The sequence below is a fragment of the Pseudomonas sp. Irchel s3f7 genome (genome assembly GCF_900187615.1).
GTDB lineage: Bacteria > Pseudomonadota > Gammaproteobacteria > Pseudomonadales > Pseudomonadaceae > Aquipseudomonas.
The window spans coordinates 113,394-169,234 of the sequence record NZ_FYDO01000006.1 but is presented as its reverse complement, the minus strand read 5'-3'; the positions used below and the strand labels follow the sequence as shown (position 1 = coordinate 169,234).

The following is a 55,841-nucleotide window of genomic DNA, read 5'->3' as shown; positions in this document are numbered from 1 at the left end:
CCCACTGCGGCGAGCTTCGGGTCCAGTTCCGGATATTGCACATTAAGGTAGGCGCCGATGGCCATGGCGATGGCCGGTGGCGCAAAGACAAACTCGATCAACGTGGCGATGCCGGCGATCAATCCACCTTTCTCGCCAAAAGCCCGCCGGCTGTAGGCAAACGGCCCGCCAGCGTGGGGAATCGCGGTAGTCAGCTCGGTGAAGCTGAAGATGAAACAGGTGTACATCGTCGCCACCATTAATGCAGTGACGAGAAAGCCTAATGTGCCTGCGGTGCCCCAGCCGTAACTCCAGCCGAAGTATTCGCCGGAAATCACCAGGCCGACGGCAATGCCCCAGAGATGCAAGGTGCCGAGTGTGGGTTTGAGCTGTGTGGAAGAAGTAGTCATAAGTCCTCTCTTTTTTTTCGATCTTTTGGACTTTCGGGGACGACGGGATGGTGAAAATCCTGAATGACGGGTACGCAAGGCCCGTGCCAGAGCGGCCAGCCTTTGGTGTTGTGTCATTTAGGACGCCATCGCCGGCAAGCCGGCTCCTACAGGTTTACGCGGTCTGTAGGAGCTGGCTTGCCAGCGATGGACTCACCTCATTTCAGGAGGGGTTAGAAGAAGCCCAGCGGGTTGATGTCGTAGCTCACCAGCAGGTTTTTGGTCTGCTGATAGTGGTCGAGCATCATCTTGTGGGTTTCACGGCCGACGCCGGATTTTTTGTAGCCACCGAACGCGGCGTGCGCCGGGTACAGGTGGTAGCAGTTGGTCCACACGCGACCGGCCTTGATGGCGCGGCCCATGCGGTAGGCGCGGTTGATGTCGCGGGTCCAGAGACCGGCACCCAGGCCGAACTCGGTGTCGTTGGCGATGGCCAGGGCTTCGGCTTCGTCCTTGAACGTGGTGATGCTCACCACCGGGCCAAAGATTTCTTCCTGGAACACACGCATTTTGTTGGTGCCCTTGAGCAGCGTCGGCTGGATGTAATACCCGCTCGCCAGATTGCCCTCGAGTTTTTCCACCTTGCCGCCGGTCAACAGCTCGGCACCTTCGCCCTTGGCGATCTCCAGGTACGAAAGGATCTTGTCGAATTGCTGCTCGGACGCCTGGGCGCCGACCATGGTGTCGGTGTCCAGCGGGTCGCCACGCTTGATTTGCAGGACCTTTTTCATCACCACTTGCATGAATTCGTCGTAGATCGATTCTTGCACCAGTGCACGGGACGGACAGGTGCAGACTTCGCCCTGGTTGAAGAACGCCAGCACCAGCCCTTCAGCAGCTTTCTCGATGAAGCTCGGTTCGGCTTTCATGATGTCTTCGAAGAAGATGTTCGGCGATTTGCCACCCAGCTCCACGGTGGACGGAATGATGTTTTCGGCGGCGCATTTCATGATGTGCGAGCCGACCGGGGTCGAGCCGGTGAAGGCAATCTTGGCGATGCGTTTGCTGGTCGCCAGGGCTTCGCCGGCTTCTTTGCCGAAGCCTTGCACGATGTTCAGTACGCCGGGTGGCAGCAGGTCGCCGATCAGTTCGATCAGCACGGTGATGCCCAGCGGAGTTTGCTCGGCAGGCTTGAGCACCACGCAGTTACCCGCGGCGAGGGCTGGGGCAAGTTTCCACGCAGCCATCAGGATCGGGAAGTTCCACGGGATGATTTGCCCGACCACGCCCAGTGGTTCATGGATGTGATAGGCCACGGTGTTGCCGTCGATTTCCGCAGCACTGCCTTCCTGGGCACGGATGCAGCCGGCGAAATAGCGGAAATGGTCGGCGGCCAGCGGGATGTCGGCGTTGAGGGTTTCGCGAACGGCTTTGCCGTTGTCCCAGGATTCGGTGATTGCCAGCAGTTCGAGGTTCTGTTCGATGCGGTCGGCGATTTTCAGCAGCACCAGCGAGCGCGCCTGGGCGGACGTGGCGCCCCAGGCATCGGCAGCGGCGTGGGCGGCGTCCAGGGCTTTGTCGATGTCTTCGGCCGTGGAACGGGGGAATTCGGCAATCGGTTGGCCATTCACTGGCGAGGTGTTGGTGAAGTACTGACCTTTGACAGGCGCGACGAACTCGCCGCCGATGTAGTTACCGTATTTGCTCTTGAACGAAACGATAGCGCCTTCAGTACCGGGGTGAGCGTAACGCATGGTGGTTTCTCCTGGCTTTTGTGCTTATTAGGGAGGCGCGCATGTGCGCTTGTTATAAGCGTAGAGCAAGGGGCGGGCCAGTGCCGTGCAGGGCAGGCAAATCAAGGCCTTGCGAGTTTTTTGTCGGACGGGCGGGTGGTGCCTGTGACGCTTTCGGTACAGTCCGGGTGACACTTTGTACCGCTTGTGGCACAGCTTGTGATCACCAGGTCTTGCAGGCATTGCAATGCGGGCCGGGCAGGAGGATGCTCGGCCGCAGGTGCCGCGTGACGTGAATAGTCTTTTTTGTGGCGAGGGGGATTGCCCTCGTTGGGTTGCGAAGCGGCCCCAGAAAAAAGTACCTCAATTTCCCGGGTTCACCGCGTACAACGGATTTACGACTGCTGCGCAGCCGAACGGGGGCAATCCCCCTCGCCACAAGGAAAATGTTTGCAGTTGCTCTCGTGGAGAATAATAAGAAATGCACGACAACCATTTGAGTCGCCATGCCCGGCAAGTGCTGACCGTGACCCAGGGCAAAGCCCATTTGCACGGTCCCGGCAGCGATCCGTCCATCGCCCGCTCCTGGCTGCGCTGCCTCGAGGATTATCACCTCGACCCGGCCCTGACCATGGCGCCCACGGTGCTGGAACATGGCCGCGTCCTCGAAAGCCGCGAACGCTTGCAGCAAGTGCTGCACATCGCCGGCAATGAAATGACCAGCCTGCATCAACAGCTCTCCGGTGCCGGCCATGCGGTGCTGTTGACCGATGCCCGCGGTGTCATCCTCAACTGTGTGACGGCCCCGGCCGAACGCAAGATCTTCGAACGCGCCGGGCTCTGGCTCGGTGCCGACTGGAGTGAATCCTGCGAAGGCACCAACGGCATCGGCACCTGCCTGGTGGAGCGCCAGTCGCTGACCATTCATCAAGACGAACACTTCCGTGGACGCCACACCGGCCTGACCTGCTCGGCGAGCCCGGTGTTCGATCCCCATGGCGAACTGCTGGCGGTGCTCGACGTGTCGTCGGCGCGGCGCGATGTCTCGCGGCAAAGTCAGTTTCACACCATGGCGCTGGTCAATCTGTCGGCGAAGATGATCGAGAGCTGCTACTTCCTGCGCTGCTTCGACAATCAATGGTTGCTGCGTTTTCATTTGCAGGCCGAGTCCGTCGGTTTGTTCAGCGAAGGGTTGCTGGCGTTCGACGGAGAAGGGCGGATCTGTGCGGTCAACCAGAGCGCGCTGAACCTGCTGGGACACATTCGCGGCGGCTTGCTGGGCAAACCCGTGGAGGCCTTTTTCGACTGTACGCTCGATGAGCTGCTGGGGCGCGCGAGCATCGATGCCAACGCCAGTTGGCCGTTGCGCACCCGTGACGGGCGCAGGCTGTTTGCGGCATTGCGCGGTCAGGCTCGCGGTACTTCGGCGCCCATTGTGCAGCGTTCGGTGGCCGTGCCGCGTGCGCCGCTGGCCGATATCTGCCTGGGCGATGCGGCGTTGCAGGAAAGTTTCCGCAAGGCCCTGCGGGTCTACGAGCGGGACGTGCCTTTGTTGGTCAACGGTGAAACAGGGTCCGGCAAGGAGGCTTTCGCCAAAGCCGTACACCGGGCGAGTCAACGGGCGGATAACGCCTTCGTCGCGCTCAACTGCGCGGCCATCCCCGAAAGCCTGATCGAAAGTGAGTTGTTCGGCTATCGCGGCGGCAGCTTCACCGGTGCCCGCAAGGAAGGCATGCGCGGCAAGTTGCAGCAGGCCGATGGCGGAACTTTGTTCCTCGACGAAATCGGTGACATGCCCCTGGCCCTGCAGACACGGTTGTTGAGGGTGTTGGAAGATCGTCAGGTGGTGCCGATTGGCGGGGAGCCGGAATCGGTGAACGTGCGGATCATCAGCGCCACTCACCGTGATTTGCTGGAACGGGTGCAGGACGGTGGTTTCCGTGAGGACTTGTATTACCGCCTCAATGGCTTGGAAATCGCACTGCCGGCACTGCGTGAGCGAACGGATAAATCCCAGTTACTGGACTTTTTGCTGGCCGAGGAAGCGGGTGGGGAAACCGTGCTGATTGATGAGCCGGCGCGTGAGGCCCTGCTGGGATTCGCCTGGCCGGGCAACGTGCGGCAATTGCGTAATGTGCTGCGTACGTTGGCCGCGTTGTGTGAGGGTGGGCGGATCGGGCTGGAGGATTTGCCGGCGATGATTCGTTCGGCGCGGCCGGCGGTGGTGCAGGCTATCGACGAGCCGTCCGAGCATCCGCTGGAGGATGCCGAACGGCTGGCGCTGTTGAATGCACTGGAGCATACGCGGTGGCACATGACGCATACGGCGGAGCAGTTGGGGGTTAGTCGCAATACCCTTTATCGCAAGCTGCGCAAACACGGTATCGCCCGCTAATTGGCACGATGACCTGTAGGAGCCGGCTTGCTGGCGAAGGGCGATCTTGCGATTGCTTCGTCAGCAAGCCGGCTCCTACAGGTTTTGCACTGAGCACAATCGAAACAAGAGTGCGAATTTCCCCTCCCTACGCTAACCTGCGGCCATGTTTTACGAGGTCGACTATGCACATTCATATTCTGGGTATCTGCGGGACTTTCATGGGCTCGATGGCGGTTCTGGCCAAAGAGCTGGGCCATCATGTGACGGGCTCCGACGCCAACGTCTATCCACCGATGAGCACTCAGCTGGAGGCTCAGGGGATCGAGCTGACCCAGGGTTACGACCCGGCGCAACTCGATCCGGCGCCCGATCTGGTGGTGATCGGCAACGCCATGTCCCGGGGCAACCCGGCTGTGGAATACGTGCTGAACAAAGGCCTGCCTTATGTTTCCGGCCCGCAATGGCTGGCCGATCATGTGCTGCAAGGTCGCTGGGTGCTCGCCGTTGCCGGTACACACGGCAAGACCACCACCAGCAGCATGCTCGCCTGGGTGCTGGAGCACGCGGGCATGAGTCCCGGCTTCCTGATCGGCGGCGTGCCGCAGAACTTCTCGGTGTCGGCGCGTCTGGGCGATACGCCGTTCTTCGTCATCGAAGCCGACGAGTACGACAGTGCGTTCTTCGACAAGCGTTCCAAGTTCGTTCACTACCGTCCGCGCACGGCCATCCTGAACAATCTTGAGTTCGATCATGCTGACATCTTCCCTGATCTGCCGGCGATCGAGCGGCAGTTCCATCACCTGGTGCGGACCATCCCGAGCGAAGGCCTGGTGATTCATCCGACCACCGAACCCGCGTTGCAGCGTGTCATCGAAATGGGTTGCTGGACTCCGGTGCAGACCACCGGCGTCGGCGGTCAGTGGCAGGTCAAGTTGCTCAGCGAAGATGGCTCGAAGTTCGAAGTGATGTTCGAAGGCGTCGCCCAGGGTGTGGTCGAGTGGGACATGACCGGCCAGCACAACGTGGCCAACGCACTGGCGACCCTGGCTGCCGCACGCCACGTCGGCGTGGTGCCGTCCATGGGCATCGCCGCGTTGAGCGCTTTCAAAAGCGTGAAGCGCCGGATGGAAAAGGTCGCGGAAGTCCGTGGCATCACCATTTACGACGACTTCGCTCACCATCCGACGGCCATCGCCACTACCCTTGACGGTCTGCGCAAGCGTATCGGCGACGCACCATTGATCGCGATCATCGAGCCGCGCTCCAACTCCATGAAGCTCGGCGCGCACCGTGACGGCTTGCCGGAAAGCGTGGTCGATGCCGATCAGGTGATCTGGTATGCGCCGGCCAACCTCGGTTGGGACCTGGCGGGCACTGCGGCGCTGTGCACCGTGCCGTCGATTGTCAGCGATTCGCTGGAAGGCATCATCGAACGCGTGAAGAGCCAGGCTCAGCCGGGCACCCACGTGGTGATCATGAGCAACGGCGGCTTCGGCGGCTTGCACGGCAAGCTCGCCGAGGCGCTGAAATGAACAACGGCCCGGACCGCATCACGCTGGCGATGACCGGCGCATCCGGCGCTCAATATGGTTTGCGTCTGCTCGACTGTCTGGTGCGGGAAGATCGCGAAGTGCACTTCCTGATCTCCAAGGCGGCGCAACTGGTGATGGCCACCGAAACCGACGTCACGCTGCCGGCCAAACCGCAGATGATGCAGGCCTTCCTCACCGAGTACACCGGCGCTGCCGCCGGGCAGATTCGTGTGTATGGCAAAGAGGACTGGATGTCGCCGGTGGCTTCGGGCTCCGGCGCTCCGGCGGCGATGGTTGTGGTGCCGTGCTCCACCGGCACCTTGTCCGCCATCGCTACTGGCGCTTGCAACAACCTGATCGAGCGGGCCGCCGACGTGACGCTCAAGGAGCGCCGCCAGTTGATTCTGGTCCCGCGTGAAGCGCCGTATTCGAGCATTCACCTTGAGCACATGCTCAAGTTGTCGAACATGGGCGTGACGATCCTGCCGGCGTCGCCGGGCTTCTATCATCAGCCGCAAACCATCGACGACTTGATCGACTTCGTCGTCGCACGGATTCTCAATCTGCTGAATATTCCCCAGGACATGCTGCCGCGTTGGGGTGAGCATCATCTGACCAGCGATGAATAAGCTGTTGGTGATGGTGCTGGCGTTACAACTGGCCGGATGCGCCACGGTACGAACGCTGGATGCGGCCAAGCCGGGCGCGCCGGTGGTGTACTCAGGGACTCGCCTGGATTTGTACGCCATGAACGGTGGTTGCTGCGCCATGGACCGGTTCGGTGCCGAAGCACCGGGTTATCCCGGCGTTGACCTGCCGGCCAGCGCATTGCTCGATACGCTGTTGTTGCCACTGTCGTTGTTGACGGTGCTCGGTGTCAGCTATCAGGCCACGGGTGGGTTGTAGGGGGAGCGCTTTGTGGCGAGGGGGCTTGCCCCCGTTCGGCTGCGCAGCAGTCGTAATCCCGCGCGACGCAGCACTCCGGAATACGCGAAGAGGGCCGCTTTGCAGCCCAACGGGGGCAAGCCCCCTCGCCACAGATCCGTGGTTTACTTGCCTAACTTACGCAACTCATCCGATTCGACCACCCGCACGCCATCCTGCTCTTCCAGCGCCAGGCGCCACATTGCGCGGGCCAGTTGGCAGGCTTCGATGCCGTGGTATTTGCCGGGAATCAGCCGCGACAAAGGTCCGGCGAGTTTTTCGCCCAGGCGTGGCTCGGTGCGTTCACCCAGCAACAGCGAAGGACGGCAAATGGTCAGCTGCGGCCAGTCCTGCGCGCGCAGTGCGTGCTCCATCTCGCCTTTGACCTTGTTGTAGAAAATCGAGGATCTGCGATCGGCGCCCAGAGCACTGATCACGATCAGGTGCCGTGCACCCATCTCCCGTGCGCGTTTGGCAAAGGCCACGACCATGTCCAGGTCCACCGCACGGAACGCCTCTTCCGAGCCCGCCTGTTTGATGGTGGTGCCCAGACAGCAATAGGCGATGTCGACACGGCCGTTCAGCTGCGGCAGAAACACCGTCGGGTCGCCGACCGGGTTTTCAAGATGGGGATGCTTGGCCAAAGGCCGGCGTGAAGGCGCCAATACCCGGGCAATCGTGGGTTCGTTAAGCAGGCGATCAAGCAGGTGCTCACCGGTCAACCCGGTGGCACCGGCAAGCAATACGTGCTGAGGCGTCAAGTACATAGTGTTTCTCCCTTGATACTGTTCAGCTTAGTTGCTGTTTGTAGCCTTGCCGTTGATCAAGACACTTTGTAATGCTTTTCGTGCCTGTTGCTTGCGTAACAGCTGCCAGTGCGAGAGGACCGTTTTCGGCGCCCAGATCTGTGGCTCAGAGGCTTCGAAGCCGTCCGCCAATTCACGCTCGGCAACGATGGCCTTGGCCCGTTTGAAGGCCTGTTCGAGGTCATCGGTCTGGTTCAATGCCTGGGCGAACAACGCGTCGCCGAAGTAGGTGAAATTGGCTTCCTCCGAACAGCCGAAGGACACCCGGTCCGCCCGGGAGGCCGTCATGATCAGGGTGCGCTCATCCTTGAGGGCGGGGATGAAACCGCCGGAGTAGCAGGACGAAATCACGATGACCTTGTCGCGGTTTTTCAGCGGGGCGAGGACGGCGGCCATTTCGTCGGCCTGCAGGTCGGCCAGTTCCATGCGTGGCTGGTCGAGTACCAGTTCGTGTTCGCTGGTGCCGTGGCTGGTCAGATAGATGAAGATCAAATCTTCCGGCCCACTGCGCTCGGCCAGGGTCAGGGCGGCGCGGCGCAGGTTTTCCCGGGTGGCCATCGGGCGGTCGCCGAGGTGGTCGCGGTGGTTGACCAGGCGGATCTGGCCGAAAGCGCCAAAACGACTGGCCAGCATGTTGGCCACATAGTCGGACTCGCGCAGGAATACGCTCTGCTTGCCATCACCGCCGAGGGTCAGTGAGTAGAGTTCGACCGTCGGGGTTGAGGCGGGCACGTTGGCCAGCGCTTCTTCGAGCAAGCGCCCCTGTGCCAGCAGGCCGAGCTCCAGCGTATCGGGCAGCAATTTCCCTGTGGAGTCGCGTACGCGCTGGCCGTTGACCCACGTGCCGCTCAGTACCGTCCCGTCCGTCAGCACCAATGTGCCGTGGCCCTGATAACTGTCGTTGTCGAATTGTCCGGTGTAGAAACTGCCGTCCGCCAGGTTCAACCGACCCTGGCCGCTGAAGCGCCAGTCGTTGAAGTGGCCGATGTAATGACTGCCATCGGAGCCGATCAACTCGCCTTTGCCATGGAGCGAGCCTTCCTTGAACTGGCCCAGCCAGACATCGCCGTCCGCGTTTTCGTAACGACCTTTGCCGTGCAGTTGATTGTTCTTGAAGCCGCCGATGTAGATGTCGCCATCGGCACTGTTGAATGTCCCGTTGCCTTCCAGTTGACCGTCGACGAAGTGCCCGGTGAACTGATTGCCGCTGGCGTCGCCGCGCTGGCCTTCGCCGTTGGGTTTGCCGTGGGCGAACTGGCCTTGATAGGAGCTGCCGTCTTCGAGCTCGAGGCGACCCAGTCCCGAATACTGGTCGGCCTTGAATTCGCCGCGGTAGCTCATGCCGTTTTCTTTGAGGGTGCCTTCGCCCGAGCGTCGGCCGGCCTTGAAGCCGCCGTTGTAACTGCTGGCGCTGGTGGTCAGGGTGCCTTGGCCTTCGAACAATCCCTGATTGAATTGGCCGCGATAGACCTCGCCGTTACTGCCGTGCCATTCGCCCTGGCCATGCCACTGACCCTTGTCGAACTCGCCGGCGTACCAGCTGCCGTTCGGGTAGTCGATACGGCCCTGGCCTTGCAGCATTCCATTGACCAGATCGCCGCGATAGCGTCCGCCGTCCGGCAGGCGGGCGTCAGGAGGCAATGGCGATTCGCCGTCGCCGCAAGCGGTGAGCAGCAGGGTCAAGGCAAGGAGTGCAAGTGGGCGCATAGCGGGTTCCGGGCAATTAGGCGACCGAGTATGCCGTAGCCATGTGTCCTTATATAGAGTGAGGCGCAGCGAGACGGTGCGAAACAGCGTGAGCTGCTTCGCATCCGGGAAGGCTTACACGAAGCAGAGCGACAACGGCTCGGCGACATAGGCCGGTTTGTCCGAGCCTTCGATTTCCAGGGTGGCGGTGGCTTTGAGCAACCATTGGCCGGGTTTCTTCTCGTTGACTTCGGTCAGTTCGACCTTCAGGCGCACCCGCGAATCGACCTTGACCGGTTGAATGAAGCGCACGCTGTCCAGTCCATAGTTGACGACCATCTTCAGGCCTTCAGGCATGACGAGGATGTCTTCCATCAGTTTCGGGATCAGCGACAGCGAAAGGAAACCGTGGGCGATGGTGCTGCCAAATGGCGTTTGCGCGGCCTTGACCGGATCAACGTGGATGAACTGAAAATCCCCAGTGGCTTCGGCGAACAGGTTGATGCGGTCCTGATCGATGGTGAGCCATTCGGAACGTCCGAGTTCCTTGCCGATATAATCTTTGAGCTCTGCAACTGGAACATAGGGCATTGAGACTCTCCTTGGGTTCATCGGTTTTATAATTTTCAGGTGGGGGGATTTGAACTCCCGAAATACCACTTTAGATCATCATGGCTAATCGCTCTGGTCAACTGACCATGCTTTTGGCGAATGCCGGCCCATAGCGCAGGCGTGCTTATAATGCCCGGGCCAATGCGGGTGACGGTTTTTTCAGGAGATCAATAATGTTGTTACGGGGCCTGACATGGCTGGTGCTGTTTCAATTGCTGGGCACCGCAATCAATCATTTGTTTTTACCGGTGCTGCCGGGGCCGATCGTGGGGCTTCTGCTGTTGCTGGTGTATCTGATTTGCCGTGGCCAGGTCGGTGAGCCGCTGAACCTCGCGGCCGGCAGTCTGTTGCGTTACCTGCCGTTGCTGCTGGTACCGCCGGCTGTGGGCGTGATGGTGTACGCCGCCGATATCGCGGCCGACTTCTGGGCCATCGTCGGCGCACTGGTGCTGTCGTTGTTGTTGTCGATGGCCTTTGCCGGCGTGCTGATGCAGCGCATGGTCAAGCGCCATGCTCATCCCGAGGATGGCCAATGATCTTCGACTGGCACGGCGCCTGGACGGCGGTCATTCATCATCCCCTGTTCGGGATCGGCATCACTCTCGGCGCCTATCAACTGGTGCTGGCGGCATTCGAGAAAACCCGGTGGATCTTTTTGCAGCCGGTGCTGGTCTCCATGTTGCTGGTGATCGGTGTGTTGGTGGGCTGCGGCCTGACCTACGCCGAGTACCGCAAGAGCACCGAGATTCTCAGCATCCTGCTCGGCCCGGCGACGGTGGCCCTGGCGGTGCCGCTTTATCTGAACCTGCGACGGATTCGACAGTTGTTCTGGCCGATTTTTACTACGCTGGTGATAGGTGGCGTGGTGGCCACGGGGATGGGCGTGTTGCTGGGCTGGTGGTTCGGCGCTGAACACATGATCCTGATGACCATGGCGCCGAAGTCGGTGACCTCGCCGATTGCCATGCTGGTGGCCGAGCAAATCGGTGGCGTCGCGGCGCTGGCGGCGGTGTTTGTATTGATCACCGGCGTGATCGGGGCCATCTTCGGTCCGAGTCTGTTGACCCTGCTCGGCGTGCTCAGTCCCGAAGCGCGGGGCATGGCGTTGGGCATGACCGCCCATGCGGTCGGCACAGCGGTGGCGATGCAGGAAAGTGAAGAATGCGGCGCCTTCGCGGCGCTGGCGATGAGTCTGATGGGTGTGGCCACGGCGGTGTTTCTGCCGTTGGCGGTGTCGATGGTGGTGTGAAGGAAATGTCTATGAGTCTGCCGCTTTTCCCGCTGAACACGGTGCTGTTTCCTGGCTGCATCCTCGATTTGCAGATTTTCGAGGCGCGCTATCTGGACATGATCGGCCGCTGCATGAAGCAGGGCGGCGGCTTCGGTGTGGTGTGCATCCTCGATGGCGAAGAAGTGGGCATTGCCCCGCAGGGCTACGCCCTGGTCGGGTGCGAAGCGCTGATCACCGATTTCAAGCAACAGGACAATGGGCTGTTGGGCATTCGGGTTCAGGGTGGGCGACGGTTCCATGTGTTGCGCACCGAGGTTCAACGGGATCAGTTGACCGTCGCCGAAGTCGAGTGGCTGGAGGATGAGCCGGAACAGCCGTTGCAGGACGAAGACGCCGATTTGGTGGCCTTGCTCAAGGCTCTCGCCGAGCACCCGATGGTCGAGGCCTTGAACATGGGCACCGATGCGACCGGCCAGCAATCACTGGCCAATCAACTGGCGTACCTGTTGCCGTTCGCTGAACTGGACAAGATCGATCTGTTGCAACTCGATGATCCGCAGCAGCGACTGGATGCGATTCAAGCGCTGCTGGATGAGTTGCAGGGCGAACTGTTTGCCTGACTGAAGCAAAAAGATCGCAGCCTGCGGCAGCTCCTGATGCAGGAGCCGCCGCAGGCTGCGATCTTTTGCTGTTGTCAGTACGCGTACCGCAACATCGTATGCGGCAAATGCCTCAGCACGAAGAATCCGAACAATGCCACCAAGGCTGGCAGCACCAGCCACCAGACCTTGGGGGGCAGGGCGCTGAGCGATGTATCGCGCTGAATCAGCCACAGGCTCGCGGCGCAGACACAGGCCGCCAGCATTGCGCCAGCCAATACATCCGTCGGCCAATGCGCACCGAGGTAGACCCGCGAAAGCGAAATCAGCAGCGCCGGCAGGCAGCTCACCAGTAACCAGGTCAGGCGCATGCGAGGCGGTTGTCCGCGTCCCGCCAGGACGGCGAGGGTGAGGAAGAGCGCGAAAGACCCTGACGCATGGCCGCTGGGCATGCTGTAGCTGGTGAGCGGATCGCTCAATACTTCCGGGCGCACGCGGGCGAAAAAGTGCTTGGTTCCGGTATTCGCCAGTGCCGTGAAGAGCAGCGTGCTGCCGGCGAAAATCGCGTGCCGCCATTGGCGCATGAGAAGCAGCAAACCAGTCAGCAGTACACTGAACAGCAGCATGTTGCGGAATTCGCCGATCAGCGTGAAGACCACCGCCACTTCATCCAGCATCGGTTTGCGATGTTCCTGCACCAGTGTCATCACGCCTTGATCGAGTGCGGACAGGTGCGAATAACCGATAAACAGCCCTGCCAGAATCAGCAGGCTCATTCCGGCAATGAACAGCGTTGCGCGGCGATGCCGGCGCAGGCTGCTGGTCGCGCTCAAACCGACCATCACCGCAATGCTGCCGGCAACAACCCCGGCCTGGAGCCAGAAGCCTTCAGGCAACGGCAAGCGGATTGCCGCGCCCGTGGCCCAGCCCGGCATCAGATAAGCCACCGACCAACCCGCGCCGGCCAACAGGCTGACCGCGAAGAAGCGCGGGAAAGGCATGTCGCACATCCCGGCCACCATTGGCAGCATGGGCCGCAGGGGGCCGATAAAACGCCCGACCAGCAGGCTGGCGATACCGTAGCGCTGGAAATAAGACTCGGCCCCGGCGATCCATTCCGGATGATGGCGCAAGCCCGGCAGGCGCCGGATGTTCTGGTGGAAGTGCCGCCCCAGAAAATAAGAAATGACGTCACCCAGCACCCCGGCGACGAAACCCAGCAAAAGCGTCTCGCTGAGCGTCAGCGCGCCACTGCCTGCCAGTACTGCCACGGCGAACAGCAACACCGTGCCGGGAACGATCAGTCCGGCAATCGCCAGGCATTCCACAAAGGCCACCAGGAATACCGCTGCTGCCAGCCATTGCGGGTTGGCCGCCAACCATCCGGTCACGCTATCGAGCCATGGGCCCATAAATCCAACTCCATTTTCATTGGTTGCTCTGTACGAGTTGCCGCAGGCTGCGATCTTTTGCCTTTCAAAAATCAAAAGATCGCAGCCCGCGGCAGCTCCTACGGGATTTTATTCACAGCAGGATGTAATCGCGTCCTTCGACTTGCCCCCGTCGCAACGGGTTTCGCGTGCAATACGGCGCATAAGCCGCATCGACGAAGCGGTACATCAGGTGTTCATCGCGCCCATGGGGGATGCCCAATCGTGTGGTCTGGATGATTTGTGCCGGCGCAGGGCCGACGTCTTCCACCAGCAGCACCTCATGGTCAAAACGCTTGGCATCCCACATCGGCACCTTCAAACCCAGCGATTTGCACAACAAGGTTTGCCCGGCGCAGAGCTTTTGTGACGGGCGAGGATGGCCTTGGGCGTCGGGATTGTTCAACAGCATCTGCGCCAGGCTGGCCGGTCCGCTCAGCTCATCGACCCACGGATAGGCGGATTTGATCAAAACCGCATTGCCCGGACCTTGGGCGCTGAAGTTCAGGGAATCGCCGCCCCGGGCGTAATACATATAGATGTGGCCGCCATCCAGAAACAAAGCCTTACGCTTTTCTGTATAGCCGAGTGACGCATGGCTGCCTTTTTCGGCGCAGTAGTACGCTTCAGTCTCGATGATACGAGCGCTGAGCCACAGGTCGCCGATTCGGTGGCGGATGACCTTTCCCAGCAGATCCCGGGCGAGAACCTGGGCATCGCGGTCGAAAAATGCGTCCGGAAGGCCCGTGGGCAAGCTCGCGGCGGACACACTTACAGTCAGGTTGGACATGATATTCGGCGTTTATCAGGGCTGAATGAGTCGTGATGATAACAATTTGCGGCTTAATCCCGGCTGAACGTCGACAAATCGCGCTCCATTTCGACCATCCGCCCGTCACCGCTGTTAGTCGGAAGGCGCGACAGCTATAATCTGCCGCTTTACTCTTTACCACGACCTTAGCAAAGACCTCGCCCAGACCATGACTGAGTCCGTTCTTGACTACATGACCCGCTTGGGTCGCGCTGCCCGCGAAGCCTCCCGCGTGATCGGCCGTGCCAGCACCGCGCAAAAAAACCGCGCCCTGCAGGCTGCCGCCAACGCGCTGGACGCTGCTCGCGCCGAGCTGACCGCTGCCAATGAGCAGGATCTGGCGGCTGGTCGCGCCAATGGTCTGGAGCCAGCCTTGCTGGAACGCTTGGCGCTGACCCCTGCGCGGATCGACGGCATGATCGTCGGCCTGCGCCAGGTCGCGGCACTGCCGGACCCGGTCGGGGCGATTCGTGACATGAGCTTCCGTCCGTCGGGCATCCAGGTCGGCAAAATGCGTGTTCCGCTGGGCGTGATCGGGATCATCTACGAATCCCGGCCGAACGTGACCATCGATGCCGCCAGCCTGTGTCTGAAATCCGGCAATGCGACCATCCTGCGCGGCGGTTCCGAGGCGATTCACTCCAATCGTGCCATCGCCGCGTGCATTCAGCGTGGTCTGGCCGAAGCGGATTTGCCAGCTGCCGTGGTGCAAGTGGTCGAAACCACGGATCGTGCCGCCGTTGGCGCGCTGATCACCATGCCTGAATACGTCGACGTCATCGTGCCTCGCGGTGGTCGTGGCTTGATCGAGCGTGTCAGCCGCGATGCCCGCGTACCTGTGATCAAGCATCTGGACGGTATCTGCCACGTTTATGTGAGCGAGCACGCCGACCTGGCGAAAGCCCAGCGCATTGCGTTCAACGCCAAGACTTACCGTTATGGCATCTGCGGTGCCATGGAAACGCTGCTGGTCGATCAAACGGTTGCCAAGGATTTTCTGCCGGCGATGGCGGCCCAGTTCCGCGAAAAAGGCGTCGAACTGCGCGGCTGTGAGCGCACTCGGGCGATCATCGAAGCCGTACCGGCCAGTGAAGATGACTGGAACACCGAGTACCTGGCGGCGATTTTGTCGATCCGCGTGGTCGAAGGGCTGGATCAGGCCATCGAGCACATCAACCATTACGGCTCGCACCACACCGATTCGATTGTCAGCGAACACCAGGGCGACACCCGGCGTTTCGTGGCTGAAGTCGACTCGTCGTCGGTGATGATCAACACCCCGACCTGCTTCGCCGATGGCTTTGAATACGGATTGGGTGCCGAGATCGGCATTTCTACTGATAAGCTGCACGCCCGCGGCCCGGTGGGTCTCGAAGGATTGACCTGCGAGAAGTACATCGTGGTCGGCGACGGACAGTTGCGCGGACAGGAGCCGGTCTGACTTGGGCGATCACGACCCGTCAGCCCCGTTGACCGCCAGCGAGCCAGCACCTCGGCGCATTGGCGTGCTGGGCGGAACGTTCGACCCGGTGCACATCGGCCATTTGCGCGGTGCACTGGAAGTCGCCGAAACCCTGGCGCTCGATGAGCTGCGTCTGACACCCAGTGCCAGGCCACCTCATCGGGGTACGCCGCAGGTATCGGCCGAAGACCGTCTGGCGATGGTCGAGTGCGCGGTGGCCGGTGTGGCACCGTTGGTGGTGGATGCCCGCGAATTGCAGCGGGACAAACCGTCCTACACCATTGATACCCTGGAACTGATGCGCGCCGAGCTGGCCGCGCAGGACCAGGTTTTTCTGCTTTTGGGCTGGGACGCATTTTGCGGCCTGCCCACTTGGCACCGCTGGGAAGAGTTGCTCCAGCATTGCCATATCCTGGTGTTGCAACGCCCGGATGCCGACAGCGAACCGCCGGATGCCTTGCGCAACCTGCTGGCAGCGCGCTCGGTGAGCGACCCGCTGGCCCTCAAAGGGCCGAGCGGACAGATTGCATTCGTCTGGCAGACACCGCTCGCGGTATCCGCCACCCAGATCCGTCAACTGCTGGCCAGCGGTAAGTCGGTACGTTTCCTGGTGCCCGACGCGGTCCTGGCCTACATCGATGCGCACGGACTCTACCGTGCGTCGAACTGAATAGGAGTGCCTCAAGGCACGTGGCAACAACGTGTATTGAAGCGCCCGAACAAACGAGCAAAACGAGTTTTATATGACGAACAACGACGTAAACAAAGTTAAGCGTAAAGGCACGTTCAAGAGTGCTCCGCTGCCTGAGAAGGTCCTTGCCGCCGAGCCGCCTAAAGGCGACGAACTGGTCAAGATCGCCGTCGCGGCCCTGGAAGACGTCAAGGCCCAGGACGTGTTGGTCATCGATGTCCGCGACAAGCAGAGCATCACCGACTTCATGATCATCGCCACCGGTACCTCCAACCGCCAGATCGGCGCGATGCTGGACAAGGTCCGCGAAGCGGTCAAAGCCCTGGGCATCAAGCCGCTGGGTGAAGAAGGCAAGGGCGACAGCGACTGGGTGTTGCTGGACATGGATGACGTGATCGTCCACATGATGACCTCCAACGCCCGTCAGTTCTACGACCTGGAGCGCCTGTGGAAAGGTGCCGAGCAGAGCCGTGCCGCTGATGGCAAACACCACAGCCCTGAAGTCGGTCACGAGCATTTCACCAAGCTCAACAAAGACCAGGAATAAGGAACGGCTGTGCGACTGCGACTGATCGCCGTCGGCTCCCGCATGCCCAAGTGGGTGGAAGAAGGCTGGCATGAATATGCCAAGCGTCTTCCGTCCGAGCTGGCGCTGGAACTGGTGGAAATACCGCTCAACACCCGTGGCAAGAACGCCGACGTGGCGCGCTTCATCCGTCAGGAAGGCGAAGCCATGCTGGCCAAGGTCGGGCCGAACGAGCGTGTCGTCACTCTCGAAGTCCATGGCAAGCCCTGGAGTACCGAGCAGCTGGCGGTCGAACTCGATCGCTGGCGGCTGGACTCGCGCACCGTGAACTTCATGGTCGGCGGCCCCGAAGGGCTGGCGCCGGAAGTCTGTGCCCGGGCCGATCAGCGCTGGTCGTTGTCGCCGCTGACATTGCCGCACCCGCTGGTGCGGATTCTGATCGGCGAACAGTTGTACCGTGCCTGGACCGTGCTGTCCGGTCACCCTTACCACAAGTAGTTCTGCCCTCATGTCTCAACCGATCCGCATCAAGGACCACGAAAAAGACGCCCGTCTGGTGCGTGGTCGCGTCGTGTTCGGGGCAATTGCGGTGGTGGTGCTGATCTGCGTGCTGATCGCGCGTTTGTATTTCCTGCAAGTGATCCAGTACGAGTACCACTCGACGCTGTCGGAAAACAACCGCGTCCATGTGCAGCCGATTCCGCCGACTCGCGGTTTGATCTTCGACCGTAATGGCGTGGTGATTGCCGACAACCGGCCCAGCTTCAGCCTGAGCATGACCCGCGAACGTTCCGGCGATTGGCAAAAAGTGCTCGACGTGATCGTCGAAGTGCTGGAGCTGACGCCCGATGATCGGGTGATTTTCGAGAAGCGCATGCGTCAGGGGCGTCGACCATTCGAGCCGGTGCCTATCCTGTTTGAGCTGAGCGAAGAGCAGATCGCCCGGATCGCCGTGAACCAGTTCCGCCTGCCTGGGGTGGAAGTGGTTGCGCAACTGGTGCGTCACTATCCGCAGGGTGCGCACTTCGCGCACTCGGTCGGTTACATGGGGCGGATCAACGAGAAAGAGCTCAAGACCCTCGATCCGGTCAATTACAGCGGCACCCACCACATCGGCAAAACCGGCATCGAGCGCTTCTACGAGCCTGAACTGCACGGCCAGGTGGGCTACGAAGAAGTTGAAACCAACGCTCGCGGCCGCGTATTGCGCGTGCTCAAGCGTACCGATCCGATTCCCGGCAAGGACATTGTCCTGAGCCTGGACATCAAATTGCAGGAAGCCGCCGAAGCGGCGCTGGGCGGTCGTCGTGGTGCGGTGGTTGCGCTGGACCCGAAAACCGGCGAAGTGCTGGCGATGGTCAGCCAGCCGAGTTTCGACCCGAACCTGTTTGTCACCGGCATCAGTTTCAAGGCCTATTCCGAACTGCGTGATTCCATCGACCGGCCGCTCTTCAACCGCGTATTGCGCGGCTTGTACCCGCCGGGTTCGACGATCAAACCAGCGGTGGCGATTGCCGGCCTGGACGCAGGCGTGGTGACGGCGTCGTCCCGGGTGTTCGACCCGGGTTACTACATGCTGCCCAACTACGATCACAAATACCGTAACTGGAACCGCACCGGTGACGGCTTCGTCGACCTCGATACGGCGATCATGCGTTCCAACGACACCTACTTCTATGATCTGGCGCACAAGCTTGGGATCGATCGGCTGTCGGCGTACATGACCAAGTTCGGCATCGGCCAAAAAGTCTCGCTGGACATGTTCGAAGAGTCGCCGGGACTGATGCCGTCCCGCGAATGGAAGCGTGCGACCCGTCGACAGGCGTGGTTCCCGGGTGAAACGCTGATTCTCGGGATCGGCCAGGGCTATATGCAGTCGACCCCGTTGCAACTGGCCCAGGCCACCGCCCTGGTCGCCAACAAAGGCGTCTGGAACCGTCCGCACCTGGCCAAGACCATCGAAGGCGTGAAACCGGTGGATGAGAATCCGGTGCCGGACATCATCCTGCGCGACCCGTCGGACTGGAACAAGGTCAACCATGGCATGCAGCAGGTGATGCACGGTGCCCGCGGTACGGCGCGCAAGGCCGCGATCGGTGCGCAGTACCGGATTGCTGGCAAGTCGGGTACGGCCCAGGTGGTCGCGATCAAGCAGGGCGAGAAGTACGACCGCTCCAAGGTTCAGGAGCGTCATCGCGACCACGCCTTGTTCGTTGGGTTCGCGCCCGCCGATGACCCGAAAATTGTGGTCTCGGTAATGGTCGAGAACGGTGAGTCCGGTTCCGGGGTCGCAGCGCCAGTGGTACGGCAAATCATGGACGCCTGGCTCCTGGACCAGAACGGCCGGTTGAAGCCTGAATACGCCAGCCCTATCAGCCCTGAGGCAACAGCCCGTGAAGAATAATTTCGATCGCATGCTCTCGAGCGAGGATGTGATGCGTCGTCGTGCGACGCTGTTGCAGCGCCTGCACATCGATGGCCCATTGCTGATCCTGCTGCTGACGCTCGCGGCGGGCAGCCTGTTCGTGCTTTATTCGGCCAGCGGCAAAAGCTGGGACTTGCTGGCCAAACAGGCCACGTCGTTCGGCATCGGCCTGGTGTCGATGATCGTCATCGCCCAGTTCGAACCACGCTTCATGGCCCGCTGGGTTCCGGTGGGTTATGTGCTCGGCGTGCTGTTGCTGGTAGTGGTCGACATCATGGGCCACAACGCCATGGGCGCCACGCGCTGGATCAATATTCCCGGGGTGATCCGTTTCCAGCCTTCGGAGTTCATGAAGATCCTGATGCCGGCGACCATCGCCTGGTACCTGTCCAAGCGCACCTTGCCGCCGCAACTCAAACATGTAGGGGTGAGCCTGTTTCTGATCGGTTTGCCATTCATCCTGATCGTGCGTCAGCCCGACCTCGGCACTTCATTGCTGATTCTGGCGGGGGGCGCCTTCGTGCTGTTCATGGGCGGCCTGCGCTGGCGCTGGATCCTCAGCGTGCTCGCGGCCGCCGTGCCGGTGTCCGTGGCCATGTGGTATTTCGTGATGCACGATTACCAGAAGCAGCGTGTCCTCACGTTCCTCGACCCGGAAAGTGACCCGTTAGGCACGGGGTGGAACATCATCCAGTCCAAAGCCGCCATCGGTTCCGGCGGTGTGTTCGGCAAGGGCTGGCTGCTCGGCACCCAGTCGCACCTGGACTTCCTGCCCGAAAGCCACACCGACTTTATCATCGCCGTGTTGGGTGAAGAGTTCGGTCTGGTGGGCATCTGTGCGCTTCTGCTGATCTACCTGCTGCTGATCGGCCGTGGCCTGGTGATTACCGCCCAGGCCCAGACATTGTTCGGCAAATTGCTCGCGGGCGCTTTGACCATGACGTTTTTTGTTTATGTTTTCGTCAACATCGGTATGGTCAGTGGCCTGTTGCCGGTGGTGGGGGTGCCGTTGCCGTTCATTAGCTACGGAGGAACTTCGCTGGTGACGCTGCTGTCAGCGTTTGGGGTTTTGATGTCGATCCATACCCATCGCAAGTGGATCGCGCAGGTTTGAATAAGGTGAAGATTTCAATGCAAGTAATGCGTGGCTGGGCGACTCGATACGCGCCATGGGTCGGCCTGGTGAGCATCCTTGGCACAATGCAGACAGCATTGGCCGGCGATTACGAAGGTTCACCCCAGGTGGCCGAATTCGTCGGTGAAATGACCCGCGATTACGGGTTCGCCGGTGAACAACTGATGGGTGTGTTCCGCGAAGCCGAGCGCAAACAGTCGATTCTGGATGCCATTTCCAAACCTGCGGAGCGGGTCAAGCAGTGGCATGAATATCGCCCGATGTTCATTACCGACGCGCGCATTGCCCGCGGTGTGGACTTCTGGCGTCAGCACGAAGCGGTGCTGGCGCGCGCCGAGCAGGAATACGGCGTGCCGGCTCAGGTCATCGTCTCGATCATCGGCGTTGAGACCTTTTTCGGGCGCAATACCGGTAATTACCGCGTCATTGATGCCTTGTCGACCCTGGGTTTCGACTATCCTCCCCGTGCCGAATTTTTCCGCAAGGAACTGCGTGAGTTCTTGCTGCTGGCCCGTGAAGAGCAAGTCGATCCGTTGACACTTAAAGGCTCTTACGCCGGTGCGATGGGGTTGCCGCAATTCATGCCGAGCAGTTTCCGCGCTTATGCGGTGGATTTCGACGGCGATGGCCACATCAATATCTGGAACAATCCGGACGATGCCATTGGCAGCGTTGCCAGTTACTTCAAGCGTCACGGCTGGGTCGCCGGCGAACCGGTGGTCAGCCGCGCCGATGCACGCGGCGATCAGGTGGACGAAGGTCTGACCACGGGCATCGAGCCTGTGAAAACCGTTGGGGAGTTGCGAGTCCTGGGGTGGTCAAGTCATGATGCGCTGCGCGATGATATGCCGGTTACGGCTTTCCGGCTGGAAGGCGACAATGGCCCGGAATACTGGATGGGCCTGAAGAATTTCTACGCGATCACGCGTTATAACCGCAGCGTGATGTACGCCATGGCCGTACATCAACTGTCTGAACAACTGGTTCAAGCACGGGGCGTCAAGTAATGCGGGCATTGCCTATGAATAAACCCCTGAGGCTGATGGCATTCGCCGCACTGGGGTTGCTGGTCGCCAGTTGTTCGACCAGTCGTCCGCCTGCCCAGAAGGCTCCCGCTGCCGTGCGTACGACGCCGGGGCTGGACATCAACCGTGCCCACAAGGATGGGGCACCATGGTGGGATGTCGATGTGTCGCGCATCCCGGACGCCACACCGACCTTGCACACCGGCCCTTATAAGGCCAACCCGTACACCGTGCTGGGCAAGACCTACTTTCCGCTGCAAGAGTCCAAGACCTACGTACAGTCGGGTACGGCGTCCTGGTACGGCACCAAGTTCCACGGTCAGAACACCGCCAATGGCGAGGTGTATGACCTGTACGGCATGAGTGCCGCGCACAAGACACTGCCGCTGCCGAGTTATGTTCGGGTGACCAACCTGGACAACAACAAGAGCGTGATCCTGCGCGTCAACGACCGCGGGCCGTTCTACTCGGACCGGATCATCGATTTGTCCTACGCGGCCGCCAAGAAACTCGGTTACGCCGAAACCGGCACCGCGCGGGTCAAGGTCGAAGGCATCGATCCGCAGCAATGGTGGGCGGCCAAGGGCCGTCCGGCGCCGCTGATGCTCAACGAACCGAAAGTCGCGCAGAATAGCGCGCCAGTGATTACGGCCTCGGCCGGCACTGTCGAGCAATGGACTCCGCCGCCGCAGCAACACGCCGCCGCGGTGGTGCCTGTGCCGCTTGACGCAAAAAAAAACGCTTCTGCAGCAGCCTCTGGCCAGTATCTGCAGGTGGGCGCGTTCGCCAACCCGGACGCTGCAGAACTCCTGAGATCGAAGCTCAGCGGGATGGTGAGCGCTCCGGTGTTCATCAGCTCGGTCGTGCGCAACCAGCAGACCCTGCATCGGGTTCGCCTGGGGCCGATCGGCTCGCCGGGTGAAATCCAGCAGGTGCAGAACAGTGTGCGCCTGGCCAACCTCGGTTCGCCAAGTGTTGTGACTGAGTAATACGTTGGACTTGATTGACGGTTCGTCTGCGGTTTTGGGGGGCGGACCAGGTTGTTGACTCGTTGAAGAACAAAAGCCCGGCAAGGGTGACTGGAGTGAGCAACTGAACACGCGATAACCCGTTAGAAGGTTATTTGATTAGTTTTGCCCTAGGGCAGTTTCCATTAGCGATTTCGAGAGACGGATGAACATCACCACCTTTGCCAAACGCCTGTTCCTGTTAGTCCCGCTGCTCCTCTCACCCGCCGCCTTCGCGGTCGAGATGATGCCGTCGCCACCTCAACTGGCCGCCAAAGCCTTCGTGCTGATGGACGCCAGCAGCGGCAACGTGCTGGTCGAGAACAACGGTGACCAGCGTCTGCCGCCAGCCAGCCTGACCAAACTGATGACTGCGTACATCGCGACCCTCGAAATCCGTCGTGGCCAGATCGGTGAAAACGATCCGGTGACCGTCAGCGAAAACGCCTGGCGTACAGGCGGTTCGCGGATGTTCATCAAGGTCGGTTCGCAAGTCACCGTCAGCGACCTGTTGCACGGCATCATCATCCAGTCGGGCAACGACGCCAGTGTTGCGCTCTCCGAGCACATCGCCGGAAGCGAAGACGCGTTCGCCGACATGATGAACAAAACCGCTGGCGACCTGGGTCTGACCAATAGCCACTTCATGAACCCGACCGGTCTGCCAAACCCTGAGCACTACTCGTCGGCTCACGACATGGCCACGCTGGCTCGCGCGATCATTCACGAAGATCCGGCTCACTACGCGATCTACTCGCAGAAAGAGTTCTTCTGGAACGGTATCAAGCAACCGAACCGCAACCTGCTGCTGTGGCGTGACAAGACCGTCGACGGTCTGAAAACCGGTCACACCGACGAAGCGGGCTATTGCCTGGTGTCCTCGGCGGTACGTGATGGCATGCGCCTGATCGCCGTGGTATTCGGTACCAACAGTGACACCGCTCGTGCGGCCGAAACCCAGAAGTTGCTGACCTACGGTTTCCGCTTCTTCGAAACCCAGACCTTCTATCAGAAGGGTGCCGAACTGGCTCAGGCGCCGGTCTGGAAAGGCTCGACCAACCAGGTCAAGGCCGGCCTGGCGCAAGACCTGACCATGACCCTGCCAAAAGGCCAGCTGAAGAAGCTCGCTGCGAGCATGACCATGAACCCGCAACTGATTGCGCCAATCGCCAAGGGCGACGTGATCGGTAAAGTCGAAGTGAAACTGGACGACAAAGTGGTGCACAGCGCCGACCTGATCGCCCTGGACGCTGTCGAGGAGGGTGGTATCTTCCGCCGCATGTGGGATAGCATCCGTCTATTCTTCTACGGCTTGTTCAACTGATAGTGTGCACCTGCAAGGCCCTGCGCTGATCCGGCGCGGGGTTTTGCCGTCGCCACGGCTTACGCTTACGAGGCCGTTACGCCATGACCGATACTGAAGTAAAGGCGCCAAAAATCGAATTCCCTGCCAATGATTACCCGGTTAAGGTGATCAGCGACACCGGCGTGGGTAACAAGGACAGAATCATCGACATCGTCAGCAAGTACGCCAAGATCAATGATGAGCGTATTGACGAGCGCCAGAGCAGCAACGGCAAATACACCACGATTCAGTTGCACATCGTCGCGACCGACCAGGACCAGCTGTACAACATCAACAGCGAACTACGGGCCACCGGTTTCGTGCACATGGTGTTGTGATGTCTGGCACGCTGGGCTTTCGTGAACTCGGCCAGATGGCTTACGAGCCGGTCTGGCACGCCATGCAACGCTTCACCAACGAACGTGGCAGCGATGCCCCCGACGAAATCTGGCTGGTCGAGCACCCGCCTGTGTTTACCCAGGGTCAGGCCGGCAAGGCTGAGCATCTGTTGGTTCCCGGCGATATTCCGGTGGTGCAGGTTGATCGTGGTGGCCAGGTGACTTACCACGGCCCCGGCCAGTTGGTGGCTTATCTGCTGTTGGATGTACGCAAGCTCGGCTTTGGCGTGCGCGATCTGGTCAGCCGGATGGAGCAATGCCTGATCGAGCTGCTGGCCAGTTACGGTGTCACCGCCGCGGCCAAGCCTGACGCGCCGGGTGTCTATGTCAATGGGGCGAAAATCGCTTCCCTGGGTCTACGGATCCGCCACGGTTGTTCCTTTCATGGCCTGGCCCTGAACGTGGACATGAACCTGGAACCGTTTCGACGGATTAATCCCTGCGGCTACGCCGGGCTGGCGATGACCCAGCTGAGCGATCACGCAGGATCGATTGAATTTGCCGAGGTAAGTGCCCGGCTGCGTGCGCAGCTCGTCAAACACCTCGACTATGCTGAGCAGACGACCCTGACGGGCGGAATCGACTGATATGACTACTGATGCAGTGCAAACCATGATCCCGACGCTCGATGTCACCGAGCGCCCGGCCCCGCGTCCCAAGGTTGAAGCCGGCGTCAAGCTGCGCGGCGCCGAGAAGGTTGCACGCATCCCGGTAAAGATCATTCCTACCACCGAACTGCCGAAGAAGCCTGACTGGATTCGCGTACGCATTCCGATTTCGCCGGAAGTCGACCGTATCAAAGCGCTGCTGCGCAAACACAAGTTGCACAGTGTCTGCGAAGAGGCTTCCTGCCCGAACCTGGGCGAATGCTTCTCCGGCGGCACCGCGACCTTCATGATCATGGGTGACATCTGCACCCGTCGCTGCCCGTTCTGTGACGTTGGCCACGGCCGTCCGAAGCCACTGGACGTCAACGAGCCGGAAAGCCTGGCCATCGCCATTGCCGACCTGAAACTGAAATACGTGGTGATCACCTCGGTAGACCGCGACGACCTGCGTGACGGCGGTGCCCAGCACTTCGCCGACTGCATCCGCGAAATCCGCAAATTGTCGCCAAACGTGCAGCTCGAGACCCTGGTCCCGGACTACCGTGGCCGCATGGACATCGCCCTGGAAATCACCGCAGCCGAGCCGCCGGATGTGTTCAACCACAACCTGGAAACCGTGCCGCGCCTGTACAAGGCTGCGCGTCCGGGTTCGGACTACCAGTGGTCGCTGACCCTGCTGCAACGCTTCAAGCAGATGATGCCGCACATTCCGACCAAGTCCGGCCTGATGCTGGGTCTGGGCGAAACCGACGAAGAAGTCATCGAAGTCATGAAGCGCATGCGCGAGCACGACATCGACATGCTGACCCTGGGCCAGTACCTGCAGCCATCCCGCAGCCACTTGCCGGTGCAGCGTTTCGTGCACCCGGACACCTTTGCCTGGTTCGCCGAAGAAGGCTACAAGATGGGCTTCAAGAACGTCGCTTCCGGCCCGTTGGTACGTTCTTCGTACCACGCCGACGAGCAGGCGAAGCTGGTCAAGGCTGAGCTGATGTCGTCCTGATCGACTGTGAAACATAAACGCCCGCAAGGTTTCCAAACCTTGCGGGCGTTTTTTTGCCTTGCCTACGGCGATAGCCGCTTTTTCCTGCAACCTGCGGTGTGACTCAGCCTCTTCTGTTTGTCCCCGTTCCTGACTACTGTGTGCTGAAGATTACGCAGGGAGATTCACGGATGACCGTACGACCGACCCATACCCTTTGTCCTCACGTTCCCGTACCGGCGTTGCCTCCGGAAGGTACGATTGGCGTGATTGCGCCCGCCGGTCCCGCGGCGCTGGACACCGATAAAGCCGTGCAATGGATGCGCGCCCGGGGTTACTCGCTGAAAGTGTTTCCCGGTGTCTACGAGAAAGACGGCTACCTGGCTGGTAGCGATGATGTACGACTCAATGACTTGCATGGCGCATTCGCCGACGATGACGTCAATGCGATCATCTGCCTGCGCGGTGGTTATGGCACGCCCCGGCTGCTCGATCGCGTCGATTTCCGGTTGTTGCGTGACAACGCCAAACCGTTCATTGGCTACAGCGACATCACCGCGCTGCATCTGGCGATCAGCCGCTACGCGGGTTTCGTGACGTTTCATGGGCCATTGCTTAATGCGGATCTGTTGGGCAACAAGCAAAAGCCCACCGAGTCCTCCTTCTTCAACATGCTCAGAGGGCAGGTGAAGGCGGGCAGTGTGCTGACGCACCCGGTGGCCTGCCCATTGAGCACAATCGAGCCAGGCATTGCCCATGGGCGCTTGCTGGGCGGAAACCTGTCGATGATTGCCGCGACCATGGGCACGCCCTACGAGATCGATGCCGAGGGCGTCATCCTGTTCATCGAAGACATCAACGAGCCGCTGTATCGCATCGACCGGTTACTGACCCATTTGCGACTGGCGGGCACGTTACACAAGTTGCGCGGTGTTTTGGTCGGGGATATCGCCGGTGTTGATGTGCCGGCGCTGGAGCGGTTGCTCAAGCAGACCTTCGCGCCGTTGCGGATACCGGTGCTGTCCGGCTGGCGCAGCGGGCATTGCGACCCGAACGTGACGTTGCCGATGGGGGCGTTGGTTCGGTTGGATGCGGGGAAGCAGGAATTGGTGTTGGAGCAGGAAGTGGTGATCAGGTAAGAACTTGAGACCGTAAAAAGATCGCAGCCTTCGGCAGCTCCTACAGGGGATTTTAACGCTCGTAGGAGCTGCCGAAGGCTGCGATCTTTTGCTTTTAGCGGTTGCGTAACCCTTCGAGCAACTTGTGCGTCGGGTATCCATCCGCCGGCCAGCCAAACGACTGTTGGGCGCTGCGGATGGCCTTGCGCGTGTTGGCGCCAATGATGCCGTCGGCGGTGCCTGCGTCGTAGTTCTGGGCACTCAACAGGTTTTGCAGTTCGATCCGTTCGGTGCGGCTCAGTGGCAAGTCATCTTTAGGCCATGTACCGCTGATCAAGCCTGCACCATTGAACCGTTCGGACAACAGGCTCACCCCCAGGGCATAGGACGACGAGTTGTTGTACTTGAGAATCGCACGGAAGTTGTCGAGCACCAGGAAGGCCGGGCCGCGATAGCCGGCCGGCAGCAACAGGGCCGCGGACAATTGCTCTGTGCCGGCCGGGACCTGGCCGCCATTGGGCATCATGACGCCCAGTTGGCGCCATTCGGCGACAGTCTTGCGAATCGTGCCATCGGCCAGCACGTAGTTGAAACCGTTCGGCAGTTGGACTTCAAAGCCCCATGGCTGGCCTCTCTGCCAGCCGGAGCTTTGCAGGTAATGCGCGGTCGAGGCCAAGGCATCAGCCGAACTGCCCCAGATATCGCGGCGACCATCGCCATCGAAATCCACGGCGTGGGTGTTGTAGGTGGTCGGGATAAATTGGGTCTGGCCCATCGCACCGGCCCAGGAGCCCAGCATCTTCTCGGGTTCGATGTCGCCTTGCTGCAGGATTTGCAGGGCGGCGATCAATTGCGCATGGGCGAAGCCAGGGCGGCGGCCTTCATAGGCCAGGGTTGCCAGTGAGTTGATCACCGATTTGTTGCCCTGGAACTGGCCGAAGTTGCTCTCCATGCCCCATACCGCCACCAGTGCCTGGCGATCGACGCCATAGCGCTGCTCGATGCTTTGCAGGACGTCGGCGTATTGGTTGACCAGCGCCTGACCTTTGCGCACACGCAAGGGCGACAGGGCGCCGTCGAGGTATTCCCACACCGGTTTTGCGAATTCCGGTTGGCTGCGATCGGCACGGATCACACTGGGGTCGATGCTGACATTGGCGAAAGCGCGATCAAACAGATCGGCGCGGATACCCGCGGCCAGGGCATCCTTGCGGAAACCCGCCTGCCATTCGGCGAAGGTCTGGGTCGGCTGGATGTCGATGTTCTCACCGGTCGGAACCACTGGCGGAACAACCGCCGGGGCCGTGGCAACGGGCGACGTCTGGAGGGGTTGAGCGTCGGCGGCGGTCGGTTTTTCCGCGCAGGCGACAAGCAAAACAAGGCTGGAGGCAGCAATCAATTGGCGCAGGTGCCAGCGATGGGGAAGACAAAAGGGCATGCACAGGTCCAGGGAAAACGATTCAGGTACAGACCTTAACATGTAGAGGGGGTGTTCTGCTTTAAGCAGCCAGAAAGTAAGAAGCCTCCCAGCTATTAGACTGGAAGGCTTCGCGGCGGTAGCTGCCTTTGCCCTTGCCGGCGCGTTCCTGACGGCTGCGGAACAGTGGCTGGGCGACGATGGATTTGGCCTTGTTGGGGCCATGCGTTGATGGCTTTTTGCTCATGATGATTTCTCGCAAGTGAGTGGTTTTTGCGGGGCAAATCATCGGCTGAAGCAGAGGATCTGTCTATAGGGGCGATGGATGTGGATTTTGTAAGAAATAAGATCAAAAAATCGCAGCCTTCGGCAGCTCCTACGCAGGATCGCGTGTCAATCTGTAGGAGCTGCAGAAGGCGGCGATCCCTTGATCTTACTCGGCAGGCAACGCCAATTTTTGCCCAGCCATCAACAACGTCAAACGGCTCAAGCTCATCCATGGCGAACCGGCGGCCTGACCTTTGATCTGGGCGTCAATGCGTTGCGCTTCCAGCAACAACTGCGCCCAGCGTTGCGCCGAGTAGCGTTGCAGGGCTTTGCTCATCAGTGGTTTGCGCTTGTCCCAGACAGGTGGTTTGGCCTGGCTGAAGGCTTTGTCCAGCGGCGTGCCCTGACTGTATTGCAGCGAAATGTTGGCCAGCTGGCGCAGTTCGCGGGCCAGGGCCCAGAGAATCACCGGTGGCTCGACACCCTCACCGCGCAACCCTTCAAGCATGCGCAAGGCATGGGCCGCTTCGCCGTTGAGGATCGCATCGGTCAAGCCGAACACGTCGAAGCGCGCACTGTCGGCCACGGCGGCCTGCACGGTTTCAACGGTGATCTGGCCACCTTCGGCCATCAGCTTGAGTTTCTCGATTTCCTGGGCAGCGGCCAGCAGGTTGCCTTCTACCCGCGCAGCAATCAGCTCAACGGCATCCTGGTTCGCAGAAAGCCCGGCCTGGGACAGGCGCTGACGGATCCAACTCGGTAGCTGGCTGACATCCACCGGCCAGATCTGCACGAACTGGGTTTGCTGGCCTTCGACCAGTGCCTTGCCCCACTTGGTTTTCTGCGCGCTGCCGTCAAGCTTCGGCAAGCTGATCAGCAACAGGGTGTCTTCGGCCGGCCGCGAGCAGTACTCGATAAGTGCTGCTGCACCTTTGTCACCGGGCTTGCCGGAAGGCAGACGCAGTTCCAGCAAACGCTTTTCGGCGAACAGCGACATGCTGGCACCGGCTTGCAGCAACGTACCCCAGTCGAAACTGGCATCGGCGGCAAACACCTGGCGCTCATCAAAGCCTTGTTGGCGAGCGGCCGAGCGAATGGCGTCGGCGGCCTCCTGACACAGCAACGGGTCATCGCCGCTGATGATGTAGACCGGCGCAAGGGCACCTTGCAAGTGTTTGGCGAGTTGGGCGGGGGCGAGTTTCATAATAGAGGGCGAACGGGGCGCCTGAGCGCCCCGTAAGTCTTACTGCTGCGGCAGTTCGATGGGCGACTGACGCGGTGTTTGCGCTTCAGCCTTTTGCGCCGCTTCCAGTGCAGCGGCTTCTGCCTTGGCCTTGGCTTCGGCAGTCTGCTCCAATTGGTCCAGCTGGGCTGGCGTCAATTGTTGCAGGCGCAACATCATGCGCTGAACCAGCTCACGACGGGTTTCCGTTTTGGCGGTTACGGCTTCCTGGTCGGAGCCCGCCAGGTTGTTACCGTCGTGGAGGAAGATTTTTTGCACTTCAAGCTTGTCGCTGATCAACGGCAGGTTGCCCTGACCACGGATGTCGTATTTCAACACCGTGGTGATCTGGTACTCGCCCGTACGGCCAGCCCCGGCGTAGCTGAGGATGCGCTGGCTTTCCTGCTCATCGGTCAACACCAGTTTGTAGGGGGCGCCGGTGTAGACCTTGACGCCGCTGTTTGTCAGCACCTGACGCAGTTGCGTCACGGTCTCGCCGTAGGCGTTACGGGCGCTCAGGTCGAGTTCCTTGATTGCCAGTTCGTTGGTGCCGGTGCCGCGCAGTTGGAAACCGCAGGCGCTCAACAGGACCGCGAGGCCCATCACCAGCAAATTGCGTTTGATCATCTTGTTGCTCCCCTTGAAACCATGTGGGCCGATCGAGCGGCCCGAAAGGTTTTACTCGGCGCCAGGCGTACCTGGCGCCTGCTCCAATTAGCTGGCGACGATATTGACCAGTTTCCCGGGCACTACGATCACTTTACGAATGGTCAGGCCGTCGACAAAACGCAGTACGTTTTCGTTGGCGCGAGCGGCCGCTTCGACCTCTTCGCGGCTGGCGCTGGCCGGCATTTCGATGTGACCACGCAGTTTGCCGTTGACCTGGATCACCAGCTGCAAGCTGTCTTGCACCAGAGCGGTTTCGTCCACCACCGGCCAGCTCGCGTCGATCACCGGCTCAGCGTGACCCAGCTGATGCCACAGCTCATGGCTGATGTGCGGGGTGATCGGAGCCAGCAGCAGCGTGACGGCTTCCAGACCTTCGTGAACCAGCGCTCGATCCTGTTCGGTGCCTTGCGCGGCTTTTTCCAGCACGTTCATCAGCGTCATCACCTGAGCGATGGCGGTGTTGAATTTGTGGTTCTGGCCGACGTCGTGGCTGGCTTGCTTGATGGCCAGGTGGATCGAGCGGCGAACGGCTTTCTGCTCGTCGTTCAGGCCGGCAACGTCCAGTTTGCCCGGCAGGCCCTGAGTGACGTGTGCTTGAGCCAGACGCCAGACGCGCTTGAGGAAACGGTGCGAACCCTCTACGCCGGAGTCGGACCATTCCGCGCTCATGTCAGGCGGCGAGGCGAACATCATGAACAGACGGCAGGTGTCTGCGCCGAACTGATCGATCATCGACTGTGGGTCGACGCCGTTGTTCTTCGACTTGGCCATCTTCTCGGTGCCGCCGATTTCCACCGGCAAGCCATCGGCGATCAGCTTGGCGCTGATGACCTTGGCCTTGCTGTCGCGCTCAAGTTCGACGTCCGCCGGGTTGAACCAGGTGAAGGCGCCGTTGGCTTCACGACGATAGTAAGTCTCGGCGATCACCATGCCCTGGGTCAGCAGGTTCTTGAACGGCTCGTTGGAGCTCACCAGGCCTTCGTCGCGCATCAGCTTGTGGAAGAAGCGCGCGTAGAGCAGGTGCAGGATCGCGTGTTCGATACCGCCGATGTACTGATCCACCGGCAACCAGTGGTCGGCCGCCGATTTTTCTACCAGGCCGCCTTCGAAGTGCGGGGAGGCGTAGCGGGCGTAGTACCACGAGGACTCGACGAAAGTGTCCATGGTGTCGGTTTCACGCTTGGCAGGCTGGCCGCATTTCGGGCAGCTGCACTCGTAGAACTCGGGCATGCGTGCCAGTGGCGAACCGGCGCCATCGGGTACGACGTCTTCCGGCAGCACGACAGGCAGTTGATCTTCCGGTACCGGTACGTCACCGCAGGTTTGGCAGTGGATGATCGGGATCGGGCAGCCCCAGTAGCGCTGGCGGCTGATGCCCCAGTCGCGCAGACGGAATTGGGTGCGCGAGGCGCCCAGTTCTTTCTTGATCAGCGCGACTTCAATGGCGTCGAACGCGCCGGCGAAGTCCAGGCCGTCGAACTCGCCGGAATTGATCAGCGTGCCGTGCTCGCCGTAGGCGTCTTGCCATGGCGTCGGGTTGGTGTCACCGGAACTGGTGCGCACCACCGATTTGACCGGCAGGTTGTACTTGTGGGCGAATTCGAAATCGCGCTCGTCGTGAGCCGGTACAGCCATGACCGCGCCGTCGCCGTAGTGGATCAATACGTAGTTGGCGACCCACACCGGCAACTTTTCACCGGTCAGCGGGTGTTCGACGAACAGGCCGGTCGGCAGGCCTTTTTTCTCCTGGGTAGCGACGTCGGCTTCAGCCACGCTGCCGCTCTTGCATTCAGCGATGAACGCTTGCAGCTCAGGATTGTTCTGCGCAGCCAGGGTGGCCAGGTGGTGCTCGGCGGCCACGGCAACGTAGGTTGCGCCCATCAGGGTGTCCGGACGGGTGGTGAAGACTTTGAGCGCGCCGGTTTCGCCGATGGAATCGACGTTGTACGGGAACTGCACTTCCATGCCGCGGGACTTGCCGATCCAGTTGCGCTGCATGGTCTTGACCTGTTCAGGCCAGCCAGTCAGTTCGTCGAGGCTCTCCAGCAGCTCATCCGCGTACGCGGTGATCTTGAAGTAGTACATCGGGATTTCGCGCTTTTCGATCAGCGCGCCGGAACGCCAGCCGCGACCGTCGATCACCTGTTCGTTGGCCAGAACGGTCTGGTCGACCGGGTCCCAGTTCACGGTGCCGCTTTTTTTGTAGATCACGCCTTTTTCGAACAGGCGGGTGAACAGCCATTGTTCCCAGCGATAGTAATCAGGCTTGCAGGTGGTCACTTCGCGCGACCAGTCCACCGCCAGGCCCAGGCTGCGCAGCTGGGACTTCATGTAGGCGATGTTTTCGTAGGTCCACTTGGCGGGCGCTACGTTGTTCTTCATCGCGGCGTTTTCCGCCGGCATGCCGAACGCGTCCCAACCCATCGGTTGCAGAACGTTTTTGCCTTGCATGCGCTGGTAGCGGGAGATCACGTCGCCGATGGTGTAGTTGCGCACGTGCCCCATGTGTAGCTTGCCGCTGGGGTAAGGGAACATCGACAGGCAGTAGTAGGTCTCCTTGCCTGGCTGTTCACTGACTTCAAAGGACTTTTGCTCGTCCCAGAATGACTGGGCGGCGGCTTCGATTTCACGGGGCTGATATTGTTCGTGCATGGCTACTTTTGAACTGAATAGGGGTGGCCTAATCCTCTTCAATGCAACGTTGGACGGTGAACACGCCTTATTGGCGTTTTCGATGCCCAGCCGAGCTGGAAGTGGAGTTACAGGAAGCGCCGTAGCATACATGACCGCGCTCTACCGAGGGAAACCCTGATTGCTGCCGCGCGTCTCGCAAAAACCGCCGCGAGGGCCGTTGGTCGCGGCGCTCAGCCGGTTTGTTCATGGAAGCTAAGCTCTAACTGGGGAGTAGGTCTTATCTTCCAATGAGGTGAGGGATGGTTGAGTCACAGCAAAAAGCTACGAAACCGGAGCTGTACGAAAGACTGATCGATCGTCTGGGCCTGGCCCTGGAAGCGGCGAAAACCGCAGGTCGGCTGCGCGACGAACGCCCACTTGAACTGGAACTGCGTGGCCTGAGCCCCGCAGAGTTTGCTTTGGTCAAGGCGTATCTGGATCGCAGTGAACGTGAGACACACGGATGCTTGTCAGAAGCGGTAAAGCAACTCGACGCACCACGTTCGGCCAAAATCATCTGGCTCAAGGACAAGGTACCTGGCAGAGACGCGGTAAAGGTCCGGTCTTTGCAGTACAAATAGACACAGAGCCATGCTCCAGCACTTTTTGAAGCATAGTCCTTCCGTATTTATTGTCGCATTGCGCTAACCCACTTAGGCTTCGGGCATCTCAAGGAGATGCTCGATGCCTTTTCGTTATTTCGTGAAACAACTTCTCTTGCCGCCCGGCCTTCTGATGCTGCTGCTTTTGCTTGGCTGGTGGTTACGCCGCTCAAGGCCGAGGCTGGCCGGTGCGTGCTTTGCGCTGGGGCTGGGTGGTTTCTGGCTGATGAGCCTGCCGGTGGTGGTGGAATGGAGTGCCGACCTTCTTGAGCGTGAGCCGCCGCTGGCCCGCGAGGAATGGAGCACGCTGGGGCAGCGCGCCGACGCCATCGTGGTGCTGGGCTCGGGCCGCGAACACGGTGACGTGGCCTGGGGCGCTGATCAGCCAACAGGTATTGGCCTGGAACGTCAACGTTATGCGGCGCGGCTGGCCAAGGCTTCGGGCTTGCCGGTGCTGGCCAGTGGTGGATTGCATTACGGCATACCACCGACTGAAGCGCAGATGATGGCGGAGTCCTTGCGCGACGATTTTGGCGTGACGGTGCGCTGGCAGGAGGGCAAGAGCCGTACCACCTGGGAAAACGCGCAATTCACGGCGCAATTATTGTTGCCGCAAGGCGTCAAGCGTGTGGTGATCGTCACTCACGCTGCGCACATGCCGCGTGCCGTCTGGAGTTTCCGCAAGGCTGGATTCGACGTGGTGGCCGCCCCGATGGGGTTCTTAGGCGGAGACAACGCCCGACCGCTGGGCGGCTGGCTGCCGGAGTCGAAATCGATCTGGCAGAGTGGGCAATTGATGAATGAGGCGGTGGGGCAGGTCGGGTATTCGTTGTTTTACCGCTGAAGATCAAAAGATCGCAGCCTGCGGCAGCTCCTACACTGGGATTGTCTACACCCTGTAGGAGCTGTCGAGTAAAACGAGGCTGCGATCTTTTAACTATCGCCTCAAGTCTTCAGACAGTCTTGGCCATCCGGCTCGCCACCAACGCCCAGCCAAACAGCAGCATGCAGACGATGAGCAACGGCCATGAACGCCATTGCAGATAAGGCGTCAGGTTGTGCATCGGCACCACTTCGCCGTACAGGATGCCGCGTTCGAACTGCGGAATCTGCTCAGTGATCTGGCCGAACGGGTTGATCAGGCCGGTCACGCCGTTGTTGGTGGCGCGAATCATCCAGCGGCCCGCCTCAAGGGCGCGCATCTGCGCCATCTGCAAGTGTTGCAGCGGGCCGATGGACGTGCCGAACCAGGTGTCATTGCTGATGGTCAGCAGCAGGTCGCTGCGAGCGGCGAGGCTGGCGGCGAATTCCGGGTAGACCACTTCGTAGCAGATGAACGGCGCAATCTGATAGCCCTTGGCTTGCAGCAGCGGCTGGTCGGCCGGGCCGCGGGCAAAGTCCGACATCGGCAGGTCAAAGAAGGCGATCAGCCCGCGCAAAACGTCTTGCAGCGGCACATATTCGCCAAACGGCACCAATTTCTGTTTGAGGTAAGTGCCGTCGCCTTCACCGGTCACGGTGATGCCATTGTAGAAGCGCTTCTCTTGATGAACGATCTGCCGGATCGGCACGCCGGTAATCAGTGCCGAATTCCGCTCGGCAGCGAATTTACCCATCACGTCCAGATAGCCCTGGGCAGATTCCTTGAGCACCGGCACCGCGGTTTCCGGCCAGATCAGCAGGTCGACGCGCTTGGAGCTCAAGCTCATGTCACGGTACAGCGCGAGCTGTGCATTGAGCTGCGCCGGGTCCCATTTCATGCTCTGTTCTATGTTGCCCTGGATTGCCGCGACACTCAGTGGTGCGCCTGAAGGGCTGGTCCAGGCGTGATGCTTGAGCGCCATGCCGGCTACCCATGGGCCGACCAACAAGACGATTCCCACGGCGATGAAGCCTTTGCGTCCCGTGCGAGCCAGGCGCAAGCCGTTGTAGATCAGTGCGGCGGTCAAGGCCAGGGTGAAGGAAATCAGCCACATTCCGCCAACTGGTGCGAGCCCGGACAGCGGGCCGTCGAGCTGGCTGTAGCCAGAGTAGAGCCATGGGAAACCGGTCAGGAACCAGCCGCGGAACGCTTCCTGGGCGACCCACAGCGCTGCGAAAGCCAGCGCGTCGGCCAGCGGCGCCTCGTTGCGGCGCAGCCAGCGTGCCCAGAGCCAGGCGGGCAGGGCGAAAAACCAGGCAATCGCCGCCGTGAAAATCAGCATCAGGAAGCCGGCCAGCAGCACCGAAGCGCCGCCGAAATGGTGAATGCTGTAGTAGATCCAACTGGTTCCGGCACCGAACAGGCCGAAGCCGAAGTACCAGCCACGCCCCAGCGCCTGGCGCGGGCTCAGTTCACGTAAGCCGGCATAGAACAGGCCGACGGCGAGCAGTGCCAACGGCCAGATATCGAACGGCGCCAGTGCCAGGGTGGTGATTGCACCGGCCGCCACGGCCAGCAGGTTACCGGGCCAGCCGGGGCGGGTTGTCCAGCGCATTTCAATCCTTAGCGAGCAATGGGCGTCAGGCGAAGCAAGTGAATCCGACGACTGTCGGCGTTCAGGATGCGGAAGCGGTAGGGGCCGATCTCGGTGATTTCGTTGCGCTTGGGCAAGTGCCCGAACGCGCTCATCACCAGGCCGCCGACGGTGTCGAATTCGTCGTCGGAGAATTCGCTGTCGAAGAACTCGTTGAAGTTCTCGATCGGCGTCAAGGCCTTGATCAGGAAGTCACCGCTGGGCAGCGGCTTGATGTAGCTGTCTTCTTCGACGTCGTGTTCATCTTCGATGTCGCCGACGATCTGTTCCAGCACGTCTTCAATCGTTACCAGGCCAGCCACGCCACCGTATTCGTCGATGACGATGGCCATGTGGTTGTGATTGGCGCGGAACTCACGCAGCAACACGTTCAGGCGCTTGGACTCCGGCACGAACGTGGCGGGGCGCAGCAGATCCTTGATGTTGAAGCTGTCGCCGTTCTCCTTGAGGATCAACGGCAGCAAGTCCTTGGCCAGCAACACGCCCATCACGTCATCGTGGCTTTCGCCGATGACCGGGTAGCGGGAGTGGGCCGAGTCGACCACGGCGGGCAGGAACTCGCGAGGTGTCTGGGTCGCCTTGATGCTGACCATCTGCGAGCGCGGGACCATGATGTCCCGGACTTGCAGGTCGGCCACCTGAATGGCGCCTTCGACGATGGCCAGCGCTTCGCTGTCCAGCAACTTGTTCTGGTGTGCATCGCGCAGCAGCTCAAGCAGCTCCTGGCGGTTTTTCGGCTCGTGGGCAAAAGCCTGGGTGAGCTTACCCAACCATGACTTCTGCCCGTTGCTCGATCGATCTTCGCTCATAGCGATTACTCTGAATCCTTTGTTGTTTCGGTAGGGAATGCGTCGGTTTCGTCGTCCGCGTACGGATCGGGAAAGCCCAGTTCTGCAAGCAACGTTCGTTCCAGTGCTTCCATTTCTTCGGCTTCCTCATCCTCTATATGGTCGTAACCAAGCAGATGCAAGCAGCCGTGAATCACCAGATGCGCCCAGTGGGCCTTGAGTGTCTTGCCTTGCTCGGCCGCTTCGCGTTCAACCACGGCGACGCAGATCACCAGGTCGCCTAGCAGCGGGATGTCGAGAAACTCGTCCGGCACATCGGCCGGGAACGACAAGACGTTAGTGGCGTAGTCTTTTTGCCGCCAGGTGTGGTTCAGCTCGCGACCTTCGGCCTCGTCGACCAGACGAATGGTCATTTCCGAGTCGGCGGTGCGCTGGCGCAGGGCCAGTTCGCACCATTGACGGAACTTGGCCTCGCTGGGGGCGGACGCTTCGGTGGCGATTTGCAGGTCAAGCTCAAGCATCGCGGCGGCTATCCTTGGCGGCTGCATCATCGGCCGCTTTGGTTTCGAAGCGCTCATAGGCTTCGACAATGCGCTGTACCAGCGGATGGCGCACGACGTCCTTGGGCTGGAAGTGGGTAAAGGTGATACCCGGTACATCCTTGAGCACTTCGATCACATGGTGCAGGCCGGACTTGGTGCCGCGCGGCAGGTCGACCTGGGTGATGTCGCCGGTGATGACCGCGGTAGAGCCGAAACCGATCCGGGTCAGGAACATCTTCATTTGTTCGACCGTGGTGTTCTGGCTTTCGTCGAGAATAATGAAGCTGTTGTTCAATGTACGGCCACGCATGTAGGCCAGTGGCGCGACTTCGATGACTTGGCGTTCGATCAGCTTGGCGACGTATTCGAAGCCCAGCATTTCGTAAAGCGCGTCATAGAGCGGGCGCAGGTACGGGTCGATTTTTTGCGACAGGTCGCCGGGCAGGAAGCCGAGTTTTTCACCCGCTTCGACCGCCGGACGCACCAGCAGGATGCGGCGAATCTGCTCGCGTTCCAGCGCATCCACCGCGCAGGCAACCGCCAGGTAGGTCTTGCCGGTACCGGCCGGGCCGATGCCGAAATTGATATCGTTACCGAGGATTTCCTTCACGTACCGCACTTGATTCAAGCCGCGGGGGCGAATCATGCCTTTTTTGGTGCGCAGGGCAACGGAGGCTTCGGCGGGCGAGTGGTTGTCCAGCGCTTCGACGGCAGATTCCTGCAGGAACAGGTGAACCATGTCCGGCGACAGCTCGGTACCCTTGGTTTCCCGATACAGGCGGCGCAGGAGGTTTTCCGCGGAGGTGGTGTGTTTGGGCTCGCCGATCAGTTCGAATTGGTTTCCGCGGTTGCGGATCTCGATGGTCAGGCGCTGTTCGATCAAGCGCAGGTGCTCGTCGAATTGCCCGCACAGATTGGCGAAGCGGCGAGCTTCAAAGGGCTCGAGGATGAAACGATGTGGTTCGATGGGTGCGTTCAAGGTCGTATTTAGCCGCCCTGGGGCAATAGTGATGAATGAAGGATAGCGCCAGTGGGCTGGGTGCGAAAGCTTAAATAATTAAGCATCGCACACTGCACTGTAGGAGCCGGCTTGCTGGCGATGGGGGCCCCGCGGTGTATCAGATACACTGGGTTATCGTTCATCGCCAGCAAGCCGGCTCCTACAGGGTTACTGGATCAAAGAGCCCCGCAACGAGTGCGGCTGCGCGGCATCGATATGCACATCGGCGAACTGGCCGATCAAGGTTGGATTATCGCAGCGGAAGTTGACGATACGGTTATTCTCGGTCCGGCCTTGCAACTCGCCGGGGTCCTTTTTCGAATAGTCGGTGACCAAAATACGCTGGATCGAGCCCACCATTTGTCGGCTGATCTCGAAACCTTGCTGGTTCAAGCGATGTTGCAGTGCGTTGAGGCGTTCTTTTTTCAGCTCTTCCGGCGTCTCGTCGGCGAGGTCAGCAGCGGGTGTGCCCGGACGCTGGCTGTAGACGAACGAGTAGGAAAAGTCGAAACCGACGTCCTGAATCAGCTTCATGGTTTGTTCGAAATCTTTCTCGGTCTCGCCCGGGAAGCCGACGATGAAGTCCGAACTGATGCAGATGCCCGGCACGGCAGCCCGCAGCTTGCGCAGTTTGGATTTGTACTCCAGCGCCGTGTGGTTACGTTTCATCGCGGCGAGGATGCGGTCCGAGCCCGATTGCACCGGCAAATGCAGGTGTTTGACCAGTTCCGGCACGTCCGCGTGGGCCTGGATCAGGCTGTCGGAGAATTCCAGCGGGTGCGAAGTGGTGTAGCGGATGCGGTCGATGCCATCGACGGCGGCAACCACGCGGATCAGCTCGGCCAGGTCGGCCAGGCGCCCGTCATGAGTGGTCCCGCGATAGCCGTTGACGTTTTGCCCCAGCAGCGTCACTTCGCGCACGCCGTTTTCGGCCAGGTGAATGATCTCGGCAAGTACGTCGTCGAACGGCCGGCTGACTTCTTCGCCACGGGTGTAGGGCACTACACAGAAGGTGCAGTACTTGCTGCAGCCTTCCATCACCGACACGTACGCACTCGGACCGTCGATACGTGGCTCGGGCAAATGGTCGAATTTTTCGATTTCCGGGAACGAGACGTCCACTTGCGGCAGCTTGGTGATGCGCGCGGCGTCGATCATTTCCGGCAACCGATGCAGGGTCTGCGGACCGAAAACCACGTCCACATAGGGGGCGCGATCGCGGATGGCGGCGCCTTCCTGACTGGCCACGCAACCGCCGACGGCGATCACCATGTCCGGGTTGGCCAGTTTCAGCTCACGCCAGCGACCGAGCTGGGAATACACGCGATCTTGTGCGCGCTCGCGGATCGAGCAGGTGTTGAGCAGGATCACGTCGGCGTCTTCAGCGCGGGCGGTGACTTCCAGGGCCTGATGTTCGCCCAGCAGATCGACCATGCGCGAGCTGTCGTACTCGTTCATCTGGCAACCGTGGGTTTCGATGTAAAGCTTCTTGGCCATGGAATAGAGTCATCACGTGATTCAAAGAACCGCGCATTATAGGGAACATGTCCCCAGGTTCCTACCGCTGCGCGTCCAATGGCTATGCTATAGTTCGCGCCCTCATTTTTATCCCCCGATGTGTTGCCCGCCGCCCATGACCAAACGTGAAGCCCCAATCTACAAGGTGATTTTCCTCAACCAGGGCCAGGTGTTCGAAATGTACGCCAAGCAGATCTATCAAAGTGATCTGTGGGGCTTTCTGGAAGTGGAAGAGTTCGTCTTTGGCGAGCGCACGCAAGTGGTCGTCGACCCGAGCGAAGAAAAGCTCAAGGCTCAGTTCGAAGGCGTGGTGCGCAGTTTTGTGCCGATGCATTCGATCGTGCGCATCGACGAAGTCGAGCGCATGGGCACACCGAAAATCAGCGAAGCGCGCGGTGCGGTCGGCAACGTAATGCCGTTTCCGATGCCGATGCCTGAGAAGTAAGGCATTGCCTGATGGCTGAAGGCGCTTGTTGTGGCGAGGGGGCTTGCTCCCGTTGGGCTGCGTAGCGGCCCTGAAACCTGTCACCGCTTTTTTCAGATAAACCGCATTGCTGAATTTACGACTGCTTCGCAGCCGATCGGGAGCAAGCTCCCTCGCCACAACAAGCCACCTCGCAGTCAGCAGTGCTCAGGGCAGTGGCGAAAACGGCGAGCGCCCGTCAGCGCTCTGCAATTCCATCAAATATTTACGGAATATTTGCCCGAGCACCTGGGTGGCGACTTCGAGTTCTTCGCGGGGCATCTTTTCAGTGACTTCGTCGGCAGTATCCAATGCTTCTTCGGCGCCATTGACGGCCGCCATTTTCAGCAGGATGTACGCCTGGATGTTATTGGCCGGTACGCCTTCGCCATGGAAGAACATGCTGCCGAGTTTGAATTGCGCCTGGGCATGGCCTTGCAGCGAGGCTTTTTCGAAATAGCTCAGGGCTTGATCGAGGTCGCGTGGCGTGTTTTTGCCATCGTAGTAGAACTCACCCAACTCGTATTGCGCTTGGGCATCCCCATCTTCCGACGCTTTCTGGCAGGCGGCGAGGGCCTGTGCCAGGTCTTGCGGCTGAGTATTGAGGGTGCAGCGACCCATCGCTGGGATTAACAACGAGTTGCCGCCTGCTTGTGCGAGCGCGAGCAGGGGCTGAAGGAGCAACAGGCAGCCCAGTGAAAGGGCGCGGCCGGTGCGGTTCATGGGAATCGACTTACCTCTGAAGGGCGCGCGGACCCATCGAGGGATCCAATAAGCGCGCATTATGAAATAAGCAGGACCAACCTTACAAAGTCTTTACTCGTTTTTCTGCTACGCGGGAATTATTTCACCCGCTTTGCGGCAGATTATTAGCAGATGAGCAGGACAAAGTGCAGGAATGTCGGTGAAAGCTGACGCTGGTAATGACCAGCGTCAGTGATTCAGCCTTACTTCAGTGCAGCAAACGCGCGTTCGGCGGCATCCAGGGTCAGTTTCAATTCGGCTTCGCCATGGGCGATCGAGGTGAAACCGGCTTCGAATGCGCTCGGTGCCAGGTACACGCCACCTTCCAGCATCAGGTGGAAGAAGCGCCCGAACAGAGCGGCGTCGCTGGCCATCACGTCTTCGAAGGTGACGATATCGTCAGCGCCGCTGAAATACAGACCGAACATGCCGCCGGCCTGGGTCGTCACGAACGGAATGCCGGCCGCATCGGCACGCTGTTGCAGGCCGTCGAGCAGGCGGGTGGTGTAGTCGGTCAGCTCGGCGTGGAAGCCCGGGCGGCTGATCAGGCGCAGGGTGGTGAGGCCGGCGGCCATCGCCAGCGGGTTACCCGACAACGTACCGGCCTGGTAGACCGGGCCCAGCGGGGCGATACGCTGCATGATTTCGCGCTTGCCACCGAAGCAGCCGACCGGCATGCCGCCACCGATGATCTTGCCGAAGGTGGTCAGGTCCGGCGTTACGCCGTAGTGAGCCTGAGCACCGCCGAGGGCAACACGGAAACCGGTCATCACTTCGTCGAAAATCAATACCACACCGTGCTTGTCGCACAGGGTCCGCAGGCCTTCGAGGAAGCCCGGTGCAGGTGGTACGCAGTTCATATTGCCGGCCACGGGCTCGACAATGATGCAGGCTACTTCCTGGCCCACTTCGGCGAGCATGGCTTCAACGGCATCGATGTCGTTGAACGGCAGGGTCAGGGTGTGTTTGGCAAACGCCGCCGGCACACCGGCAGAGCTCGGCACGCCTTGGGTCAGGGCGCCGGAACCGGCCTTGACCAGCAGGCTGTCGGAATGACCGTGGTAGCAGCCTTCAAACTTGATGATGCTGTCGCGACCGGTGAAACCACGGGCCAGGCGAATGGCACTCATGGTCGCTTCGGTGCCGGAGCTGACCATGCGCACCATTTCCATCGACGGCACGAGGGAGCAAACCAGATCGGCCATCTGGGTTTCCATCTCGGTCGGGGCGCCGTAGGACAGGCCGTGTTCCAGTTGTTTGCGCACCGCGTCCAGCACGTCCGGATGGCTGTGGCCGAGGATCATCGGGCCCCATGAACCGACGTAATCCACATAGCGCTTGTCGTCTTCGTCGGTGACGTAGGCGCCTTCGGCGTGCTTGAAGAACAGCGGCGTGCCGCCGACGCTCTTGAACGCGCGAACCGGCGAGTTCACGCCACCGGGAATGTGTTTCTGGGCATTGGCAAACAGGGTTTCGGAACGAGACATGATCGGGCTCTCAAATCAGATTTAAAGCTTAAATAGAAAACAATTCGTTGAAGGCGCGGGCGCGGCGGGTCACTTCAGCCGTGCTCTCGGCGCCGAACAGGCCATGCACCACCGCCAGCAGATCGACGCCATGGGCCACCAGTGGGGCGGCGTTATCCAGGGTGATGCCGCCGATCGCGCAGATCGGCAGGTGCAGCTGCTTGCGGGCCTGGTCGAGCAGGTCGAGGCTGCAGGTCGGTGCACCGGGCTTGGTGTTCGAATTGAAGAAGCGGCCGAAGGCGACATAGCTGGCGCCTTCCTTGGCAGCTTGTTCGGCCAGTTCAAGTTGCGCGTGGCAGGTCGAGCCAATGATGGCCCTGGAGCCGAGCAATGCCCGGGCCGGGGTCAGCGGGCCGTCGGTCTGGCCCAGGTGCACGCCCACGTTCAGGCGCGCCGCCAACTCGGCGTCGTCGTTGATGATCAACTGCGTCTTGTACCGTTCGCACAGCTCGCGCAATGCTTCGGCCTCACGCAGACGGCGGGCCTCGTCGCTGCTCTTGTCGCGGTATTGCAGCAAGGTGACGCCGCCTTCCAGCGCCGCCTCCACGTACTTGAGCAACTTACCGTCCAGCAGATTGCTGTCGGTAATGGCGTACAGGCCACGTAGTTTCATCGGACAAGCCTCACCGCATACAAATAGAAGTTACGAACAGAAATCCAGTGGCAAGCGACGCGGCACGAACTGGCCTTTGCCCAACTGCTCGGCGTCACGCAGGGTGCGCCACGTGTAGTTAAGCGCGGTCTGTACGGCACTGGCGAGGTTTTCGCCTTGCGCCAGACGACCGGCCAGTGCGCTGGCCAGGGTGCAACCGGAACCGTGATAGCTGCCGGGCAGACGCTGGCAGGTAAAGGTTTCGCGTAGGCCATCGCGGCTGTACAGGCGATTGTGGATTTCGGTTTCATCGCCATGACCGCCGGTGATCAGCAGGTGTTTGACGAACGGCAGGAGTTTTTCAGCGCACTCGTCCGCGGTGCCTTCGGGCAGCTCGGCGAGGATGCGGGCTTCAGGAAGGTTAGGCGTCGCAATGATCGACAGGGGCAGCAGGCGTTCGCGCATGGCGTAGCCGACTTCGTCCTTGCCCAGGCGCCCGCCGCCACCGGCGCGCAGCACCGGGTCGCAGACCACCGGCAGATGCGGGTGCGCTGAAAGCAGTTCGACGACAGTGTCGACCATCTCCAGCGAACCGAGCATGCCCAGTTTGACGGCGGCGACTTCGGAGTCGTTGAGTACGGCATTGGCCTGGGCCAGTACCCACTCACGGTCGAGGACGCGGAAGTCAGTGACATTGACGGTGTCTTGCACGGTCAGGGCGGTGACGGCCGGAGCCGCATGGCAACCCTGAGCGAGCAGGGCTTCGATATCTGCCTGCAAGCCGGCGCCACCACTTGGGTCGTGGCCGGAGAGACAGAGGACAACGGGGCGAGAGCTGTAGATATTCATGGTGCGCGAGCTTACCACCAAACATTCTTTTTCGGGTGCAGCGACATCCCATTGTGGCGAGGGAGCTTGCTCCCGTTGGGCAGGGAAGTGGCCCCTGTTCTTTTTAAAGCCATACCGCGTAACCGGCCTCTACGACTGCTTCGCCGCCGAGCGAGAGCAAGCTCCATCGCCACAGAGGTCGTCGTGTCACTGCTGGCACTGCTGTAAAGCCCGTTCTAGAGCCTTTTCTTTAAATATTTCAATGGTGTTTAAAGGCCACCAACGGCTATGCTAGAGTGGATCCAAACCAATAACAGGTGATACCGGTTTTACGTCTGCTCAAAAGGAATGGGGGGGCTTCCTGACAGGACCGGACAGGCCACGCTGGGGCTTAAATGCGCTATTTGCTGATGTTGCTTTTTTGTTTGCCCCTTTTGGCAAACGCCGTCGAGTTCGACGAGTTCACCCAGAGCCTTCCCTTGGGCCGAACCCTGCAAGTGTTTGAAGACGCGGCAGGTCAGGCGTCCATCGCGGATATTCGCGCGCAAGCGGCGGCGGGCAACTTCAAACCGCACAATAAAGACACGCTCAATGCCGGGTATTCACGTTCGGTGTTCTGGCTGAAAATCGACCTGCATTACCGTCCGTCCAACCCGACGGCACAGCGCACCTGGCTGCTGGAACTGGCCTATCCGCCCCTCGATCACCTTGATCTCTATTTGCCTGATGCCGACGGCAACTACCAATTGGCCCGGCAGACCGGCGACGCCTTGCCGTTCGCCAGCCGCGAAATTCGCCAGAACAACTATCTGTTCGATCTGACGTTCAAGCCTGAACAGGCGCAAACCCTTTACCTGCGCTTGCAGAGTGAAGGTTCGATCCAGGCGCCGGTGACGTTGTGGTCGAGCACGACCTACCTCGAAGAGCAACCTGTTCGGCTGTACGTGCTGGGGCTGATTTACGGCGTGTTGCTGGGGATGCTGGTCTACAACCTGTTCATCTACCTCAGCGTTCGCGACACCAGTTACCTTTATTACATTTTCTACATCGCTTCGTTCGGCTTGTATCAGCTGTCGGTGAACGGGGCTGCGGTGCAATATTTCTGGCCAGACAATCCTTGGTGGGCCAACGCCGCGACACCATTTTTCATTGGCTGCGCAGGGCTGTTCGGCAGTCAGTTTGCCCGCAGCTTTTTGCAGATGGCCACGCACAGCCGCTGGTTCGACCGTTCGCTGTTGGCGTTGGTGGCTTTCAGTGCATTGGTGGTCGGGCTGTCATTGATGACCAGTTACGCCTTGGCCTTGCGTCTGGCGACGGCGCTGGCGCTGACCTTCACCGTGGTGATTTTTGCCGCCGGGATATTTGCCTGGCTGCGCGGCTTGCGGGTGGCGCGGTACTTCATCATTGCCTGGTCGGCGTTTCTGCTGGGCGGCATCGTTAACACGCTGATGGTGCTGGGTTACCTGCCGAATGTGTTCCTGACCATGTATTCCAGCCAGATCGGTTCGGCGATCGAAGTGGCGTTGCTGTCGCTGGCGCTGGCTGACCGAATCAACGCCATGCGTGAGCAACAGGCGCAAACCCTGTTCGATGCCAGTCAAAAACTCGAAGTGCTGAACCAGCAACTGGCGCACAGCAACAAGCTCAAGGACGAATTCCTCGCCACCCTGACCCATGAATTGCGTACGCCGATGAACGGCGTGATCGGTTCGCTGGAACTGATGCAAACCGTCGAGATGGACCCGGAGCTGGAGCAGTATCAGCAAACGGCCGCAGGCTCGGCGCGGGACATGATGCGCATGGTCAACGGCATCCTCACCCTGACCGAATTGCAGGCCGGCAAGCTCAAGGCCTCGGCGGGTACCTTCAGTTTGCGCGCAATGGTCGAAGCGTTGCGTGTGCAGTTCGAAGGCAATGCGTCGGCCAAGTCTCTGGACTTCAAGGTCGACGTTGCGACGGGTTTGCCGGATCGTATGCAGGGGGACAGCGTCAAGATTGCGCAATGCCTGGAATGCCTGTTGGACAACGCCATCAAGTTCACCCGTGTCGGTGGCCTGGCGTTGCGGGTGACCGGCAAGGCGGCCGAGTTCGATCGTCTGGCGCTGAGCTTTGCCGTGATTGATACGGGCATCGGCTTCACCGATCTGGGAGAGGCGACGATGTACCAACGGTTCTTCCAGCTCGACGGCTCGATGACCCGTGAATACGGTGGCCTGGGGGTTGGCCTGGCGATCTGCCGACAACTGGTGGAATTGCTCGGCGGGCGCCTGACTCACCGCTCCGAGCCCGGTCACGGCAGCCGTTTCCAGCTCGATATTGTGGTTGAACTGCCGATGGCGGAACGGCCGGCGATGCCTTTGATGCCTCGGGATTTGCCACCGTTGCGCCTGCCCCAGGATTGCACCGTGCTGCTGGTGGACGACAACAGCATCACTCAAATGGTGATGCGCGGCATGTTGCTCAAGCTTGGTTTTCGTGTGCGAACGGCTGACAGCGACGCCATGGCGCTCGAGCATTTGCAGCAGGAACGTTTCGATGCGGTGTTGATCGATTACCTGCAGCGCTCGCAGGAAGAGGTGTCACTCTGCTGCCAGATTCGCGACATGTCGGGTTATGCCGAAGTGCCGCTGTTCATGATCGCCCTCGGCATGGACCGGGAACGTTGCCCGACCGGTGCTTTGATCGATTACCTGAGCAAACCGGTGAAATTCGAAGACTTGCAGGCAGCGCTCTATCGCCGGGTCCTCTGTATTCAACAGGGTGAAAGTGCCGACAGTTAGGCGGATATGACACTTTTTTCGGTCATGGGGCGGTGCTTAACTGAAGTCCCTTGGCCGACCAAAGGAGCCCTGTCATGAACCTGCATCAGTTCGCCGAAACCCACGAAGTCACCAACCAGCCGCCGTCACTGGACGGCGCCAACCTGTACCGCATCGACTTGCCATTGCAGGAATGGTCGCGGCGGTTCGGTGCCGGCTGGGCCGAATCGCGGATCGACGCCTACGGCGCACTGGCCGGCGGGCCGCTGATGGAAGCGGGGTTCCTGGCCAATCAGAACAAGCCGGTGTTCAGCAGTCATGACCGGTTTGGTCATCGCATCGACCTGGTGGAATTTCATCCGGCCTATCACGAACTGATGCGCACGGCGGTCGAGCACGGCTTGACCTCGCTGCCCTGGGCGCACCCGCAGGACGGCGCCCATGTCGCCCGCGCCGCCATGACGTATCTGCACAGCCAGGCCGAAGCTGGCAGTGGCTGCCCGCTGACCATGACCTTTGCCAGTGTCCCGGCGCTGCGTCTGCAACCGAATCTGGCGAAACAATGGCTGCCGAAAATCCTCGCCACTGAATATGACCCGCGCAACGTTGGTATGGCCCACAAGGCTGGCGTCACCATCGGCATGGCGATGACCGAGAAGCAGGGCGGCACCGATGTGCGTGCCAACACCACCAAGGCGTATCCGGTTGGCGCCAGCGGTCCCGGTCAGGCTTACGAGCTGCTAGGGCACAAATGGTTCTGTTCGGCGCCGATGTGCGATGCCTTCCTGACCCTGGCGCAGACAGACAAAGGCCTGACCTGCTTCCTGCTGCCGCGCCATCGCCCGGACGACACGCGCAATCAGTTCTACATTCAGCGCCTCAAAAACAAACTCGGCAATTGCTCCAACGCTTCCAGCGAAGTGGAGTTCCGGGGGGCGCTGGCATGGATGGTCGGTGAAGAAGGGCGCGGCGTTCCGACGATCATCGAGATGGTCGCCATGACCCGCTTCGATTGCATGGTCGGTTCCAGTTCACTGATGCGCCAGGCGCTGACCCAGGCCAGCCACCACTGCGCTCATCGTTCGGTGGGCGGCAAGTTGCTCAGCGAACAACCCTTGATGCAAAACGTGCTGGCGGATCTGGCGCTGGAAAGTGAAGCGGCTCTGGCGTTGAGCCTGCGCATGGGCAAGGCGCTGGATCATCTGGATGACAGCCATGAAGCCAAATTTGCGCGACTGGTCACGGCAGTGGGCAAGTATTGGATCTGCAAACGCGCACCGGCGATGATCAACGAGGCTGCCGAATGCATGGGGGGCGCCGGTTACGTCGAAGACAGCATCCTGCCGCGTCTTTATCGCGAGGCGCCGGTGAACTCGACGTGGGAAGGCTCCGGCAACGTGCAGTGCCTTGATGTGCTGCGTGCTCTGTCCAAAGAACCGGGCGTTCTCGATGTGCTGTTCAGCGAATTGGGCGATGGCCATGGCGATAAACGGCTGGCGGCGCACATTCATCAATTGCAGGCGGCGTTCAAAGACACCGGTGACATTCAGTACCGGGCGCGACAACTGACCGAAGACATTGCGTTGGGGTTGCAGGCCAAGCTGTTGCTGGAGGCGGGGAATGCGGTGGTCAGTGATGCGTTTATTGCCAGTCGCCTTGGTTCGAACGGTCGGGTTTACGGCGCCTTGCCACGCGGCCTGGATGTGGAGGCGATTGTCGCCCGCTCGACCCCGCAAGGATTCTGAACACTTTAAAAACCTGTGGGAGCCAGCCTGCTGGCGATAACGGTGCCACAGCCAACAGACAGGGTGAATGTAATTGCGCTATCGCCAGCAGGCTGGCTCCCACAGGGGTTTTGCATTCACCGCAATTCTTCTGCATTGCCAATACGCCACTGTTCCCGTGAAGCGACGATGCAGGCAAGATGAAGGTCTGCAAGTCAGAACACAGGATGCTGATCGTGACCGAAGCTTTTATTGTCGTTCAAACCGCCGAGCAAGCCGTGGACCGGCTTGCTCACTTGCACAATCGTGCAACCGTTGCGCTGAGCCAGGCGCTCAAGCGTTACCTCAAGGATCGTGTCGAGCCCGATGCCGAGCAGCGCTCGATGTTCCGCTATCCCGAATTACGCCTGACCTACCTCTGCCAGGGGGAAGTCCCGCAGACCACCCGCGCTTACGCCAAGGTGCAGTTGCCGGGCACTTACAGCGTCACCGTCACCCATCCCGCCGCATTCCGTAAATACCTGTTGGAACAACTCGTGCCGTTGATGCACGACTTCACCGTGACGGTCGAAGTCGGCGTCAGCCAGCAGAACATTCCTTACCCGTACGTGGTTGAGCAGGGCGATGAGCTGGCTGGCTCCGGTGTGACTGCTGCGGTGCTGGCGCGGGTGTTCCCGAGCACGGACCTGTCGGCAGCGACCGACGGTATTGCCGACGGCTTGTACGATTGGGAAAACACCGATCCGCTGCCGCTGGCCTTGTTCGATGCAGCACGGGTGGATTTCTCACTGCGCCGACTGGTGCATTACACCGGCAGCGACTGGCGTCATGTGCAGCCGTGGATTTTGCTGACCAACTATCACCGCTACGTCGACCAGTTCATCGTCCATGGCCTGGAACAATTGCGCAGCGACCCGCGTTTTGTGCGCATGGTCCTGCCGGGCAACGTGATCATCGAAAAGAGCATGGATCACGGCGAAGCGTCGGCGATTGCCGCGGGCGTGGTCTGGCACCGCTACCAGATGCCGGCCTATCACCTGATCGCGAGCGACGGTCATGGCGTCACCCTGGTCAACATCGGCGTTGGCCCGTCCAACGCCAAGAACATCACCGATCACCTGGCCGTGCTGCGTCCGCACTGCTGGCTGATGATCGGCCACTGTGGTGGCTTGCGTCAGTCGCAGACCATTGGCGACTACGTGCTGGCGCACGCTTACATGCGTCGTGACGGGATTCTCGACCGGGTCGTGCCGCCGAACATTCCGATTCCGGCCCTGGCCGAAGTGCAGATGGCGCTTCAGCAGGCGGCAGCCAATGTCACCGGGGAGAAGGGTGATGAACTGAAGAAACGCCTGCGCACCGGCACCGTGCTGACTTACGACGACCGCAACTGGGAGCTGCGCTGGGCCCAGGAACGTCCGCTGATCAACTTGTCTCGCGCCGTGGCGGTGGACATGGAAAGCGGGACCATTGCTGCTCAGGGATATCGTTTGCGGGTGCCGTACGGCACGTTGCTGTGCGTGTCGGACAAGCCTTTGCACAGCGAGATCAAGCTGCCGGGCTCGGCCAACGCGTTCTATGAGCGTGCGGTCAGCCAGCACCTGAAGATCGGCATCGCCGCCGTGGATTTGCTGCGCACCGAGCTCAACTCGTTGCACTCGCGCAAACTGCGCAGCTTCGACGAGCCGCCGTTCCGCTGATTCGCGATGGTCATTTAGCGGTCGGGGCACTAGCATTGTCAGCCCTGATCGCTAGATGTTCTCTTCGCCATGTCCCGTCCTCAACGCCCCGTTTCCCGCCGCCCTGGCGCGAAGCCTTCTGCTGCAGCCCCGCGCCGTGTCGCCAAGGCTCCGCCAGCCGAGCCGAAACTGATCCTGTTCAACAAACCGTTCGATGTGCTGACGCAATTCAGCGACGGCGAAGGGCGGGCGACGCTCAAGGACTTTATCGACATTCCCGGGATCTACCCGGCAGGGCGTCTGGACCGCGACAGCGAAGGCTTGTTGTTGCTGACCAACGACGGCCAGCTTCAGGCGCGCATCGCTGATCCGAAACACAAGCTCGCCAAGACCTATTGGGTTCAGGTCGAAGGCGAGCCGAGCACTGAGCAATTGCAGCGCTTGCGTGACGGGGTCGAATTGAATGACGGCATGACGTTACCTGCCGAAGCGCGACAACTGGATGAGCCTGAATTGTGGCCCCGCAACCCGCCGGTACGGTTCCGCAAAAGCGTGCCAACCAGTTGGCTGGAACTGGTGATTCGCGAAGGGCGTAACCGGCAGGTGCGGCGCATGACGGCGGCGGTCGGGTTGCCGACGTTGCGCCTGGTGCGGGTCAGGATCGGCGACTGGACGATCGAAGGGCTCGATCAGGGCCAGTGGAAGGAAGTACCGGCGCGCTTATAACGTGCCGGATTCGATCAGGCCGATCACCACGCTCTTGATGATGAACGCTGCCACGCCCAGGCCCAGCACGAAGAACAGAATGAACGAGCCAAAGCGCCCGGCCTTGGACTTCTTCGCCAGATCCCAGACGATGAAACCCATGAAAATGATCAGGATGCTGACCAGTCCGGTCATCATCCACTCTTCGAATACTGCAGGATCCATCGAACATCTCCAGCGCGCACGCGGCTAAAAAGGGCGCGGGGAGTATACGCCCGGCAGGCAGCGTGCAGTATTGACCTGCGTCGGTGTGTCGCAGTCATTCGTCGCCTGTGCCGGCCCCATCGCCGGCAAGCCAGCTCCTACAAGGTCTAGCGCCGGTCACAACATTGTGACCGACTCAAAACCTGTAGGAGCTGGCTTGCCAGCGATAGCGTCCTCAACTGCGCAGATGAGTCAACGGCAGTTCGGTGCTGTTCAATACCTGATTGAGCACAAAACTCGAGCGCACACTGGTCACGCCTTCAATCCGGGTCAGGTGTCCCAGCAGCAGCTTCTGATAGTGATCCATGTCCGGCACCACAACCTTGAGCTGGTAGTCGGCGTCCATCCCGGTCACCAGGCTGCATTCGAGCACTTGCGGCAAGGTGCGAATGGCCGCTTCGAAGTTCTCGAAACGCTCCGGCGTGTGACGGTCCATGCCGATCAGCACGTAGGCGGTCAGGCTCAGACCAAGCATTTTGCGGTCGAGCAGGGCGACCTGGCGGGAAATGTAGCCGTCGTCCTCCAGTTGCTTGACCCGTCGCGAGCACGGCGAAGGCGACAGGCCGATGCGCTCGGCCAGCTCCTGGTTGGAGATGCGCGCGTCACGCTGCAATTCCGCCAAAATACTCAGGTCATAACGGTCGAGCTTGCTCATCAATCAGTCCTTTGTCGTAACTATTGCGGTGGATTATCTATCCAGGGTTAAAAATTGCGCAAGTGATGTTTAAATCAGCAATCTTCGCAATCCTCTGCCGGCGCTCCAGGCCTATTCTTATCACCAGAATCACTGCTCGGACAAACAGTCCACTGCAACTCGCCGAATCAGGCCAGCTGCGGCCGCCACCCCCCACCGGGGATGTGCTGGCCCCCGAGCTACACACTGTCCAGAAGACGGCGTGAGGTGAGCCAACGTCAAAAGCGTTGAGCCAGGACGAAGTTCTCAAGGGGAGGCCGACGGGTCTCCCCTTTTTCTTTGCGCAAATAAGCCACCCCGTCCACCGCTGGCCGGTAAGGCTTGGCTTGCCAGCGATTTTTTGATTTTCACTTCCTCGGTCAGTACGACATTCATCAAGGTTTTCACTCATGGAATTGCATCTAGAAATCGTCGCCCTCTTTTCCCTCGAATCGGCTTATTAGTCGAAAGTTCAGAGCCTGATTTTGCGGGATGATCTGGTCATGGGGGGGGCTGCGGGATGTGTTTGAGTTGTTGGTGCGTCGGGGAGATGTCGAAACGCCCCAGTAAATGAGTGCATGGGTTTGGCGCGGACGCCGTCGGTGGTGTGGACAAGCCGTTGGGGCGGGAGCCGGTGGGATTGGCTGCTGAGTCCAGCAATCAAAAAATGGAGCAGCTTGATGCCCCGCTAATCTCGCTCACCTCGGTAGAAAACGGGTACCCCCTCCCCGGCCATGACGGGGGAGGGTGGATGCGGTCACCCTTTACGTTTGGACGGCTTGAGGGATCACAATGGCAGTTTTTCACCCGAGGCAAATCGATCAGCGCGCACCTCACCAGACTGCTCGGTGTAGATGTAAGCGTATGCGCGAGGGAGAGAAGTGAAGACTCGAGCGACACCATTCTCCCAGAAGATCGCAGCGCCATTGTCACAAGCAACGGCCCTTTCTCCGGAGGAGCCAACAAGATTCAGCAGAGGTTCATGTCTCTGCTCTTTATCGAGGTGAGGGCAGAAAACGCCCGGCAGAAAACCCAGCCCTTCAAGCCGCTTCAGGCTCCAGCTTGAACCTTCAACGGCTGAGAACCGATCCGAGTCGCTAAGCCCTGCTTCATACCAGCAGATCGCTCCAGCACTCAGGCCAGACAGGACTGTGCCATTTTGTCCTGCTTGGCGAAGGGCCAGATCGATTCCGTAGTCTCGCCAGATTTTGAGCATCTTTTGCGTATTTCCGCCGCCCACATACACAAGGTCAGCAGTTAGAATTTTTTGTATCGCATCTTGTTGAGAGAAGTTTGATTTTGTAGTCAGGAGAAAATCAACTTTGCACCCAAGCTGCTTGCCATAGATATGCTGAAAAGTTTTACAGTATCCCTCTGCGTCGCCACTTGCGGTTGGGATAAAGAGGGCTTTCGGCTCGCGTTTGTCTGTCTGACTGCAGATAAAAGAATCCAGTTCTAAAGTTTCGAGCTGTGAAATTTCACCGCCCCCAATTGTTATGATTTTCACGCTCGCCCCTAGTTCAAAGGAGAGACCGGCGATTGCCGGTCTCGAGTGGAGTAAACTTAGTTGCAAGCAAGCGGGTGCGGCTTCATGAACAGCTTGCAAGTAGTCACAGCAACCATATGCCCTGCTTGTTGCTGGGCTAAGGGAGCTGTTTTGGAGGTAGGGTTGGTAACCAAGACTTGCGACAGATCCTTTACAAGATCTTTGTCAAACGAAGCCTGATTTTCTGCCATGGCAGCAGCGTGGGCTGAAAGAAGGAGGGTTGCAGCGAATGTTACCGATTTAACATGCATCTTCTATCTCCTGATAGCGCGTATTTCGTGTCAATGACACGTCATCAGCGAGGCAACCTTGCCTAATTGCGAATGATATCGAGATTCGTTCCCGCATACAGCGGTTTGTCACTAACGTGCGACGTGATGGCGTATCCGGCCAACGGCCAGTCGCCGGAGCAGGTCAATCGGGACGGTTACGAGTGCTACCTATACGCGGTGCAGCAGAGCGGATTTGCCCGCAGACGGCGACCTATCGGCCAGACCCTTGCGTGGTGCAAGGCTACCAGCAGGCCCAAGGCAACTGCCTGAGCAGTCGCGGTTATCAGGTGAACTAGCCAGCCCTGGCGGCGTTAACCACTTCCTTCGGATCGGCGTGCACCAGCACTTCGGCTCGCGGGTAGGCGTTGTGAATGGCTGCCGCGGCCTGGTCGCTGATACCGTGGGCGACTGACAACGTCAGCTCTCCCGGCAACTCCAGATGCAATTGCACAAACCACTGGTTGCCGGAGATTCGGGTGCGCAGATCATGCGCACCCAATACGCCCGGCACGCTGCACGCCAGTTCCAGCATGTGCTGGCTGACATCCGGCGGCAGTTCTTCATCCATCAATACTGCAAAACTCTCCCGGGCGATCTGCACCGCGCTCCAGAGAATGTAGGCGGCGATTCCCAGACCGAACCAGGGGTCGACCTGATGCAGGCCAAACCCGGCCAGCACCAACGCGATCAGAATGCTGCCGTTGAGCAGCAGGTCCGAGCGGTAGTGCAGGGAGTCGGCGCGCACCGCGTTGGAGCCGGTGGCCTTGACCACCCGATGTTGAAACATCAACAACACCACAGTCAGCGCGAGCGAGAACACAATCACCGCGATGCTGATCCACGGCGCGCCCACGGGTTCGGGGTGTTTCAACCGCTCGTAGGCCTGCAATGCAATCAGCACCGCACTGCCACCAATGAACAGCGCCTGGGCCATGCCCGCCAACGACTCGGCCTTGCCGTGCCCGTAGCGATGATCATTGTCGGCGGGGCGCAAGGCGTAATGCACCGCCAGCAGGTTGAGCAAGGACGTGACGCCGTCGAGCGTCGAGTCGGTGAGGCCGGCGAGCATGCTCACCGAACCGCTCAGCCACCAGGCGATGGCTTTGGCGACGATCAGGGTGCACGCCACCGCCACCGAGGCGCGGGTGGCCAGCCGCAGCAGGCGGGCGTGTTCGGCGCTGGAGGTCATAGGGGGAGCATTTCCTTAAAGTGATCCTTCACACGTACGGGTTACGCGGACGGTTGCAGGCCGAGCATCGCCAGCTGCTGGGCGCTGCCCTTGCTCTGGATCAGACGCGGATCGTCCAGCGGGAAGCTGCGGCCCAGTTCACGTTCCAGAATAGTCTGCAATTTGTGGTTATCGACTTTGCCGTCGGCGCCGATGGCTTCCTTGAGTTTTTCCGGTGCAACTTGCGCAGTCTCTCCCGGCGCGTAGTAAATCGCCCCGGTGGCGAAGTCCACGGCAAATGCGATCAAACCGGGAATGATATAGAACAGCAGGCCCACGGCATCGAGCGCGGCAATGGCCGGGTCGATCTTGCCGTCGATCTGGCCACGTCGGTCCGGGTAGAAGATCGAACCGCAAGCGGTCACTTGAGTCAGCAAGGTTGCGACCAGAACACCGCCGATCAGGCGAAAGGGAGCACGCATATGAAATCTCCTGGGTAATCTCAAAACGAAACGTCGTCTGTAAGAGTTAAGACCCTGACGAACGCCTTGCAGTTCGCCGTTATACTCGCGCCTCTGTTTGGGAGCCAGCATGATTTCTTTGCCGATTGATGAAGTTTTACCCGCCCTGCGTGAAGCCCTCGCTGCACGCCACGAAGCCGTGCTCGAAGCACCGCCCGGCGCTGGTAAAACCACCCGCGTGCCGCTGGCCTTGCTGAACGAGCCTTGGCTGGCCGGGCAGACCATCCTGATGCTCGAACCGCGTCGCCTGGCTGCGCGCGCCGCGGCCGAACGGCTGGCCAGCGAGTTGGGCGAGAGGGTCGGCGAAACCGTGGGTTATCGCATTCGACTCG

At 60.3% G+C, this 55,841-nt stretch carries 55 protein-coding genes and 2 pseudogenes (2 of these 57 cut by a window edge); 30 read left to right on the top strand and 27 right to left on the bottom strand.

The window, feature by feature from the left end:
* Together eat and CKW19_RS07280 are read right to left on the bottom strand one after the other, a co-directional pair.
* Positions 1-389, bottom strand: partial view of an ethanolamine permease gene (eat, locus tag CKW19_RS07285; protein ID WP_095057274.1) — the 5' portion only. It extends 985 nt beyond the left edge of the window; the window shows 389 of its 1,374 coding nt (coding positions 1-389); the start codon lies at positions 387-389; the stop codon falls past the left edge of the window.
* A 212-nt stretch (positions 390-601) separates the two neighbouring features.
* A complete protein-coding gene (locus CKW19_RS07280) occupies positions 602-2,122 on the bottom strand; it encodes an aldehyde dehydrogenase family protein (protein ID WP_095057273.1) in 1,521 nt (506 codons plus the stop codon).
* A gap of 460 nt (positions 2,123-2,582) precedes the next feature.
* Here CKW19_RS07280 and CKW19_RS07270 point away from each other — a divergent pair, with 460 nt between their 5' ends.
* The 4 genes from CKW19_RS07270 (at position 2,583) to CKW19_RS07255 (ending at position 6,916) form a co-directional block, all read left to right on the top strand.
* Positions 2,583-4,496: a sigma-54-dependent Fis family transcriptional regulator gene (locus tag CKW19_RS07270; protein ID WP_095057272.1), complete on the top strand. Its 1,914-nt coding sequence runs from the start codon at positions 2,583-2,585 to the stop codon at positions 4,494-4,496.
* A gap of 164 nt (positions 4,497-4,660) precedes the next feature.
* Complete coding sequence (gene mpl, locus CKW19_RS07265) at positions 4,661-6,010, top strand: UDP-N-acetylmuramate:L-alanyl-gamma-D-glutamyl-meso-diaminopimelate ligase (RefSeq protein WP_095057271.1); 1,350 nt, start codon at positions 4,661-4,663, stop codon at positions 6,008-6,010.
* Positions 6,007-6,639, top strand: coding sequence for a flavin prenyltransferase UbiX (gene ubiX, locus CKW19_RS07260; protein WP_095057270.1), 633 nt, complete (start codon positions 6,007-6,009; stop codon positions 6,637-6,639). Before mpl ends, ubiX begins: the two co-directional genes overlap by 4 nt.
* Complete coding sequence (locus tag CKW19_RS07255; RefSeq protein WP_095057269.1) at positions 6,632-6,916, top strand: YceK/YidQ family lipoprotein; 285 nt, start codon at positions 6,632-6,634, stop codon at positions 6,914-6,916. Before ubiX ends, CKW19_RS07255 begins: the two co-directional genes overlap by 8 nt.
* A gap of 143 nt (positions 6,917-7,059) precedes the next feature.
* Here CKW19_RS07255 and CKW19_RS07250 read toward each other — a convergent pair whose 3' ends face one another.
* From CKW19_RS07250 to CKW19_RS07240, 3 genes are all read right to left on the bottom strand, one after another.
* Positions 7,060-7,701, bottom strand: a complete 642-nt coding sequence (locus CKW19_RS07250) for an oxidoreductase (protein WP_095057268.1) — start codon at positions 7,699-7,701, stop codon at positions 7,060-7,062.
* Between the two features lie 27 nt (positions 7,702-7,728).
* Entirely contained in the window at positions 7,729-9,447 is a 1,719-nt protein-coding gene (locus CKW19_RS07245) for a C13 family peptidase (RefSeq protein WP_095057267.1), read from the bottom strand.
* A gap of 114 nt (positions 9,448-9,561) precedes the next feature.
* Positions 9,562-10,017: a MaoC family dehydratase gene (locus CKW19_RS07240; RefSeq protein ID WP_095057266.1), complete on the bottom strand. Its 456-nt coding sequence runs from the start codon at positions 10,015-10,017 to the stop codon at positions 9,562-9,564.
* 194 nt (positions 10,018-10,211) lie between these two features.
* Here CKW19_RS07240 and CKW19_RS07235 point away from each other — a divergent pair, with 194 nt between their 5' ends.
* Genes CKW19_RS07235 through CKW19_RS07225 form a run of 3 tightly spaced genes read left to right on the top strand, consistent with a single transcriptional unit; the run spans position 10,212 to position 11,889 of the window.
* The gene (locus CKW19_RS07235) at positions 10,212-10,574 is read left to right on the top strand and encodes a CidA/LrgA family protein (protein ID WP_095057265.1); all 363 of its coding nucleotides are present in this window, start codon (positions 10,212-10,214) and stop codon (positions 10,572-10,574) included.
* Positions 10,571-11,287: an LrgB family protein gene (locus CKW19_RS07230; RefSeq protein ID WP_095057264.1), complete on the top strand. Its 717-nt coding sequence runs from the start codon at positions 10,571-10,573 to the stop codon at positions 11,285-11,287. Before CKW19_RS07235 ends, CKW19_RS07230 begins: the two co-directional genes overlap by 4 nt.
* Positions 11,288-11,298: 11 nt before the next feature.
* On the top strand, positions 11,299-11,889 hold the full coding sequence (locus CKW19_RS07225; protein WP_095057263.1) for an LON peptidase substrate-binding domain-containing protein: 591 nt from the start codon (positions 11,299-11,301) through the stop codon (positions 11,887-11,889).
* A gap of 74 nt (positions 11,890-11,963) precedes the next feature.
* Here CKW19_RS07225 and CKW19_RS07220 read toward each other — a convergent pair whose 3' ends face one another.
* Together CKW19_RS07220 and CKW19_RS07215 are read right to left on the bottom strand one after the other, a co-directional pair.
* On the bottom strand, positions 11,964-13,280 hold the full coding sequence (locus CKW19_RS07220; protein WP_095057262.1) for a bifunctional DedA family/phosphatase PAP2 family protein: 1,317 nt from the start codon (positions 13,278-13,280) through the stop codon (positions 11,964-11,966).
* Between the two features lie 112 nt (positions 13,281-13,392).
* The gene (locus tag CKW19_RS07215) at positions 13,393-14,088 is read right to left on the bottom strand and encodes a DNA-3-methyladenine glycosylase (protein ID WP_095057261.1); all 696 of its coding nucleotides are present in this window, start codon (positions 14,086-14,088) and stop codon (positions 13,393-13,395) included.
* A 190-nt stretch (positions 14,089-14,278) separates the two neighbouring features.
* On the opposite strand from CKW19_RS07215, the gene CKW19_RS07210 reads away from it, so the two are divergent.
* The 13 genes from CKW19_RS07210 (at position 14,279) to CKW19_RS07150 (ending at position 26,852) form a co-directional block, all read left to right on the top strand.
* Positions 14,279-15,550 (top strand): glutamate-5-semialdehyde dehydrogenase, encoded by a 1,272-nt coding sequence (locus CKW19_RS07210; protein ID WP_095057260.1) that lies wholly within the window; start codon positions 14,279-14,281, stop codon positions 15,548-15,550.
* A gap of 1 nt (position 15,551) precedes the next feature.
* On the top strand, positions 15,552-16,241 hold the full coding sequence (gene nadD / locus CKW19_RS07205; protein WP_095057259.1) for a nicotinate-nucleotide adenylyltransferase: 690 nt from the start codon (positions 15,552-15,554) through the stop codon (positions 16,239-16,241).
* 73 nt (positions 16,242-16,314) lie between these two features.
* Positions 16,315-16,809, top strand: coding sequence for a ribosome silencing factor (gene rsfS / locus CKW19_RS07200; RefSeq protein WP_095057258.1), 495 nt, complete (start codon positions 16,315-16,317; stop codon positions 16,807-16,809).
* 9 nt (positions 16,810-16,818) lie between these two features.
* Positions 16,819-17,286, top strand: coding sequence for a 23S rRNA (pseudouridine(1915)-N(3))-methyltransferase RlmH (gene rlmH / locus CKW19_RS07195; protein ID WP_007937439.1), 468 nt, complete (start codon positions 16,819-16,821; stop codon positions 17,284-17,286).
* A gap of 10 nt (positions 17,287-17,296) precedes the next feature.
* Entirely contained in the window at positions 17,297-19,192 is a 1,896-nt protein-coding gene (mrdA, locus tag CKW19_RS07190) for a penicillin-binding protein 2 (protein WP_095057257.1), read from the top strand.
* Positions 19,193-19,223: 31 nt separating this feature from the next.
* Positions 19,224-20,327 (top strand): rod shape-determining protein RodA, encoded by a 1,104-nt coding sequence (rodA, locus tag CKW19_RS07185; protein ID WP_177408788.1) that lies wholly within the window; start codon positions 19,224-19,226, stop codon positions 20,325-20,327.
* Positions 20,328-20,344: 17 nt separating this feature from the next.
* The gene (gene mltB / locus CKW19_RS07180; protein ID WP_095057255.1) at positions 20,345-21,355 is read left to right on the top strand and encodes a lytic murein transglycosylase B; all 1,011 of its coding nucleotides are present in this window, start codon (positions 20,345-20,347) and stop codon (positions 21,353-21,355) included.
* Complete coding sequence (locus tag CKW19_RS07175) at positions 21,355-22,362, top strand: septal ring lytic transglycosylase RlpA family protein (RefSeq protein ID WP_095057254.1); 1,008 nt, start codon at positions 21,355-21,357, stop codon at positions 22,360-22,362. The genes mltB and CKW19_RS07175 overlap by 1 nt, the downstream gene beginning before the upstream one ends.
* 184 nt (positions 22,363-22,546) lie before the next feature.
* Positions 22,547-23,704, top strand: coding sequence for a D-alanyl-D-alanine carboxypeptidase family protein (locus CKW19_RS07170; protein ID WP_095057253.1), 1,158 nt, complete (start codon positions 22,547-22,549; stop codon positions 23,702-23,704).
* A gap of 83 nt (positions 23,705-23,787) precedes the next feature.
* Entirely contained in the window at positions 23,788-24,063 is a 276-nt protein-coding gene (locus tag CKW19_RS07165) for a DUF493 domain-containing protein (protein WP_056728855.1), read from the top strand.
* The gene (gene lipB, locus CKW19_RS07160) at positions 24,063-24,710 is read left to right on the top strand and encodes a lipoyl(octanoyl) transferase LipB (RefSeq protein ID WP_095057252.1); all 648 of its coding nucleotides are present in this window, start codon (positions 24,063-24,065) and stop codon (positions 24,708-24,710) included. The genes CKW19_RS07165 and lipB overlap by 1 nt, the downstream gene beginning before the upstream one ends.
* 25 nt (positions 24,711-24,735) lie before the next feature.
* Positions 24,736-25,734 carry a lipoyl synthase gene (gene lipA, locus CKW19_RS07155; protein WP_177408787.1) on the top strand — a complete coding sequence of 333 codons (999 nt, stop codon included), beginning with the start codon at positions 24,736-24,738 and terminating at the stop codon, positions 25,732-25,734.
* 170 nt (positions 25,735-25,904) lie between these two features.
* Positions 25,905-26,852: an LD-carboxypeptidase gene (locus tag CKW19_RS07150; RefSeq protein ID WP_095057250.1), complete on the top strand. Its 948-nt coding sequence runs from the start codon at positions 25,905-25,907 to the stop codon at positions 26,850-26,852.
* Between the two features lie 94 nt (positions 26,853-26,946).
* On the opposite strand, the gene CKW19_RS07145 is transcribed toward CKW19_RS07150, so the two are convergent.
* The 5 genes from CKW19_RS07145 to leuS form a co-directional block, all read right to left on the bottom strand.
* Positions 26,947-28,269, bottom strand: a complete 1,323-nt coding sequence (locus CKW19_RS07145) for a lytic murein transglycosylase (RefSeq protein ID WP_095057249.1) — start codon at positions 28,267-28,269, stop codon at positions 26,947-26,949.
* Positions 28,270-28,330: 61 nt separating this feature from the next.
* Positions 28,331-28,495 (bottom strand): alternative ribosome rescue factor ArfA, encoded by a 165-nt coding sequence (gene arfA, locus CKW19_RS07140; RefSeq protein WP_095057248.1) that lies wholly within the window; start codon positions 28,493-28,495, stop codon positions 28,331-28,333.
* Positions 28,496-28,681: 186 nt separating this feature from the next.
* Positions 28,682-29,719 carry a DNA polymerase III subunit delta gene (gene holA, locus CKW19_RS07135; RefSeq protein ID WP_095057247.1) on the bottom strand — a complete coding sequence of 346 codons (1,038 nt, stop codon included), beginning with the start codon at positions 29,717-29,719 and terminating at the stop codon, positions 28,682-28,684.
* A 39-nt stretch (positions 29,720-29,758) separates the two neighbouring features.
* Positions 29,759-30,364: an LPS assembly lipoprotein LptE gene (gene lptE, locus CKW19_RS07130; protein WP_095057246.1), complete on the bottom strand. Its 606-nt coding sequence runs from the start codon at positions 30,362-30,364 to the stop codon at positions 29,759-29,761.
* Between the two features lie 87 nt (positions 30,365-30,451).
* Positions 30,452-33,058: a leucine--tRNA ligase gene (leuS, locus tag CKW19_RS07125; RefSeq protein ID WP_095057245.1), complete on the bottom strand. Its 2,607-nt coding sequence runs from the start codon at positions 33,056-33,058 to the stop codon at positions 30,452-30,454.
* 281 nt (positions 33,059-33,339) lie between these two features.
* Here leuS and CKW19_RS07120 point away from each other — a divergent pair, with 281 nt between their 5' ends.
* On the top strand, positions 33,340-33,660 hold the full coding sequence (locus CKW19_RS07120) for a hypothetical protein (RefSeq protein WP_095057244.1): 321 nt from the start codon (positions 33,340-33,342) through the stop codon (positions 33,658-33,660).
* Positions 33,661-33,763: 103 nt separating this feature from the next.
* Entirely contained in the window at positions 33,764-34,525 is a 762-nt protein-coding gene (locus CKW19_RS07115) for a YdcF family protein (protein WP_095057243.1), read from the top strand.
* 109 nt (positions 34,526-34,634) lie between these two features.
* Here CKW19_RS07115 and lnt read toward each other — a convergent pair whose 3' ends face one another.
* The 5 genes from lnt to miaB all read right to left on the bottom strand — a co-directional run bounded on the left by lnt (position 34,635) and on the right by miaB (position 40,024).
* Positions 34,635-36,158: an apolipoprotein N-acyltransferase gene (gene lnt, locus CKW19_RS07110; protein ID WP_095057242.1), complete on the bottom strand. Its 1,524-nt coding sequence runs from the start codon at positions 36,156-36,158 to the stop codon at positions 34,635-34,637.
* Positions 36,159-36,166: 8 nt separating this feature from the next.
* Entirely contained in the window at positions 36,167-37,006 is an 840-nt protein-coding gene (locus tag CKW19_RS07105) for an HlyC/CorC family transporter (RefSeq protein WP_027924283.1), read from the bottom strand.
* 5 nt (positions 37,007-37,011) lie between these two features.
* Positions 37,012-37,506, bottom strand: a complete 495-nt coding sequence (gene ybeY, locus CKW19_RS07100; protein ID WP_095057241.1) for an rRNA maturation RNase YbeY — start codon at positions 37,504-37,506, stop codon at positions 37,012-37,014.
* Positions 37,499-38,506, bottom strand: a complete 1,008-nt coding sequence (locus tag CKW19_RS07095; protein WP_095057240.1) for a PhoH family protein — start codon at positions 38,504-38,506, stop codon at positions 37,499-37,501. The genes ybeY and CKW19_RS07095 overlap by 8 nt, the downstream gene beginning before the upstream one ends.
* A gap of 189 nt (positions 38,507-38,695) precedes the next feature.
* Complete coding sequence (miaB, locus tag CKW19_RS07090) at positions 38,696-40,024, bottom strand: tRNA (N6-isopentenyl adenosine(37)-C2)-methylthiotransferase MiaB (RefSeq protein WP_095057239.1); 1,329 nt, start codon at positions 40,022-40,024, stop codon at positions 38,696-38,698.
* A 136-nt stretch (positions 40,025-40,160) separates the two neighbouring features.
* Here miaB and CKW19_RS07085 point away from each other — a divergent pair, with 136 nt between their 5' ends.
* Positions 40,161-40,490 (top strand): DUF1820 family protein, encoded by a 330-nt coding sequence (locus CKW19_RS07085; protein WP_008052403.1) that lies wholly within the window; start codon positions 40,161-40,163, stop codon positions 40,488-40,490.
* A 186-nt stretch (positions 40,491-40,676) separates the two neighbouring features.
* Here CKW19_RS07085 and CKW19_RS07080 read toward each other — a convergent pair whose 3' ends face one another.
* From CKW19_RS07080 to CKW19_RS07065, 4 genes are all read right to left on the bottom strand, one after another.
* Positions 40,677-41,231, bottom strand: a complete 555-nt coding sequence (locus CKW19_RS07080) for a tetratricopeptide repeat protein (RefSeq protein WP_095057238.1) — start codon at positions 41,229-41,231, stop codon at positions 40,677-40,679.
* 224 nt (positions 41,232-41,455) lie between these two features.
* On the bottom strand, positions 41,456-42,739 hold the full coding sequence (gene hemL, locus CKW19_RS07075) for a glutamate-1-semialdehyde 2,1-aminomutase (RefSeq protein ID WP_095057237.1): 1,284 nt from the start codon (positions 42,737-42,739) through the stop codon (positions 41,456-41,458).
* Positions 42,740-42,767: 28 nt separating this feature from the next.
* Positions 42,768-43,391: a thiamine phosphate synthase gene (gene thiE / locus CKW19_RS07070; protein ID WP_095057236.1), complete on the bottom strand. Its 624-nt coding sequence runs from the start codon at positions 43,389-43,391 to the stop codon at positions 42,768-42,770.
* 30 nt (positions 43,392-43,421) lie between these two features.
* Entirely contained in the window at positions 43,422-44,219 is a 798-nt protein-coding gene (locus CKW19_RS07065) for a hydroxymethylpyrimidine/phosphomethylpyrimidine kinase (RefSeq protein ID WP_057713171.1), read from the bottom strand.
* 374 nt (positions 44,220-44,593) lie between these two features.
* Between CKW19_RS07065 and CKW19_RS07060 the strand changes: the two genes are divergently transcribed.
* The 4 genes from CKW19_RS07060 to CKW19_RS07045 all read left to right on the top strand — a co-directional run bounded on the left by CKW19_RS07060 (position 44,594) and on the right by CKW19_RS07045 (position 51,086).
* Positions 44,594-46,978: a hybrid sensor histidine kinase/response regulator gene (locus CKW19_RS07060; protein WP_095057235.1), complete on the top strand. Its 2,385-nt coding sequence runs from the start codon at positions 44,594-44,596 to the stop codon at positions 46,976-46,978.
* A 74-nt stretch (positions 46,979-47,052) separates the two neighbouring features.
* Positions 47,053-48,702 carry an acyl-CoA dehydrogenase family protein gene (locus CKW19_RS07055; RefSeq protein WP_095057234.1) on the top strand — a complete coding sequence of 550 codons (1,650 nt, stop codon included), beginning with the start codon at positions 47,053-47,055 and terminating at the stop codon, positions 48,700-48,702.
* 179 nt (positions 48,703-48,881) lie between these two features.
* Positions 48,882-50,381, top strand: a complete 1,500-nt coding sequence (gene amn / locus CKW19_RS07050) for an AMP nucleosidase (RefSeq protein ID WP_177408784.1) — start codon at positions 48,882-48,884, stop codon at positions 50,379-50,381.
* Positions 50,382-50,450: 69 nt separating this feature from the next.
* Positions 50,451-51,086, top strand: coding sequence for a pseudouridine synthase (locus CKW19_RS07045; protein WP_095057233.1), 636 nt, complete (start codon positions 50,451-50,453; stop codon positions 51,084-51,086).
* Here CKW19_RS07045 and CKW19_RS07040 read toward each other — a convergent pair.
* Positions 51,081-51,290: a DUF2788 domain-containing protein gene (locus tag CKW19_RS07040; protein ID WP_039594082.1), complete on the bottom strand. Its 210-nt coding sequence runs from the start codon at positions 51,288-51,290 to the stop codon at positions 51,081-51,083. The two genes, CKW19_RS07045 and CKW19_RS07040, sit on opposite strands and share 6 nt — an antisense overlap.
* Positions 51,291-51,504: 214 nt before the next feature.
* The gene (locus CKW19_RS07035; protein WP_007937367.1) at positions 51,505-51,984 is read right to left on the bottom strand and encodes an Lrp/AsnC family transcriptional regulator; all 480 of its coding nucleotides are present in this window, start codon (positions 51,982-51,984) and stop codon (positions 51,505-51,507) included.
* 428 nt (positions 51,985-52,412) lie between these two features.
* Between CKW19_RS07035 and CKW19_RS29005 the strand changes: the two are divergent.
* A pseudogene (locus tag CKW19_RS29005) lies at positions 52,413-52,702 on the top strand (hypothetical protein); the annotation flags it as partial.
* Positions 52,703-52,789: 87 nt separating this feature from the next.
* On the opposite strand, the gene CKW19_RS07025 reads toward CKW19_RS29005, so the two are convergent.
* Positions 52,790-53,509 carry a peptidase E gene (locus CKW19_RS07025; protein ID WP_159953404.1) on the bottom strand — a complete coding sequence of 240 codons (720 nt, stop codon included), beginning with the start codon at positions 53,507-53,509 and terminating at the stop codon, positions 52,790-52,792.
* A 56-nt stretch (positions 53,510-53,565) separates the two neighbouring features.
* A complete protein-coding gene (locus CKW19_RS07020) occupies positions 53,566-53,799 on the bottom strand; it encodes a hypothetical protein (protein ID WP_060543287.1) in 234 nt (77 codons plus the stop codon).
* Between the two features lie 120 nt (positions 53,800-53,919).
* Here CKW19_RS07020 and CKW19_RS29000 point away from each other — a divergent pair.
* Positions 53,920-54,116, top strand: a pseudogene (locus tag CKW19_RS29000) (glycine zipper family protein); the annotation flags it as partial.
* Here CKW19_RS29000 and CKW19_RS07010 read toward each other — a convergent pair.
* Both CKW19_RS07010 and CKW19_RS07005 read right to left on the bottom strand, forming a co-directional pair.
* Complete coding sequence (locus CKW19_RS07010) at positions 54,113-55,009, bottom strand: cation diffusion facilitator family transporter (protein WP_095057232.1); 897 nt, start codon at positions 55,007-55,009, stop codon at positions 54,113-54,115. The pseudogene CKW19_RS29000 and the gene CKW19_RS07010 sit on opposite strands and share 4 nt — an antisense overlap.
* 41 nt (positions 55,010-55,050) lie before the next feature.
* Positions 55,051-55,470: a polyribonucleotide nucleotidyltransferase gene (locus CKW19_RS07005; RefSeq protein WP_095057231.1), complete on the bottom strand. Its 420-nt coding sequence runs from the start codon at positions 55,468-55,470 to the stop codon at positions 55,051-55,053.
* A 109-nt stretch (positions 55,471-55,579) separates the two neighbouring features.
* Here CKW19_RS07005 and hrpB point away from each other — a divergent pair, with 109 nt between their 5' ends.
* Positions 55,580-55,841, top strand: partial view of an ATP-dependent helicase HrpB gene (gene hrpB / locus CKW19_RS07000; RefSeq protein ID WP_095057230.1) — the start only. The gene runs 2,255 nt beyond the window's last position; only the first 262 of its 2,517 coding nucleotides appear in the window; its start codon is at positions 55,580-55,582; its stop codon lies beyond the right edge, outside the window.

Coding starts and splice junctions, on each gene's coding strand:
- lipA (WP_177408787.1), top strand. CDS start 24,736: ATGATCCCGACGCTCGATGTCACCGAGCGCCCGGCCCCGCGTCCCAAG.
- CKW19_RS07270 (WP_095057272.1), top strand. CDS start 2,583: ATGCACGACAACCATTTGAGTCGCCATGCCCGGCAAGTGCTGACCGTG.
- CKW19_RS07115 (WP_095057243.1), top strand. CDS start 33,764: ATGCCTTTTCGTTATTTCGTGAAACAACTTCTCTTGCCGCCCGGCCTT.
- arfA (WP_095057248.1), bottom strand. CDS start 28,495: ATGAGCAAAAAGCCATCAACGCATGGCCCCAACAAGGCCAAATCCATC.
- mltB (WP_095057255.1), top strand. CDS start 20,345: ATGCAAGTAATGCGTGGCTGGGCGACTCGATACGCGCCATGGGTCGGC.
- CKW19_RS07245 (WP_095057267.1), bottom strand. CDS start 9,447: ATGCGCCCACTTGCACTCCTTGCCTTGACCCTGCTGCTCACCGCTTGC.
- CKW19_RS07085 (WP_008052403.1), top strand. CDS start 40,161: ATGACCAAACGTGAAGCCCCAATCTACAAGGTGATTTTCCTCAACCAG.
- lnt (WP_095057242.1), bottom strand. CDS start 36,158: ATGCGCTGGACAACCCGCCCCGGCTGGCCCGGTAACCTGCTGGCCGTG.
- CKW19_RS07055 (WP_095057234.1), top strand. CDS start 47,053: ATGAACCTGCATCAGTTCGCCGAAACCCACGAAGTCACCAACCAGCCG.
- CKW19_RS07045 (WP_095057233.1), top strand. CDS start 50,451: ATGTCCCGTCCTCAACGCCCCGTTTCCCGCCGCCCTGGCGCGAAGCCT.
- CKW19_RS07235 (WP_095057265.1), top strand. CDS start 10,212: ATGTTGTTACGGGGCCTGACATGGCTGGTGCTGTTTCAATTGCTGGGC.
- CKW19_RS07175 (WP_095057254.1), top strand. CDS start 21,355: ATGCGGGCATTGCCTATGAATAAACCCCTGAGGCTGATGGCATTCGCC.
- lipB (WP_095057252.1), top strand. CDS start 24,063: ATGTCTGGCACGCTGGGCTTTCGTGAACTCGGCCAGATGGCTTACGAG.
- lptE (WP_095057246.1), bottom strand. CDS start 30,364: ATGATCAAACGCAATTTGCTGGTGATGGGCCTCGCGGTCCTGTTGAGC.
- leuS (WP_095057245.1), bottom strand. CDS start 33,058: ATGCACGAACAATATCAGCCCCGTGAAATCGAAGCCGCCGCCCAGTCA.
- CKW19_RS07230 (WP_095057264.1), top strand. CDS start 10,571: ATGATCTTCGACTGGCACGGCGCCTGGACGGCGGTCATTCATCATCCC.
- rodA (WP_177408788.1), top strand. CDS start 19,224: ATGCGTCGTCGTGCGACGCTGTTGCAGCGCCTGCACATCGATGGCCCA.
- mrdA (WP_095057257.1), top strand. CDS start 17,297: ATGTCTCAACCGATCCGCATCAAGGACCACGAAAAAGACGCCCGTCTG.
- holA (WP_095057247.1), bottom strand. CDS start 29,719: ATGAAACTCGCCCCCGCCCAACTCGCCAAACACTTGCAAGGTGCCCTT.
- CKW19_RS07150 (WP_095057250.1), top strand. CDS start 25,905: ATGACCGTACGACCGACCCATACCCTTTGTCCTCACGTTCCCGTACCG.
- CKW19_RS07120 (WP_095057244.1), top strand. CDS start 33,340: ATGGTTGAGTCACAGCAAAAAGCTACGAAACCGGAGCTGTACGAAAGA.
- CKW19_RS07005 (WP_095057231.1), bottom strand. CDS start 55,470: ATGCGTGCTCCCTTTCGCCTGATCGGCGGTGTTCTGGTCGCAACCTTG.
- CKW19_RS07165 (WP_056728855.1), top strand. CDS start 23,788: ATGACCGATACTGAAGTAAAGGCGCCAAAAATCGAATTCCCTGCCAAT.
- CKW19_RS07250 (WP_095057268.1), bottom strand. CDS start 7,701: ATGTACTTGACGCCTCAGCACGTATTGCTTGCCGGTGCCACCGGGTTG.
- CKW19_RS07240 (WP_095057266.1), bottom strand. CDS start 10,017: ATGCCCTATGTTCCAGTTGCAGAGCTCAAAGATTATATCGGCAAGGAA.
- CKW19_RS07280 (WP_095057273.1), bottom strand. CDS start 2,122: ATGCGTTACGCTCACCCCGGTACTGAAGGCGCTATCGTTTCGTTCAAG.
- CKW19_RS07035 (WP_007937367.1), bottom strand. CDS start 51,984: ATGAGCAAGCTCGACCGTTATGACCTGAGTATTTTGGCGGAATTGCAG.
- miaB (WP_095057239.1), bottom strand. CDS start 40,024: ATGGCCAAGAAGCTTTACATCGAAACCCACGGTTGCCAGATGAACGAG.
- CKW19_RS07080 (WP_095057238.1), bottom strand. CDS start 41,231: ATGAACCGCACCGGCCGCGCCCTTTCACTGGGCTGCCTGTTGCTCCTT.
- mpl (WP_095057271.1), top strand. CDS start 4,661: ATGCACATTCATATTCTGGGTATCTGCGGGACTTTCATGGGCTCGATG.
- CKW19_RS07020 (WP_060543287.1), bottom strand. CDS start 53,799: ATGCATGTTAAATCGGTAACATTCGCTGCAACCCTCCTTCTTTCAGCC.
- CKW19_RS07105 (WP_027924283.1), bottom strand. CDS start 37,006: ATGAGCGAAGATCGATCGAGCAACGGGCAGAAGTCATGGTTGGGTAAG.
- CKW19_RS07010 (WP_095057232.1), bottom strand. CDS start 55,009: ATGACCTCCAGCGCCGAACACGCCCGCCTGCTGCGGCTGGCCACCCGC.
- CKW19_RS07215 (WP_095057261.1), bottom strand. CDS start 14,088: ATGTCCAACCTGACTGTAAGTGTGTCCGCCGCGAGCTTGCCCACGGGC.
- CKW19_RS07060 (WP_095057235.1), top strand. CDS start 44,594: ATGCGCTATTTGCTGATGTTGCTTTTTTGTTTGCCCCTTTTGGCAAAC.
- hemL (WP_095057237.1), bottom strand. CDS start 42,739: ATGTCTCGTTCCGAAACCCTGTTTGCCAATGCCCAGAAACACATTCCC.
- thiE (WP_095057236.1), bottom strand. CDS start 43,391: ATGAAACTACGTGGCCTGTACGCCATTACCGACAGCAATCTGCTGGAC.
- CKW19_RS07210 (WP_095057260.1), top strand. CDS start 14,279: ATGACTGAGTCCGTTCTTGACTACATGACCCGCTTGGGTCGCGCTGCC.
- ybeY (WP_095057241.1), bottom strand. CDS start 37,506: ATGCTTGAGCTTGACCTGCAAATCGCCACCGAAGCGTCCGCCCCCAGC.
- CKW19_RS07225 (WP_095057263.1), top strand. CDS start 11,299: ATGAGTCTGCCGCTTTTCCCGCTGAACACGGTGCTGTTTCCTGGCTGC.
- CKW19_RS07040 (WP_039594082.1), bottom strand. CDS start 51,290: ATGGATCCTGCAGTATTCGAAGAGTGGATGATGACCGGACTGGTCAGC.
- ubiX (WP_095057270.1), top strand. CDS start 6,007: ATGAACAACGGCCCGGACCGCATCACGCTGGCGATGACCGGCGCATCC.
- CKW19_RS07255 (WP_095057269.1), top strand. CDS start 6,632: ATGAATAAGCTGTTGGTGATGGTGCTGGCGTTACAACTGGCCGGATGC.
- CKW19_RS07065 (WP_057713171.1), bottom strand. CDS start 44,219: ATGAATATCTACAGCTCTCGCCCCGTTGTCCTCTGTCTCTCCGGCCAC.
- CKW19_RS07170 (WP_095057253.1), top strand. CDS start 22,547: ATGAACATCACCACCTTTGCCAAACGCCTGTTCCTGTTAGTCCCGCTG.
- CKW19_RS07145 (WP_095057249.1), bottom strand. CDS start 28,269: ATGCCCTTTTGTCTTCCCCATCGCTGGCACCTGCGCCAATTGATTGCT.
- rsfS (WP_095057258.1), top strand. CDS start 16,315: ATGACGAACAACGACGTAAACAAAGTTAAGCGTAAAGGCACGTTCAAG.
- CKW19_RS07220 (WP_095057262.1), bottom strand. CDS start 13,280: ATGGGCCCATGGCTCGATAGCGTGACCGGATGGTTGGCGGCCAACCCG.
- amn (WP_177408784.1), top strand. CDS start 48,882: ATGAAGGTCTGCAAGTCAGAACACAGGATGCTGATCGTGACCGAAGCT.